The sequence below is a fragment of the Pseudaminobacter sp. Soil_N_29 genome (genome assembly GCF_057656055.1).
Genome location: NZ_JBDGLC010000007.1, coordinates 1 through 56,964, shown reverse-complemented (window position 1 = coordinate 56,964; position 56,964 = coordinate 1). Strand labels below are relative to the sequence as shown.

Annotated in this window: 49 protein-coding genes and 1 pseudogene (1 of these 50 only partly in view); 25 read left to right on the top strand and 25 right to left on the bottom strand. The window is 63.7% G+C overall.

All coding sequences use genetic code 11. The features are described 5' to 3' along the window. The 7 genes in view from AC3A4H_RS16445 to chvE are tightly spaced (at most 57 nt apart) and all read right to left on the bottom strand, a layout consistent with a single transcriptional unit that may run on beyond the window. Positions 1–377 carry the 5' portion of a 2-dehydro-3-deoxy-6-phosphogalactonate aldolase gene (locus AC3A4H_RS16445; protein WP_487767655.1) on the bottom strand. 229 nt of this gene lie to the left of the window's left edge, so the window shows 377 of its 606 coding nt (coding positions 1–377); the start codon lies at positions 375–377; its stop codon lies off the left edge, out of view. Beyond that, complete coding sequence (locus AC3A4H_RS16440) at positions 374–1,288, bottom strand: 2-dehydro-3-deoxygalactonokinase (RefSeq protein WP_487767654.1); 915 nt, start codon at positions 1,286–1,288, stop codon at positions 374–376. The genes AC3A4H_RS16445 and AC3A4H_RS16440 overlap by 4 nt, the downstream gene beginning before the upstream one ends. Positions 1,289–1,297: 9 nt before the next feature. Then, entirely contained in the window at positions 1,298–3,043 is a 1,746-nt protein-coding gene (gene araD / locus AC3A4H_RS16435; protein ID WP_487767653.1) for an L-arabinonate dehydratase, read from the bottom strand. A 34-nt stretch (positions 3,044–3,077) separates the two neighbouring features. Continuing rightward, positions 3,078–4,049, bottom strand: coding sequence for an AraD1 family protein (gene araD1 / locus AC3A4H_RS16430; protein ID WP_487767652.1), 972 nt, complete (start codon positions 4,047–4,049; stop codon positions 3,078–3,080). Positions 4,050–4,052: 3 nt separating this feature from the next. Further along, positions 4,053–5,240 carry a multiple monosaccharide ABC transporter permease gene (gene mmsB / locus AC3A4H_RS16425; RefSeq protein ID WP_487767651.1) on the bottom strand — a complete coding sequence of 396 codons (1,188 nt, stop codon included), beginning with the start codon at positions 5,238–5,240 and terminating at the stop codon, positions 4,053–4,055. Continuing rightward, complete coding sequence (gene mmsA / locus AC3A4H_RS16420; protein WP_487767650.1) at positions 5,237–6,775, bottom strand: multiple monosaccharide ABC transporter ATP-binding protein; 1,539 nt, start codon at positions 6,773–6,775, stop codon at positions 5,237–5,239. Before mmsA ends, mmsB begins: the two co-directional genes overlap by 4 nt. Positions 6,776–6,832: 57 nt before the next feature. Then, positions 6,833–7,897 (bottom strand): multiple monosaccharide ABC transporter substrate-binding protein, encoded by a 1,065-nt coding sequence (gene chvE, locus AC3A4H_RS16415; protein WP_487767649.1) that lies wholly within the window; start codon positions 7,895–7,897, stop codon positions 6,833–6,835. Positions 7,898–8,020: 123 nt separating this feature from the next. On the opposite strand from chvE, the gene AC3A4H_RS16410 reads away from it, so the two are divergent. The 12 genes from AC3A4H_RS16410 to AC3A4H_RS16355 all read left to right on the top strand — a co-directional run bounded on the left by AC3A4H_RS16410 (position 8,021) and on the right by AC3A4H_RS16355 (position 19,839). Next, positions 8,021–8,977 (top strand): LysR family transcriptional regulator, encoded by a 957-nt coding sequence (locus AC3A4H_RS16410; protein ID WP_487767648.1) that lies wholly within the window; start codon positions 8,021–8,023, stop codon positions 8,975–8,977. A 226-nt stretch (positions 8,978–9,203) separates the two neighbouring features. Next, positions 9,204–10,049: a cytochrome c oxidase subunit II gene (locus tag AC3A4H_RS16405; RefSeq protein ID WP_348780489.1), complete on the top strand. Its 846-nt coding sequence runs from the start codon at positions 9,204–9,206 to the stop codon at positions 10,047–10,049. Between the two features lie 58 nt (positions 10,050–10,107). Continuing rightward, positions 10,108–11,880 (top strand): cbb3-type cytochrome c oxidase subunit I, encoded by a 1,773-nt coding sequence (locus tag AC3A4H_RS16400; protein WP_487767647.1) that lies wholly within the window; start codon positions 10,108–10,110, stop codon positions 11,878–11,880. Then, positions 11,877–12,581: a cytochrome c oxidase subunit 3 gene (locus AC3A4H_RS16395; protein WP_487767646.1), complete on the top strand. Its 705-nt coding sequence runs from the start codon at positions 11,877–11,879 to the stop codon at positions 12,579–12,581. Before AC3A4H_RS16400 ends, AC3A4H_RS16395 begins: the two co-directional genes overlap by 4 nt. A gap of 13 nt (positions 12,582–12,594) precedes the next feature. After that, on the top strand, positions 12,595–13,317 hold the full coding sequence (locus AC3A4H_RS16390; RefSeq protein WP_487767645.1) for a heme-copper oxidase subunit III family protein: 723 nt from the start codon (positions 12,595–12,597) through the stop codon (positions 13,315–13,317). Between the two features lie 9 nt (positions 13,318–13,326). Next, entirely contained in the window at positions 13,327–13,707 is a 381-nt protein-coding gene (locus tag AC3A4H_RS16385) for a cytochrome C oxidase subunit IV family protein (RefSeq protein ID WP_487767644.1), read from the top strand. 268 nt (positions 13,708–13,975) lie between these two features. Continuing rightward, positions 13,976–15,517: an ABC transporter substrate-binding protein gene (locus AC3A4H_RS16380; RefSeq protein WP_487767643.1), complete on the top strand. Its 1,542-nt coding sequence runs from the start codon at positions 13,976–13,978 to the stop codon at positions 15,515–15,517. Positions 15,518–15,645: 128 nt separating this feature from the next. Then, a complete protein-coding gene (locus AC3A4H_RS16375) occupies positions 15,646–16,596 on the top strand; it encodes an ABC transporter permease (RefSeq protein ID WP_487767861.1) in 951 nt (316 codons plus the stop codon). Beyond that, positions 16,593–17,459, top strand: a complete 867-nt coding sequence (locus AC3A4H_RS16370) for an ABC transporter permease (protein WP_487767642.1) — start codon at positions 16,593–16,595, stop codon at positions 17,457–17,459. Before AC3A4H_RS16375 ends, AC3A4H_RS16370 begins: the two co-directional genes overlap by 4 nt. Continuing rightward, positions 17,456–18,265 (top strand): ATP-binding cassette domain-containing protein, encoded by an 810-nt coding sequence (locus tag AC3A4H_RS16365; RefSeq protein ID WP_487767641.1) that lies wholly within the window; start codon positions 17,456–17,458, stop codon positions 18,263–18,265. The genes AC3A4H_RS16370 and AC3A4H_RS16365 overlap by 4 nt, the downstream gene beginning before the upstream one ends. Next, the gene (locus AC3A4H_RS16360) at positions 18,262–19,008 is read left to right on the top strand and encodes an ABC transporter ATP-binding protein (RefSeq protein ID WP_487767640.1); all 747 of its coding nucleotides are present in this window, start codon (positions 18,262–18,264) and stop codon (positions 19,006–19,008) included. Before AC3A4H_RS16365 ends, AC3A4H_RS16360 begins: the two co-directional genes overlap by 4 nt. 36 nt (positions 19,009–19,044) lie before the next feature. Beyond that, positions 19,045–19,839 carry a DUF1684 domain-containing protein gene (locus tag AC3A4H_RS16355; protein ID WP_487767639.1) on the top strand — a complete coding sequence of 265 codons (795 nt, stop codon included), beginning with the start codon at positions 19,045–19,047 and terminating at the stop codon, positions 19,837–19,839. A gap of 108 nt (positions 19,840–19,947) precedes the next feature. On the opposite strand, the gene AC3A4H_RS16350 is transcribed toward AC3A4H_RS16355, so the two are convergent. From AC3A4H_RS16350 to AC3A4H_RS16330, 5 genes are all read right to left on the bottom strand, one after another. After that, positions 19,948–21,042, bottom strand: coding sequence for an ABC transporter ATP-binding protein (locus AC3A4H_RS16350; RefSeq protein WP_487767638.1), 1,095 nt, complete (start codon positions 21,040–21,042; stop codon positions 19,948–19,950). Between the two features lie 7 nt (positions 21,043–21,049). Beyond that, complete coding sequence (locus AC3A4H_RS16345; protein ID WP_487767637.1) at positions 21,050–21,874, bottom strand: ABC transporter permease; 825 nt, start codon at positions 21,872–21,874, stop codon at positions 21,050–21,052. Next, the gene (locus AC3A4H_RS16340) at positions 21,871–22,716 is read right to left on the bottom strand and encodes an ABC transporter permease (RefSeq protein WP_487767636.1); all 846 of its coding nucleotides are present in this window, start codon (positions 22,714–22,716) and stop codon (positions 21,871–21,873) included. Before AC3A4H_RS16340 ends, AC3A4H_RS16345 begins: the two co-directional genes overlap by 4 nt. A gap of 93 nt (positions 22,717–22,809) precedes the next feature. Then, a complete protein-coding gene (locus AC3A4H_RS16335; RefSeq protein ID WP_348780476.1) occupies positions 22,810–23,946 on the bottom strand; it encodes a polyamine ABC transporter substrate-binding protein in 1,137 nt (378 codons plus the stop codon). 90 nt (positions 23,947–24,036) lie between these two features. Continuing rightward, a complete protein-coding gene (locus AC3A4H_RS16330; protein WP_487767635.1) occupies positions 24,037–24,951 on the bottom strand; it encodes a LysR substrate-binding domain-containing protein in 915 nt (304 codons plus the stop codon). Positions 24,952–25,055: 104 nt separating this feature from the next. Here AC3A4H_RS16330 and AC3A4H_RS16325 point away from each other — a divergent pair, with 104 nt between their 5' ends. Beyond that, complete coding sequence (locus tag AC3A4H_RS16325; RefSeq protein WP_487767634.1) at positions 25,056–25,832, top strand: creatininase; 777 nt, start codon at positions 25,056–25,058, stop codon at positions 25,830–25,832. A gap of 313 nt (positions 25,833–26,145) precedes the next feature. On the opposite strand, the gene AC3A4H_RS16320 is transcribed toward AC3A4H_RS16325, so the two are convergent. The 3 genes from AC3A4H_RS16320 to AC3A4H_RS16310 all read right to left on the bottom strand — a co-directional run bounded on the left by AC3A4H_RS16320 (position 26,146) and on the right by AC3A4H_RS16310 (position 30,240). Then, on the bottom strand, positions 26,146–27,360 hold the full coding sequence (locus AC3A4H_RS16320; RefSeq protein ID WP_487767633.1) for a M24 family metallopeptidase: 1,215 nt from the start codon (positions 27,358–27,360) through the stop codon (positions 26,146–26,148). A gap of 126 nt (positions 27,361–27,486) precedes the next feature. Next, positions 27,487–29,004 (bottom strand): S10 family peptidase, encoded by a 1,518-nt coding sequence (locus AC3A4H_RS16315; RefSeq protein ID WP_487767632.1) that lies wholly within the window; start codon positions 29,002–29,004, stop codon positions 27,487–27,489. 132 nt (positions 29,005–29,136) lie between these two features. Further along, positions 29,137–30,240, bottom strand: a complete 1,104-nt coding sequence (locus tag AC3A4H_RS16310) for a M24 family metallopeptidase (RefSeq protein ID WP_348780471.1) — start codon at positions 30,238–30,240, stop codon at positions 29,137–29,139. Between the two features lie 19 nt (positions 30,241–30,259). On the opposite strand from AC3A4H_RS16310, the gene AC3A4H_RS16305 reads away from it, so the two are divergent. Both AC3A4H_RS16305 and AC3A4H_RS16300 read left to right on the top strand, forming a co-directional pair. Further along, positions 30,260–30,430 (top strand): hypothetical protein, encoded by a 171-nt coding sequence (locus tag AC3A4H_RS16305; protein WP_348780470.1) that lies wholly within the window; start codon positions 30,260–30,262, stop codon positions 30,428–30,430. 110 nt (positions 30,431–30,540) lie between these two features. Continuing rightward, positions 30,541–31,947, top strand: coding sequence for a mannose-1-phosphate guanylyltransferase/mannose-6-phosphate isomerase (locus AC3A4H_RS16300; RefSeq protein ID WP_487767631.1), 1,407 nt, complete (start codon positions 30,541–30,543; stop codon positions 31,945–31,947). Between the two features lie 27 nt (positions 31,948–31,974). On the opposite strand, the gene AC3A4H_RS16295 is transcribed toward AC3A4H_RS16300, so the two are convergent. Continuing rightward, complete coding sequence (locus AC3A4H_RS16295) at positions 31,975–33,441, bottom strand: phosphomannomutase (RefSeq protein ID WP_487767630.1); 1,467 nt, start codon at positions 33,439–33,441, stop codon at positions 31,975–31,977. Between the two features lie 484 nt (positions 33,442–33,925). Here AC3A4H_RS16295 and AC3A4H_RS16290 point away from each other — a divergent pair, with 484 nt between their 5' ends. The 3 genes from AC3A4H_RS16290 (at position 33,926) to AC3A4H_RS16280 (ending at position 38,000) form a co-directional block, all read left to right on the top strand. Then, a complete protein-coding gene (locus AC3A4H_RS16290; RefSeq protein WP_487767629.1) occupies positions 33,926–35,362 on the top strand; it encodes a hypothetical protein in 1,437 nt (478 codons plus the stop codon). A 237-nt stretch (positions 35,363–35,599) separates the two neighbouring features. Further along, entirely contained in the window at positions 35,600–36,658 is a 1,059-nt protein-coding gene (locus tag AC3A4H_RS16285; protein ID WP_487767628.1) for an NAD-dependent epimerase/dehydratase family protein, read from the top strand. Between the two features lie 4 nt (positions 36,659–36,662). Beyond that, a complete protein-coding gene (locus AC3A4H_RS16280; RefSeq protein ID WP_487767627.1) occupies positions 36,663–38,000 on the top strand; it encodes a DUF4910 domain-containing protein in 1,338 nt (445 codons plus the stop codon). 28 nt (positions 38,001–38,028) lie between these two features. Here AC3A4H_RS16280 and rfbC read toward each other — a convergent pair whose 3' ends face one another. Further along, positions 38,029–38,577 (bottom strand): dTDP-4-dehydrorhamnose 3,5-epimerase, encoded by a 549-nt coding sequence (gene rfbC, locus AC3A4H_RS16275; protein WP_487767626.1) that lies wholly within the window; start codon positions 38,575–38,577, stop codon positions 38,029–38,031. Between the two features lie 233 nt (positions 38,578–38,810). Between rfbC and AC3A4H_RS16270 the strand changes: the two genes are divergently transcribed. The 3 genes from AC3A4H_RS16270 to AC3A4H_RS16260 are packed head-to-tail and all read left to right on the top strand — an operon-like array spanning position 38,811 to position 41,571. Continuing rightward, on the top strand, positions 38,811–40,106 hold the full coding sequence (locus tag AC3A4H_RS16270; RefSeq protein ID WP_487767625.1) for a methyltransferase domain-containing protein: 1,296 nt from the start codon (positions 38,811–38,813) through the stop codon (positions 40,104–40,106). Continuing rightward, on the top strand, positions 40,103–40,918 hold the full coding sequence (locus AC3A4H_RS16265) for a glucose-1-phosphate cytidylyltransferase (protein WP_348780462.1): 816 nt from the start codon (positions 40,103–40,105) through the stop codon (positions 40,916–40,918). Before AC3A4H_RS16270 ends, AC3A4H_RS16265 begins: the two co-directional genes overlap by 4 nt. Continuing rightward, positions 40,915–41,571 (top strand): PIG-L deacetylase family protein, encoded by a 657-nt coding sequence (locus tag AC3A4H_RS16260; protein WP_487767624.1) that lies wholly within the window; start codon positions 40,915–40,917, stop codon positions 41,569–41,571. The genes AC3A4H_RS16265 and AC3A4H_RS16260 overlap by 4 nt, the downstream gene beginning before the upstream one ends. A gap of 88 nt (positions 41,572–41,659) precedes the next feature. Here AC3A4H_RS16260 and AC3A4H_RS16255 read toward each other — a convergent pair whose 3' ends face one another. Together AC3A4H_RS16255 and AC3A4H_RS16250 are read right to left on the bottom strand one after the other, a co-directional pair. Next, a complete protein-coding gene (locus AC3A4H_RS16255) occupies positions 41,660–42,493 on the bottom strand; it encodes a glycosyltransferase family 25 protein (RefSeq protein ID WP_487767623.1) in 834 nt (277 codons plus the stop codon). Positions 42,494–42,786: 293 nt separating this feature from the next. Then, positions 42,787–44,205, bottom strand: a complete 1,419-nt coding sequence (locus AC3A4H_RS16250; protein ID WP_487767622.1) for a DUF4214 domain-containing protein — start codon at positions 44,203–44,205, stop codon at positions 42,787–42,789. Between the two features lie 513 nt (positions 44,206–44,718). On the opposite strand from AC3A4H_RS16250, the gene AC3A4H_RS16245 reads away from it, so the two are divergent. Continuing rightward, a complete protein-coding gene (locus AC3A4H_RS16245) occupies positions 44,719–46,536 on the top strand; it encodes an exopolysaccharide transport family protein (RefSeq protein ID WP_487767621.1) in 1,818 nt (605 codons plus the stop codon). Positions 46,537–46,652: 116 nt separating this feature from the next. Beyond that, positions 46,653–47,501: a sugar transferase gene (locus AC3A4H_RS16240; protein WP_487767620.1), complete on the top strand. Its 849-nt coding sequence runs from the start codon at positions 46,653–46,655 to the stop codon at positions 47,499–47,501. On the opposite strand, the gene AC3A4H_RS16235 is transcribed toward AC3A4H_RS16240, so the two are convergent. The 3 genes from AC3A4H_RS16235 to AC3A4H_RS16225 form a co-directional block, all read right to left on the bottom strand. Continuing rightward, the gene (locus AC3A4H_RS16235) at positions 47,430–47,774 is read right to left on the bottom strand and encodes a hypothetical protein (RefSeq protein WP_487767619.1); all 345 of its coding nucleotides are present in this window, start codon (positions 47,772–47,774) and stop codon (positions 47,430–47,432) included. The two genes, AC3A4H_RS16240 and AC3A4H_RS16235, sit on opposite strands and share 72 nt — an antisense overlap. 210 nt (positions 47,775–47,984) lie before the next feature. Beyond that, positions 47,985–49,376: a polysaccharide biosynthesis/export family protein gene (locus tag AC3A4H_RS16230; RefSeq protein WP_487767618.1), complete on the bottom strand. Its 1,392-nt coding sequence runs from the start codon at positions 49,374–49,376 to the stop codon at positions 47,985–47,987. A 5-nt stretch (positions 49,377–49,381) separates the two neighbouring features. After that, complete coding sequence (locus AC3A4H_RS16225; protein WP_487767617.1) at positions 49,382–50,263, bottom strand: glycosyltransferase family 2 protein; 882 nt, start codon at positions 50,261–50,263, stop codon at positions 49,382–49,384. 257 nt (positions 50,264–50,520) lie between these two features. Here AC3A4H_RS16225 and AC3A4H_RS16220 point away from each other — a divergent pair, with 257 nt between their 5' ends. Then, a complete protein-coding gene (locus tag AC3A4H_RS16220; RefSeq protein ID WP_487767616.1) occupies positions 50,521–51,744 on the top strand; it encodes a glycosyltransferase in 1,224 nt (407 codons plus the stop codon). Here AC3A4H_RS16220 and AC3A4H_RS16215 read toward each other — a convergent pair. After that, positions 51,737–52,861, bottom strand: a complete 1,125-nt coding sequence (locus AC3A4H_RS16215) for a glycosyltransferase family 4 protein (protein ID WP_487767615.1) — start codon at positions 52,859–52,861, stop codon at positions 51,737–51,739. The two genes, AC3A4H_RS16220 and AC3A4H_RS16215, sit on opposite strands and share 8 nt — an antisense overlap. A gap of 228 nt (positions 52,862–53,089) precedes the next feature. Here AC3A4H_RS16215 and AC3A4H_RS16210 point away from each other — a divergent pair, with 228 nt between their 5' ends. Then, positions 53,090–54,349, top strand: coding sequence for a glycosyltransferase family 4 protein (locus AC3A4H_RS16210; RefSeq protein WP_487767614.1), 1,260 nt, complete (start codon positions 53,090–53,092; stop codon positions 54,347–54,349). 32 nt (positions 54,350–54,381) lie between these two features. Here AC3A4H_RS16210 and AC3A4H_RS16205 read toward each other — a convergent pair whose 3' ends face one another. After that, positions 54,382–55,893 (bottom strand): methyl-accepting chemotaxis protein, encoded by a 1,512-nt coding sequence (locus tag AC3A4H_RS16205; RefSeq protein WP_487767613.1) that lies wholly within the window; start codon positions 55,891–55,893, stop codon positions 54,382–54,384. A gap of 562 nt (positions 55,894–56,455) precedes the next feature. Beyond that, positions 56,456–56,964 (bottom strand): annotated as a pseudogene (locus tag AC3A4H_RS16200) (hypothetical protein); the annotation flags it as partial.

Sequence of the window (56,964 nt, the reverse complement as noted above, 5' to 3'; positions counted from 1 at the left end):
GCCGGAAAGAGTTTCAGGCCGGTCGCGCCGGCGGCGAGGGCGGAAAAACACTCCGTCGGCGTCATCACTCCAGGCCATGACTGCATGCCGGCGGCACGCGTCGCCGCTATCACCGCCGGATCGCAATTGGGCGAGACGACGAGCCCGGCACCCAGGCTGGCAAGGCGCTCTACCTCCGCCGCCGACAGCACCGTGCCTGCGCCGATCAGCGCCTGCCCTGCGAAACGGGCAAGAAGGCGGGCGATGCTGTCGAAAGGCTGCGGAGAATTGAGCGGCACCTCGATGATGGTGATGCCCGCCTCGATCAGGGCCTGGGCATGCGCCTCGACTTCCGGCGGTGTGATGCCGCGAAGAATGGCGATGATGTTGCGGCTCATGCTGTCTCCGCGCCGATCCGTTCGAAAGCCTGCACGAGGCCGAGCAACGCCATCTTCTCACCGGAGATCGCGCGGGCCTGGCCACCAAGACCGGCAAGCGCGCGCCGGTAGAGTTCCGTCAGAGCGCCGCTGCCCACGACGAGCACCTCGTTCTCCTGCCAGAACCGCCGCGCTGCTGCCAACTCGGCACCGACTAGCAGGCCGGAAAGGCGGCTGCGCGCGGCCGCGGCCGGCAGGTCGGCGAGCAGCCCCGCGGCGCGCAGACGGAACAGCTCGGCCGCAAGCCCTGCCGGCTGCGAAATGGCATCCGCGAGGCCCGCATCAAACGCAGCCTCGTCGCTCCCCTCGCCTGCCATGCCGTGGCGCAGCACCGATTGCGTGGCGAGCAGCGCGAAAAGCTCGCCGGTCATGAATGTGGCGAAGCGCTCCACGCGCCCTTCCTTCACCAGCGCCCATTTGCTGTGGGTGCCCGGCAGGCAGACGACACCGGCGAAGCTCGGACTGGTGGCGAGCACGCCTGCGATCTGCGTTTCCTCGCCGCGCATCACGTCGGCGGGTTCGGCCTGCGAAAGCCCCGGAACGATGAAGACCTCGATGCGCGGGCTTGCGACCGTCGGCCGGGCGAAAGGTCCGCCGACCGGCGTGCAGGGCACGGTGCGGTAGGCCGCTTCCGTCCAGCCCTGACGGGCGCCGGCCATGCCGCAGACGATGACAGGCGTGACACGCTTGGCATCGAGCCAATCGCCGATCAGTTCCAGAAGCGCCGGTTCGTAGCCATCGGGGGTGAGCTTGCCCATTCCGGCGTCGCTAGATGCCTCCGCCAGCAGATTACCCGCCTCGTCTAGGGCGAAGACGCGCAGATTGCTGGTTCCCCAATCTGCAACGATGCGCGCTGCGGTAACCCGGCTCATGGACGTGCCTCAGTGACTGTCCCTGCCCACGGGCGCACCTCGGCAACCGCGCAGGAAGTCGAAATCCGCGCCCGTATCAGCGCCCTGCACATGGGCATGGAAAATCTGCGCATAGCCGCCCTGCGGCACGGACACGTTCGGCGTCTGCGCCGAAAGACGCGCCTGCAGCTCCTCGTCCGGAATGTCGAGATGGATGCGGCGCGCGGCCACGTCGATCTCGATCATGTCGCCGTTCCTGACCACCGCGAGCGGCCCGCCAACCGCCGCCTCCGGCGCGGTATGCAGCACCACCGTGCCATAGGCGGTGCCCGACATGCGCGCGTCGGAAATGCGCACCATGTCGGTGATGCCCTTCTTCAGCACCTTGGGCGGCAGGCCCATATTGCCGACCTCGGCCATGCCCGGATAGCCCTTCGGACCGCAGTTCTTCATGACCATGACGCAGGTCTCGTCGATGTCGAGCGCGTCGTCGTTGATCCTGGCCTTGTAGTCGTCGATGTCCTCGAAGACGACGGCGCGGCCGCGATGTTTCAAGAGATGCGGCGAGGCCGCCGAGGGCTTCAGCACCGCGCCGTTGGGCGCCAGATTGCCCTTTAGCACCGCGATGCCGCCATGCTGCGCTAGAGCTCTCTCGGCCGGAAGGATGACGTCCTCGTTATGGTTGACGACGTTCTTCACCTCGTCCCAGATCGTCTCGCCGGAAACGGTCAGCGCATCCTTGTTCAGCAGCCCGGCCTCGCCGAGCCTCTTGATGACGACCGGAAGACCGCCGGCATAGAAGAACTCCTCCATCAGGTATTTTCCAGACGGCATGAGGTTGACGATGGTCGGCACCTCGCGGCCGAGCCGGTCCCAATCATCGAGCGTGAGATTAATGCCGACGCGCCCGGCAATCGCCAGAAGGTGGATCACGGCGTTGGTCGAGCCGCCGATGGCGCCATTGACGCGGATGGCGTTCTCGAACGCCTCGCGCGTCATGATGTCGGACGGTTTCAGGTCGTCCTTCACCATCTGCACGATGCGGCGGCCGGTAAGTTGCGCCATCACGCGGCGACGTGAATCGACGGCCGGGATGGCGGCGTTGCCGGAAAGCGCCATGCCCAGCGCTTCGGCCATCGAAGCCATGGTGGAGGCCGTGCCCATCGTGTTGCAGGTACCGGTCGAGCGGCTCATCGAGGCTTCGGCCTCGAGGAACTCGGCCTGGGTCATCTCGCCTGCCTTCACGGCTTCCGAAAACTTCCACAGATGCGTGCCCGAGCCGACACGCTCGCCGCGGAACCAACCGTTGAGCATCGGCCCGCCGGTGACGACGATGGAGGGCAGGTCGCAAGAGGCCGCCGCCATCAGCAGCGATGGCGTAGTCTTGTCGCAGCCAACCATCAGCACGCAGCCATCAAGCGGTTGGCCGCGGATCGCTTCCTCCGCCGCCATGGCGGCGAGGTTGCGGAACATCATCGCGGTGGGGCGGAAGGTGTTTTCCGAGGCCGAGAATACGGGCACTTCCACCGGAAAGCCGCCGGCTTCCCAGACGCCGGCCTTCACCTTTTCGGCGAGCTCGCGCAGATGGCCGTTGCAGGGGGTCAGGTCGGACCAGGTGTTGAGGATGCCGATCACCGGGCGACCGTCGAACAGGTCATGCGGATGGCCCTGGTTCTTCAACCAGCCCCGGTGATAGATCACGTCGCGGCTGGTGCCGCCGTACCATTCCTGCGAACGCAGCTTGCGCGGCCATGGCTTGGGCGTGAAACGGCTCATAGTCGGCCTCTCTTTCCTGGTCTGTCAGTCGCCGTCACAGGACCTTGACGGCGACGGCACGCTCGGCCGGCTCCTTCGCGAGCGCCAGCGGGTTGGCGAGCGGCAGGCCGAAATCGGGCGCGGAGATTTCAAAGACATCGCCTTCCTCCGGCTTGACGCCGTCGGCAAAGGAAAGCGTCGCCGTTCCGAACATGTGCGCATGCAGATCGCCCGGCTGGCGGAACAGGCCGTATTTGAAATGGTGATGTTCGAGATTGGCGATCGTATGGGACATGTTCGCCTCGCCCGAGAGGAACGGCTTTTCCCAGATCACGCTGCCGCCGCGCAGGATGCGCGACGTGCCGCGAATATCGTCGGGTAGATCACCGACGAGCAGTTCAGGGCCGAAGGCCGCCGGACGAAGCTTCGAATGGGCGAGGAAGAGATAGTTGATCCGCTCGGTCACGTGGTCGGAAAACTCGTTCGCCAGCGAGAAGCCGACGCGGCAGGGCGTGCCATCAGGCGCGATCAGGTAGAAAGCGGCGATTTCGGGCTCCTCGCCACCGTCGAGCGCGAAGGCTGGCGAGACAAGCGGATCGCCCGGCGCGACCGCGCACGCGCCCGTGCCCTTGTAGAACCATTCCGGCTGCACGCCGACACTTCCCGCGGCCGGCCTGCCGCCTTCGAGCCCCATGCGGAACATCTTCATGCTGTCGGACAGCCCTTCGGCCGGCGCATGCATGGCGTCGCGCGCGGAGGCGGAGCCGGTATGGGTGAGCCCGGTGCCCGTCAGGAACATGCGCGACGGGTCAGGGTGGCGCAACGGCACATCGAGCGCGCCCATTGCCGCCAGCTGGGCGAGGTCCAGCGTCTCGCCGCCCTGCGGAACAAGGCTCGCAAGCGGCCGCCCCTGCGCAATCGCTTCCTGCGCGAGTTCGAAAATGGTGGCGCCGGGAATGAGCCTCGCCGATGCGTCAGCGCCTTCGCGTACCGCAACGCCACCGTGCCTGATTTGACTGAGAAGCATTGCCTACCCCTGCTTGTTCTTGTTGTAGACGTCGAAGATGACGGCGAGCAGCAACACCAGGCCCTTGATGACCTGCTGGTAGTCGATGCCGATGCCCATGATCGACATGCCGTTGTTCATGATGCCCATGATCAGCGCGCCCACGACCACGCCGACCACCTTGCCCGAACCGCCGGACATGGAGGCGCCGCCGATGAACACCGCCGCGATGACGTCTAGTTCGAAGCCGACGCCGGCCTTCGGCGTCGCCGAATTGAGGCGGGCGGTGACGATCATGCCGGCCAGCGACGCAAGGACGCCCATGTTGACGAAGGTGAGGAAGGCAAGCCGCTCGGTCTTGATGCCCGAGAGCCGCGCCGCCTTCTCGTTGCCGCCGACGGCATAGATGCGGCGGCCAGTGGTCGTCTGGTTGGTGAAGAAGCTGTAGGCGGCGATCAGCACCGACATGATGATGAGCACGTTGGGCAGGCCGCGGAAGCTTGCGAGCTTCCAGCCGACGAAGAGCAGCGCCACCGCAATGAGGCAGTTGCGCAGCCAGAACATTGCGGAGGAACCGACCTCCATGCCGAAGGCGAGATCCTGGTTGCGGCTCTTCAGGCTGCGCCAGACGAGCGCCGCAATGGCGAGGACGACAATGAGAAGGGCCGTGACATTGGGCCGGTCGACGCCGAAGAAGTCGGGGATGAACCCGGTCGAGAGCGACTGGAAGGAGCGCGGAAACGGGCCGATGTTCTGCCCGGCCAGCAGCCACAGGGTGAGGCCGCGGAACACAAGCATGGCGGCCAGCGTCACGATGAAGGACGGGATGCGCCAGAAGGCAATCCAGTAGCCCTGCGCGGCGCCTATCAGCGCGCCGACCACAAGCACCGCCGGGATCACGGCATAGACCGGCCAGCCGGCATAGACGGTCAGCGTGCCCGCCACAGCACCCGTGAAGGCGGCGACAGAGCCGACCGACAGGTCGATATGCCCGGCGACGATGACCAGCAGCATGCCGAGCGCCATGATGATGACGTAGGAATTCTGCAGGAACAGGTTGGTGATGTTCTGCGCCGACAGGAAGTCCACGTCCTGCACGGCGCGCACCACCACGAGAAAGAAGAAGACGATGGCGAGCAGCGCCAGCATCATCCCGTTTTCGCGGAGGTTGCCCCCAAGCTGCACCCGCAGGGTATCTATGGCGTTGGTCACGCGGCGTGCTCCCTGTTTACGTTTCCGTCCCTGATGATGAGGCCCATGATGCCTTCCTGGCTGGCCACTTCCCTCGGAAGCTCGCCGATGATGCGTCCCTCATTCATGACGTAGATGCGGTCGCACATGCCGAGCAGTTCCGGCATTTCCGACGAGATCATCACGATGCCGCGTCCCTGCGCCGCCAGATCGTTCATGATGGCGTAGATCTCGTATTTCGCGCCGACATCGATGCCGCGCGTCGGCTCGTCGAGGATCAGCACCTGCGGATCGGTGAAGAGCCATTTCGACAGCACTACCTTCTGCTGGTTTCCGCCCGAGAGATTGACGACTCGCTGGTGCACGCCCGGCGTGCGGATGCTGAGCGCCCGGCGATATTCCTCGGCGACCTTGTGCTCGCGACCCTTGCCGAGAACCCAGCCGCTGGCCACGCCGGCAAGATTGGCGAGCGAGATGTTGCGGGTAAGCGGCTCTTCGAGAATGAGGCCGAGGGCCTTGCGGTCTTCCGTGACATAGGCGAGGCCTGCATCGATGGCGCGGCTGACGCTGGAAAGATCTGCCGGCCGGCCCTCTATTGCCGCCTCGCCGGAGAGATAGCGGCCGTAGCTGCGGCCAAAGAGGCTCATGGCAAGTTCCGTGCGGCCAGAGCCCATCAGTCCGGCGATGCCGACGATTTCGCCGCGGCGGACGGTGAAGCTTGCGTCGCGGATCATCTGCCGCGGCTGGTCGGCGTGGCCGACGTTCCACCCCCTCACCTCCATCAGCACATTGCCGATCTGGGGCGTCCGTTCGGGATAGCGATGCGCCATGTCGCGGCCGACCATGTCGCGGATGATGCGCTCCTCGCTCACCTCGTCGCGCGAAAGCGTCGAGACGGTGGAACCGTCGCGCAGGACGGTGACGCGGTCGGCGATGCGGCGGATCTCATTGAGCTTGTGCGAAATGATGATGGCGGTGACGCCCTGGGCCTTGAGCTCGCGCAGGAGGTCGAGAAGCTTCTGGCTGTCGTTTTCCTGCAGGGCGGCCGTCGGTTCGTCGAGGATCAGCAGCTTCACGTCCTTGGCGAGCGCCTTGGCGATCTCGACCAGTTGCTGCTTGCCGACGCCGAGCTTTTCAACCGGCGTGGTCGGCGCCTCGTTGAGCCCGACCTTTTGCAAGAGCTGCTCGGTGCGGCGAAAGGCAAGCGGCCAGTTGATGACGCCGCGCGTCGCCACCTCGTTGCCGAGAAAGATGTTCTCGGCAATCGAGAGCAGCGGCACCAGGGCCAGTTCCTGGTGGATGATGATGATGCCTTCGGCCTCGCTGTCGCGAATGCCTCGAAAGGCCATGGGGCGGCCGTCATAGACGATCTCGCCCTCGTAGGAGCCGTGCGGATAGACGCCGGAAAGCACCTTCATCAGCGTCGACTTGCCGGCGCCGTTCTCGCCACAGATCGCGTGGATCTCGCCTTTCTCGACCCTAAGATTGACGCGGTTGAGCGCTCGCACGCCCGGAAAGGACTTGCCGATGCCCCGCATTTCAAGAAGCGCAGTCATGCCGTTCCTCCGCCGGCGCGAGGGGAGCGGCCAGCGCCCCCTCGCCCCGCCGAGACCTTACTTGAGCTGCTCGGCCTTGTAGTAGCCCGAGCCGACGAGCACGTCCTCGTAATTGGAGGCATCGACCGAAACCGGCTCCAGAAGATAGGAGGGAACGACCTTCTTGCCGTTGTCGTAGGTTTCGGTGTCGTTGATTTCCGGCTGCGTGCCCTGAAGCACGGCATCGATCATCTTCACCGTGACGCCGGCAAGTGCGCGCGTGTCCTTGAAGATGGTCGAATACTGCTCACCGGCGACGATCGACTTGACCGAGGGGATCTCGGCGTCCTGGCCGGTCACGATCGGCATCTTCAGGTCGCCCGAGCCGTAGCCGACGCCCTTGACCGAGGACAGGATGCCGATCGACAGGCCATCATAGGGCGAAAGAACGCCGTGCAGCTGCTTCTGCGAGTAGTTGGCGGAGAGAATGTTGTCCATGCGGGCCTGCGCCACCGCCCCGTCCCATCGCAGGGTGCCGACCTTGTCCATGCCCATCTGCCCCGACGGAATGACGACATCGCCGGAATCGATCAGCGGCTGCAGCACCGACATGCCGCCGTTGTAGAAAAAGAAGGCGTTGTTGTCGTCCGGGGAACCGCCGAACAGCTCGACGTTCCAGGGCTTCTGGTCCGGGAAGCGCTCCTTCAGGCCCTTGACCAGAGAACTCGCCTGCTGCACGCCAACCTTGAAGTTGTCGAAGGTGGCATAGTAGCTGACGGCGTCGCTTTCGCGGATCAGGCGGTCATAGGCGATCACCTTGATGCCGGCAGCCTCGGCGTTCTCCAGCGCGTTGGTCAGCGTCGTGCCGTCGATCGAAGCGATCACCAGCACCTTCACGCCCTTGGTGATCATGTTCTCGATCTGCGAGAGCTGGTTGGGAATGTCGTCTTCGGCATATTGCAGATCGGTGTCGTAGCCGGCTTCCGTCAGCTGCTTGACCATGTTGTTGCCGTCGTCGATCCAGCGCGCCGACGACTTGGTCGGCATGGCGATGCCCACCAGCCCCTTGCTGTCGGCCCAAGCCTGGGCAGCAAGCAGGCATGCGCCGAGTGCGGCTGTCGCCGCAAGAAACCTCATCTTCATGTTGTCCTCCCTTTGACGGGGTTCCTCCGACCCCGAAGCCTCCTCTGAAAGAGATAGAGCCTATCGACATAACGGGCAAATCGAATTATTTCCGGAATCCATATCAAAACTGGTATATCGGAAATGGCCTTCCTGCCGTCGTCTCTGCCCTTCCTGAAGCTGGCTCATCTGAGGCTGGTGGCGGCGATTGCTCAACACGGCCAGATCCAGGCTGCAGCCCAGGCGCTGGCGCTCACCCAGCCCGCCGCTTCGCGCACGCTTGCCGAGATCGAGCGGCTGGTCGGTGCGCCGCTGTTCGAGCGCCATCCGCGCGGCATGACGCCGACGCCGCTCGGCGAAATCCTCGTCCGCCGCGCGCATACGATGCTGATGGGGATGCAGGACCTCGCCCGCGAACTGCAGGAAGAGCGCGAGGGTCGCAGCGGCCTCGTCCAGGCAGGCGCGGTTACCGGCCCTGCCGTCGGCTGCCTCGTGCCGGCCATTCGCAGGCTGAAGGCGCTCACCCCGCATGTGGAACTGCGCATCGACGTCGGGCCTTCGATCCAGCTCATGCGCGGGCTGGAAGAAGGCGACTATGACTTCATCATCGGTCGCCTGCTGCCGGAATCGGACGTGGACGCCTTCGACATCGTTCCCGGCGCGAACGAGACCGTGCGCTGCCTGGTGCGCAGCAGCCACCCGCTGGCACGCATGCGCAATGTACCGCTTGCCGCGCTTGCCGAGCACCCATGGATCATCCAGGAACGCGGCATGCCGATCCGCCAGGCGGTGGAAGCCGCCTTCATCCACGCCGGCCTGCCGGGGCCTGCAGATGTCGTCGCCACGTCGTCGCTCGTGCTGATGATGGCACTTCTTGTTGAGTCCGACATGATCGCGCCAATGTCGCTGGAGGTGGCGCGCCTGATGGAAGGAACCGGTGCGGGTTCGCTTGCTGCCATCGACCTCGCCGTTCCGATCGAGGTCTCTCCGTATCACATCATCACCTATCGCGGACGCGGCCTTTCGCCTGCTGCCGGACGCCTGCACGCGCTGGTTCTGGAAGAGGTCGCGCGGCTGCGAGGCGCCGCCGCCAGGAGATGACCGGGCCGCCAGCAATGCCGGTATTTCGCGCAGCAAACTCTGCTGCGTTGCGCTTGTTGCGACTTGAGCGGAGCACCTACGCCGAATGGCTGCAGGAACCACCAATTTGCCTCGTCAGGGCGGCCGGTTCATGTCGTTCATTGCTCTAGTATTTTTCGTTGAGATCAAGCTATAATGCCGCCGGCTTTGACGGGGAGACAATGTCTTCTGGCCGGAGGAACCGAGGATGGCCGTTGCGCTCGTGCTCGTTCTGATCGTAGTTGGCTCAGTTCTTTTCCATGTTCTGAGCCCCTGGTGGTCTACGCCTATAGCTTCCAACTGGAGCTATATCGACGATACTCTTTCGATAACCTTCTGGATCACCGGCACTGTATTTGCGGCCGTCGTGTTGTTCATGGCTTATTGCGTCTACCGCTTCCGCCACAAGGAGGGAGCAAAGGCCGCCTACGAGCCGGAACGCCGAAAGCTCGAATCCTGGCTGACGATCGCGACCGCTCTTGGCGTGACGGCGATGCTGGCGCCGGGCCTGGTCGTCTGGAGCCATTTCATCAACGTTCCCGACGATGCGTCGGAAGTCGAGGTCTTTGCCCAGCAATGGCAGTGGAGCTATCGCCTGCCGGGCAAGGACGGCAAGCTCGGCACTTCCAACGCCCGCCTGGTCAGCCCGGACAATCCACTCGGCATCGATCCAAACGACCCCAACAGCAAGGATGACGTCATCGTCAATGCAGCCGACCTGCATCTGCCCATTGGCAAGCCGGTGAAGATGCTGCTGCGCTCGATAGACGTGTTGCACGATTTCTACGTGCCGGAATTCCGCGCCCGAATGGACATGGTGCCCGGCATGGTCACCTATTTCTGGTTCACGCCCACGCGGACCGGAACCTTCGAGGTGCTCTGCGCCGAGCTTTGCGGCGTCGGCCACGCCTTCATGCGTGGCGCGGTCCAGGTCGATACCGAGCAGGACTATGCCGCATGGCTGCAGCAGCAGTCGACTTTCGCCCAGTTGACCGCGCCGGCAAAGACGGGAGCGCTGGCTGAGCCTGCAACCAGAGCAGCGAAGGTGAACTAGCCGGGCGGCCGCAGCAAGGCCGGGCGGCGACAGGATCGCAGGAACGAAGAGGTGCCCGATGACCGATGTCACGCCTCAGGGAACGGAGTTCATTCCGCCCGCAGAAGTGGCCGAGATGGAGCTTTACCATCCGCACAGCTGGTGGACGAAATATGTGTTTTCGCAGGACGCCAAGGTCATTGCGATCCAATATGCAAGCACGGCCATGGCCATCGGCTTCGTCGCGCTCGTGCTGTCCTGGCTGATGCGGCTCAAGCTCGGCTTTCCCGATACCTTCTCCTTCATCACCCCCGACACCTACTACCAGTTCATGACCATGCACGGCATGATCATGGTCATCTACCTGCTGACCGCGCTGTTCCTCGGCGGCTTCGGAAACTACCTGATCCCGCTGATGGTCGGCGCGCGGGACATGGTGTTTCCCTATGCCAACATGCTGAGCTACTGGATCTACCTGGTCGCCGTCCTGGTGCTGGTGGCCAGCTTCTTCGCGCCCGGCGGGCCAACGGGCGCGGGCTGGACGCTCTATCCGCCGCAGGTCATCACCTCGGGCACCCCCGGCTCAGAAAGCCTGGGCATCATACTGATGCTCGTGTCGCTGATCCTGTTCATCATCGGCTTCACCATGGGCGGGCTCAACTATGTGGTCACCGTTCTTCAGGCACGCACGCGCGGCATGACCCTGATGCGCCTGCCACTGACCGTCTGGGGCATCTTCACCGCAACCGTGATGGCGCTGCTGGCGTTCCCCGCGCTGTTCGTCGCCTGCGTCATGCTGCTGTTCGACCGCGTCGTCGGCTCGAGCTTCTTCATGCCGGCCATGGTCGACATGGGCACGCCGCTGCCGCATGACGGCGGAAGCCCGATCATGTTCCAGCACCTGTTCTGGTTTTTCGGCCATCCGGAGGTCTATATCGTTGCGCTGCCGGCATTCGGCATCGTCTCCGACCTCATAGCCACCCACGCGCGCAAGAACATCTTCGGCTATCGCATGATGGTGTGGGCGATCGTGATCATCGGCGCGCTCAGCTTCGTCGTCTGGGCCCACCACATGTACGTTTCGGGCATGCACCCCTATTTCGGCTTCTTCTTCGCCACCACGACGCTGATCATCGCGGTGCCGACGGCAATCAAGGTCTATAATTGGATCCTGACCTTGTGGCGGGGCGACATCCACCTGACAGTGCCGATGCTGTTTGCGCTCGCCTTCATCGTCACCTTCATCAATGGCGGCTTGAGCGGCCTGTTCCTGGGCAATGTCGTGGTCGACGTGCCGCTGTCCGACACGATGTTCGTGGTGGCGCACTTCCACATGGTGATGGGAGTGGCGCCGATCCTCGTCATCTTCGGCGCAATCTACCACTGGTATCCCAAGATCACCGGCCGGATGCTCGACGACACGCTGGGCCGGCTGCACTTCTGGGTCACCTTCCTCGGCACCTACCTGATCTTCTTCCCCATGCACTATATCGGGCTGGTCGGCATACCGCGCCGCTATCCCGAGCTTGGCGACACCGCCTTCGTGCCGCCTTCGGTGCATGTGCTCAACGAGTTCATCACCATCGCCGCGCTCGTGGTCGGGGCGGCCCAGCTTGTCTTCCTGTTCAACCTTCTCTGGAGCCTGCGCCACGGCAAGCAGGCGGGCGACAATCCATGGCGGGCGACAACGCTCGAATGGCAAACGGCCGGCACGCCCCCGCCGCATGGCAATTTCGGCAAGGAACTGCCGGTGGTCTATCGCTGGGCCTATGACTACAGCGTCCCGGGCGCGCCCGAAGATTTCATCCCGCAGAACGTGCCCGGCCTGCCGACGGAAGGCAGCACGGCATGAGCGCGATACTGATATTCCTGGCAGGGCTACTGGCCGTCATCGGCTGGTGGCTGTCGCGCCAGAGGCTGATGTCCAAGCCGTGGCTGGAAGTGGGGCCGGCCACTGCCTTCCCCCAGACGGAGGCGCCCGCGACGCATCCGGCAAGGATCGGGCTCGGCGTGTTCATCGCCGTGGTCGGCGCGCTGTTTGCGCTATTCATCGGCGCCTACCTCATGCGCATGGCCTATGCCGACTGGCAGCCAGCACCCATGCCGCAAGTGCTGTGGCTCAACACGGGAATGCTGGTTCTGGCCAGCGTGGCCATGCACTGCGCGGTGCTGTCCGCTCATCGCGGTCGCGTCGACAATCTGCGCCTGGCGCTTCTTGCAGCGGGCCTGACCTCGATTGCCTTCCTTGCCGGCCAGTTGCTGGCCTGGCAACAGCTCGCCGACGAAGGCTATTTCGTTACCGTGAACCCTGCGGTCAGCTTCTTCTACCTGCTGACGGCCATGCATGGCCTGCACGTGCTCGGCGGCCTGGTGGCGCTCGGCCGCACCAACATAAGGGCATGGCAGGGCGGCCGAACCGCCCGGATGGCCCTGTCCGCCGAACTGTGCGCAATCTACTGGCACGCCCTGCTCATCGTCTGGCTGGTCCTGTTTGCCGTGCTGATGGGCTGGGCCGCCAATTTCATCGACATCTGCCGCCGGCTGCTGAGCTAGGAGGAGACGCGGAATGGCCGACACAACGCCGGAACATGTCTCTCACACCGCGGCACGGCCGCAGGGCATGCGCGGGATAGCGGCCGATTGGGCCTCGGACCAGCGGGCGTTCAAGAACGTCTCCTGGGGGAAGGCCATGATGTGGATCTTCCTGCTCAGCGACACCTTCGTCTTCGGCTGCTTCCTGCTGGCCTACATGACCGCGCGCATGTCGACGACGGTGCCGTGGCCGAACACGGCCGAGGTTTTCGCGCTGCATATCGGCGGCCACGAGGTGCCGCTGCTCCTGATCGCCATCATGACCTTCGTGCTGATCTCGTCGAGCGGCACGATGGCGATGGCGGTCAACTTCGGCTACCGCCGCGACCGCAGGAAGACGGCCGCGCTGATGCTGGCAACCGCAGCCCTCGGCGCGACCTTCGTCGGCATGCAGGCGTTCGAATGGACTAAGCTGATCACTGAAGGCGTGCGGCCCTGGGGCAACCCATGGGGGGCGGCGCAGTTCGGCTCATCCTTCTTCATGATCACCGGCTTTCACGGCACCCATGTGACCTTCGGCGTGATCTTCCTGTTGATCACTGCGCGCAAGGTGCTGCGCGGCGATTTCGACCGCGGTGCGCCCGGGTTCTTCACCAGCCGGCGCGGCCGCTATGAAAACGTCGAGATCATGGGCCTCTACTGGCACTTCGTCGATCTGGTTTGGGTGTTCATCTTCGCGTTCTTCTATCTTTGGTGAGGTGGTGCGATGGTACAGGCAGAAGCACAGGACCGGGGATTGCACGGCGACACCAGCTTGGCGCAGGCGGCACATGCGGAAGGCCAGCAGCACCCGATAAGGCTATATCTCGTCGTCTGGGGCTGGCTGTTCATCCTGAGCGCATGCTCATACGCGGTCGATTATTTCAACCTGCAGGGCTATCTGCGTTGGGGTCTGATCATAACACTGATGCTGCTGAAGGCGGGCCTGATCGTGGCGATCTTCATGCACATGGCCTGGGAGCGACTGGCGCTTACCTATGCCATCCTGGTGCCGCCGCTCCTGATACTGGTGTTCCTGACCATCATGGCGCTGGAATCCGACTACACCTCGCTTACCCGCATGCTGTCGTTCAGCGCCGCGCAGTAGAGAGCTTTCCGTGCGGGCCCGGAATTATTGTCTCCGGGACCGCGCTATTGCGCCTTTGGAATTTCAAACTTTGCTTGGGAGGAGCATAAAAATCCTCGGCAACGCGCCTGCCCCACGGCATATTCGGCGCATCGGACAGTTTGTGCGGCTGCGGGATTCCACTTGAGCGCCCATGCCCTTATCTGAAGCAGCCGGAGCTTGTCCGCTGCCACGGATTGAAGGGATGGTCGACCGCCGCCCGGCAAAAGCTAATTCAGGAGCAGTTTGAATGATTGGTGCAACCGTCCTGCTGGACAAATATTCAAAGACGGGCAGGCGCAAGATTGCCGCCCTCGCGGTCACCGCGGCATTTGTCGGCCTGTTGTCGACAGGTTCCGCCCTGCAGGCGGCCGAGGGCTACGACGCCGATGCGTCGATCAAGATTGGCTCGCTCTACGAGCCGCAGAACCTCGACAACACCGCAGGCGCCGGCCAGGGCATCAACGAGGCGTTCAACAGCAACGTCTATGAGGCGCTGTTCCGCCTGACCGATGCGGGCACGGTCGAGAACGCGCTGGTCAGCGACTACAAGGTCAGCGACGACGGCCTGACCTACACGATCACCCTGCTGCCGGGCGTAAAATTCCATTCCGGCGATCCGCTTACCGCCACGGACGTCAAGTACAGCATCGAGCGCGTTGTGAGCCCGGACTCCAAGAGCTCGCGCAAGAAGAGCCTCGAGCCCATCAGCTCGATCGAAACGCCGGACGACAGCACGGTCGTCATCAAGCTTTCATCGCGCTCGATCTCGCTGCCCTACAATCTGAGCTATGTCTGGATCGTCAACGACGCCGCCGCCGACATCACCGCCAAAGAGGATGGAACCGGCCCCTACACGCTGGAAGACTGGCGCCGCGGCTCGACGATTTCCCTGAAGCGCTTCGACGGCTATTGGGGCGAGAAGCCGACCAATGGGGAAGTCGTATTCAACTACTTCACCGACGCGACCGCGCTGAACAATGCGCTGCTCACGGGCGCGGTGGACATCATCACCAGCGTCCAAAGCCCGGATTCGCTTGCCCAGTTCAAGGACAATCCGGAGTTCAAGGTAAGCGAGGGCCAGTCCACCACCAAGGAACTGCTCGCCTTCAACGATCGTGTCGAGCCCTTCAGCAACGTCAAGGTGCGCAAGGCGATTGCCCGCGCCATCGACAAGAAGAAGCTGCTCAACTCGATCTGGGGCGAATATGGCACGCTGATCGGCTCCTTCGTGCCGCCGACGGACCCGTGGTATGTCGATCTCACCGGCGTCGATCCGTATGATGTGGACAGCGCCAAGGCGCTGCTGGCCGAGGCTGGCCACGCCGACGGCTTCACCTTCTCGCTCGACACGCCCAACTACGACCCGCATCCGATCGTCGCCCAGTTCGTCAAGAGCGAGCTGGCCAAGGTCGGCATCACGGTCAACATCAACCTGATCACCGCCAATGAGTGGTACACGAAGATCTACAAGGCGCACGACTTCCAGGCTACGCTGCAGGAGCACGTGAACCACCGCGACATCGTGTTCTACGGCAATCCGGACTTCTACTGGGGCTACAACAACCCCGAGGTCGTGGACCTGATCAAGTCGGCCGAGACCAGCACCACGACGGACGAGCAGACCGCCAAGCTGACCGAAGCCAACCGCATCATCGCCGCGGATGCGGCCAGCAGCTGGCTTTATCTCTACCCGCAGATCGTGATATCGAAGGCCAACGTCAGCGGCTATCCGGTCAACGGGTTGAATTCGCAGTTCTTCGCCTACGGCATCAAGAAGAGCGCGGACTGAGCCCGGCACGGTAAGGCCGTCGCCCCTATCGGAAAGCGGCGGCCAATGGTTTGACTGAACATCGTGCGGAAGCAATTCCGCACGATGTTTCCGTTGGGGACGAAAGGAACCCGCTCATTCTCGCCTACATCCTCCGGCGGCTCGCCATTCTGGTCCTGTCGCTCTTCATCGCATCTCTGGTTCTTTTCGTGCTGCTGAGGCTGCTCCCCGGCGACCCGGCCAACGCGCTGCTGTCGGTGGGCGCCGACCCGCGGCAGATCGAGGCCGCGCGCGAGCAGGTCGGCTCCAACCTGCCGCTTGGTCAACAATTCCTGCGCTTTCTCGGCAGCCTCGCGCGCTTCGACCTCGGCAATTCCTTCATCAGCGGCGCTTCCGTCACCGGCGAAATCGCCGCGCGCCTGACCGTCACGCTGCCGCTGACGCTGCTGGCCTTCGTTTTGGCCATCCTCATCGCGGTGCCGCTCGGCATCGTCTCGGCGGTGAAGGCGGACCGCTGGTACGGCGCCCTGATTTCGACCATCTCGCAGCTCGGCATCGCCATTCCGGTGTTCTGGGTGGGCATATTGCTGGTCACGGCGTTCGCCATCAATCTGCGCCTCTTCCCGTCCGGCGGCTTTCCGTCGCGCGGCTGGCATGCGCCGGCCGAGGCGCTGCGGGCGCTTGCCCTGCCGGTGCTGACGATCGCGATCGTCATGTCTGCCTCGCTGCTGCGCTATGTCCGCTCGGCCACGCAGGACGTGCTGGGCAGCGACTATCTGCGCACGGCGCGTGCGCTCGGCGCCAGCTTTACCGAAGCGCTGGTGCGGCACGGCATCCGCAACGGCTCGGTGCCCGTCATCTCCATTCTCGGCATAGAGCTGGCGTCCACGCTGCTGGGCGCCGTCGTGGTCGAGCGCGTCTTCACCCTACCGGGCCTCGGCTCCATGCTGCTGCTCGGCATCGAGCAGCGCGACTATCCCAATGTCCAGGGCGTGCTCTTCGTTTCCACGCTTCTGGTGCTTCTGGTCGGCTTCACCGCCGACCTGGTGCAGCGGTTGATCGACCCGCGCTTGCGCGACAAGGCAGGAGCCGCGTCATGAGCGCCGCAGACGAATTCACGCCCGCCGCGGCAACCAATGCGCGCCGCCAGCGCTGGTCGCCTACCCTGACCGTCGGCCTGATCCTGGTCGGCATCCATGTTGCCGTCGCCTTGCTGACGCTGTTCTGGACGCCCTACGACCCCACCAGCACGACCGGCGGCCGGCTTGAGCCGCCATCCTTCGCGCATTGGGCAGGCACCGACCGGCTGGGCCGGGATTTCTTCACCCAGATCATGATGGGCTCGCGCATCGCGCTCATCGTCGGGGCCGGCGCCGTGGCCATCGGTGCGGCCATTGGCGTGACCATCGGACTGCTGGCGGCCTTTGCGACACGCTTTCTGGACGATGCGCTGGCCGCCACGCTGGATATCCTCATCGCCTTTCCGACGCTCCTTCTGGCAATGCTGGTGGTGGCGGCAAGCGAAAGCGCGAGCCTGTGGTCTGCCATTCTGGCGCTCGGCATCGCCATGTCGGCCATCGTGGCGCGGCTGACGCGCATCCTCGCCAAGCGCGTGCTGCAGAACGACTACATCACCGCTTCTCGCACCTCCGGCACCTCGTGGCCGGGCGTAGTGGTCCGGCATGTACTGCCCAACATCTGGCCGACGCTCAGCGTCAATTTCGCGCTGCAGTTCGGCATCGCGGTCATTGCCGAATCCTCGCTGTCCTATCTCGGGCTTGGCGCGCCGCCGCCCAATGCCTCGTGGGGCCGCCTGCTGCAGGAAGCGCAGGGCACGGTCTACACGGCCCCTATTGGCGCTATCGCGCCCGGCATCGCGCTGGTGATGCTGGTGATCGGCATCAACCTGCTGGCCGACGGCCTGCGCGACATCAGCGATCCGACGCGGAGGATTTCGCGATGACGCCGCTTCTTTCCGTCGACGGGCTCACGCTGAAGACCGGCGACAAGACGCTGGTTTCCGACCTGTCGTTTTCGGTTGGCGCCGGCGAGCGCATGGGGCTGATAGGCGAATCGGGCTCGGGCAAGTCGCTCACCGCCATGGCAGTGACGGGCCTTTTGCCCAAATCGTTCATGCCCGCCGGCTCAATACTGCTCGATGGCCAGCAGGTCGTCGGCACGCACGCTCGCGTTCTGAATGGCCTGCGCGGCTCGTCGGTTGCCGTGGTGTTCCAGGAACCGCTCACCGCACTCGACCCGCTGATGAAGATCGGCAAGCAGGTGGCGGGGCCTTTGGCGCGGCGTCTGGCGCGCGAAGGCAAGTCGTCCTCACGCCGCGAGGTCGAGCGCGAGGTGCTGCAGTTCCTCGACCATGTAGCGCTGCCGCAGCCGGAGCGCATCGCCAACTCCTATCCGCATGAGATTTCGGGCGGCCAGCGCCAGCGCGTCGCCATTGCCATGGCGCTCGCCTGCAAGCCGAAGCTGCTGATCGCCGACGAGCCGACCACCGCGCTCGATGTGACCACGCAGGCGGAAATCCTGAAGCTGCTCGACAGCCTGGTGCGCGAGCTTGGCATGGCGCTGCTGTTCATCAGCCACGACCTGCCGGTCGTTGCCACGGTGGTGGACCGGGTGACGGTGCTGCGCAACGGCCGCGCGGTGGAGGAAGGGCCGGTAAGAACCGTCTTCGACCATCCGCGCCACGACTACACCAAGACCCTCGTCGAGGCCGCCCGCTCCTTCGACAATGCGCTTGAGGGAACGGCATGACCCTGCTCGATGTGCGCGACGTGACCTTCGGCTATGGGCGGCAGCGACAGGTGCTGCACGGCGTTTCCTTTGCGGTGAAGAAAGGCGTGAGCGTCGGCCTCGTCGGCGAATCCGGCTCGGGCAAGACGACGATCCTGCGCCTGCTTCTGGGGCTGGCCCGACCGACCGGCGGCGCGATCAGCTTCGGCGGCACTACGCTCGATCCGTCCAGCCGGGGCTTCATGCGGGATTACCGCCGCTCCGTGCAGGCGGTATTCCAGGACCCCTACTCGTCGCTCGACCCGCGCCAGAAGGTGCGCGACATCATTTCCGAGCCGCTGCAGTCGCTTCGCATTCCGGGCTCGCATGGTGACGCGGTGGTCGCCGCGCTCGATGCGGTCGGCCTGCCGGCCGACGCCATCAACCGCTATCCGCACGAATTCTCGGGCGGCCAGCGCCAGCGCATCGCAATAGCCCGCGCCATCGTCGCACGCCCGCAGCTTGTGCTCGCCGACGAGGCGGTCAGCGCGCTCGACCTGTCGACGCGCATCCGCATTGTCGACCTGTTCAAGCGCCTGTCGGAAACCATGACGCTGGTGTTCGTCTCGCACGACCTGGGCGTAGTGGCTTCGCTGTGCGAGGAAATCATCATTCTCGAGCGCGGCCATATCGTGGAGAGCGGCAAGACCCGCGAAATCCTGGACGCCCCGCAGCATCCCTACACGCAAAAGCTCCTGCAGAGCGTTCCGCGCATGCCGCGATAGGACAGGCGCAGCAACTTCAGACCAAAGGCAAGCAGCATGACGACCGATCAGGACTATATCCGCAGCATCGAAGACTGGCGCGCCAAGCGCCTGGCCAATCTCAAGGCCGATGACGGCTGGCTCAACATCATCGGCCGCTGGTCGCTGGAACAAGGGTCGGTGACGGTCGGCTCGGCCGAGGACAACGATGTCGTGCTTTCGGCCGGCCCCGCCCGTGTCGGCACGCTGACGCAAGACCCTGACGGCGGCGTCACCTTTGCCCCTGCGGATGGTTCCGAGCCTATCCGGCTGAAGCTCGACAAGAAGAACCCGCCGCGTTTTTCGGTTGGCCAGTTGCTGCTCGAAGTGACAACGCTCAACGGCCAGAACGCGCTACGCGTGCGCGATACACAGGCGACCGAACGCGATAATTTTCCGGGCATCGAGTCGTTCGCGATCGATCCGAGCTGGCGCATCGTCGCAGACTGGATCCCGCTGGAGACCCCGATCCAGACGACGGTCGACACCGTCATCGGCATTCCGACCGAGGTGACGATCACGCACAAGGCCGCCTTCACGCGCGACGGCGTGCGCTATGAGCTGCTGCCGACCCACGGCACGCCGCAGATGCCGCAATTCGTGCTGCGCGACCAGACCGCGCGCGACAAGACCTATCCCGCCTCGCGCTTCCTCTATGGCGAGGACATCACCGACAAGACCATCCTGCTGGACTTCAACAAGGCGATCAACCCGCCCTGCGCCTTCACGCACCATGCCGTGTGCCCGCTGCCGCCAGCCGAAAACGTGCTGCCGATCCGCATCGAGGCCGGCGAACTCAAGATGCCCGATTAAAGCGCTCGGCTCCCGAGCCCGCAGTCGCCGGGGACACGGGCTCGGCCCATCCATTTCTGGAGACCGGAAGTCGCCTACGCTTCGTCTGTTTCCTGATGGCGCCCCGCCTTATTCCCCCGGCAGAATGTGGCCGGCATCTTCGCGCCAGGAAACCCAGACCGGCGCGCCCGGCGAAAGGTTGAGCGGCTCCAGCTCGTCGTGGCTCTTCTGCGCCTTGATCTCGGTTCCGTCCGAGGCCTCGAGGTGCACGACCGCGGTTGCGCCCACGAATTCTTCGCCCACCACCACGGCCTGCAAGCCATTGAGGCCGGCGGCGGGGGGCTGAATGGAAAGATGTATCCGGTCGTCCGAGACGACGAAGGTCGCCTTGTCTCCCTTGGCCAAGGGCTTGGCCGGGTTGGGCACCACATCGAACTCGCCGACCGCCGTGGCGATCCTCACGGCGCCATCTGCCAGTGCCGAAACATGGCCCGCGAAAATGTTCGACGAGCCGAGGAACTCGGCCACGAAGCGGGTTCGCGGTGCCCGGTAGATCTCCTGCGGGTCGCCGATCTGCTCCACCCTGCCCCGGCTCATGATGACAACGCGGTCGGCCATGGAGAAGGCTTCCGACTGGCTGTGGGTGACGTAGACGAAGGTGATGCCGAGTTCCTTCTGGAGGTTCGACAGCACCGTTTGCATGCGCACCTTGAGATGTGCGTCGAGCGCCGAAAGCGGCTCGTCGAGCAGCAGGATCTCCGGCTCGGTGACCAGCGAGCGGGCGAGCGCCACGCGCTGCCGCTGGCCCCCCGACAGATGCGCGACGTTGCGATCGGCGAATTCGGTGATCTGCATGCGCTCGAGCCAGGTGTCGACGCGCCGGCGCCGCTCGGTCTTGTCGACGCCGCGCATGCGGAGGCTGAACTCGACGTTCTCGCGCACGGTCAGGAACGGAAACAGCGCCAGGCTCTGCCACACCATCGGCGTGTCGCGCTGCCAGGTTGGCAGGTCGTTGATGCGCTTGCCGGCAAGGCGGATCTCGCCCTGGCTGGGGGCTTCGAGGCCCGCCAGCATGCGCAGCGTCGTGGTCTTGCCGCAGCCGCTGGAGCCCATGATGGCAAGGAATTCGCCCTTGCGGATGTCGAGGTCCATTCGCTCCACGGCGACGAAGCTGCCGAACTGCTTGACGACGCCATCGAAGACGACGAGGGCTTGATCTGTCATTGCGCTATCACTCCGGCGCCTTGGCGCCGACCTTGGGCGCAGCACTACGTTTCATGAGAAGGATTTGGGCCAGCACCACCAGTGTCATCGAGGCGATGAAGACGAAGGTTCCGATGACGTTGATGCGAGGGCTGACCTGGCCTTGCAGGAAGCCGAGAACCTTGACCGGCAGCGTTTCATGCAGGCCGGACACGAACCAAGCCACCGCGAATTCGTCGAATGACACCGCCATGGTAATGAACAGCGCGGCAAAGATCGCCGGCTTGCAGAAGGGTATGATGACATACCGCATCGCCTTCCATTCCGAAGCGCCAAGGTTCCAGGCGGCCGCTTCCAGCGAAGGGTCCATCTGCGACAGCCGCAGGCGGCAGATGGCCATGGCGAAGGGCGCGCACATCACCACATGGGCGATGATGACCGAATGGATCTGGCCCGAAAGGCTGACATTCGACAGGAAAGCCAGCATGGCAAGGCCGAGAATGACCACCGGAATGGTCGGCGGCAGCAGCGCCAGCGCAAGATAGAACTGCTTGCCGAAGAACTTGTAGCGAAAGTCAGTGTAGGCGGCACCGAAGCCGAGTGCCGTCGCCAGCACCGAAACCACGACGCCGGCAATGAGCGTATTGCGCAAGCCTTCCCAGACCAGCGGATCGGCGGCGACGGCTTCATACCAGATGGTGGAAAAGCCCCCGAGCGGCAGCGACGGGAAACGGTCGACGTTGAAGGAAAAGACGAAGCTGGCGGCGATCGGCGCGAAGATGAAGGCAAAGCCGAGCACAATGTAGAGCTTCAGCGCCCAGTCGATCCAGGGGTTCCGGTTGAAGTCGCTCATCGTCCGCGCTCCCGATAGGCATAGCTGACCGCTGCGAAAGCCACTGCGAGCAGTGTGCCGACCATGGTAAGGGCGATGACCGCCGCCCGCGGCCACTGCTGGCCCGATTTGGTGGTGTCGGTGATCAGGATCGACAGCGTCGGAGGATCGCCGCCGCCGAGATAGAGCGGGCTGACGAAATCGCCGAAGGTCAGGATGAAGCAGAACAGGGCCGCGATGACGAGGCCGACCCTGGCGGAGGGCACGACGACCTCGAATACGGTGCGCAGGCGCCCGCAGCGCAGGTTGTGCGCCGCCTCGATCAGCGTACGGTCGACGAACATCAGGCTGAACAGCTGCAACAGCACGACCAGCGGGAAGCTCAGGGTGAGATAGCCCACCATCATGCCGAACACCGAGTTCAGCATGCCGAACGGCCCCAGGCCAACCATGGAAAACAGCGCGTTGATGATGCCGTTGTCGGACAGGAACACCTGCCACGAATAGACGCGCACGAGATAGCTGGTGAAGAAGGGGATGACCATCAGGAACACCGCCCAGCGCCGTGCCGTCTCCCCCAGCTTCAAGGCGATGCCATAGGCACAGGGGAATGCCAGCGCGCTGGTGATGACCGACGCCGATAGCGCCAGAAGCAGGGTCCTGAAATAGGCGTCCCAGAAAACGCCCCGGCCCAGCATCCGCACCCAGTTGACGGTGTCGAAATCCGGCGTCATCCGGAAGTTCTTGACCGTCCAGAAGCTGAGCGCGATCAGGAAGACCAGCGGCGCGAGGAAGAATGCAAGCTGCCACACCAGCATGGGCAGCGAGAAGGTCAGTCCATATAGGGTAATCGATTTCCGCATTTGCAGCAGCCCAGGCCCAAAGGGCGTCACATGCCGCAATCGCAAGCGGCTTTCCGGGATGGAAGGGGCGGGCAAGCGCCCGCCCCGGAGATCTTAGGATCCCTTGTATTCCGACCAGAAGTCGTTCCAGTCTTCAAGACTCTGCTGCACCGGCAGCTGCCGGTACTTGATGCGGCCGTTGCGGATCAGGTCCATCGCATTGCTCTCGTTGAGCAGCATGCCCTGGCGCTTGGCCTCTTCCGGCGTTTCCTTGGCCAGCAGCTCCCAGCCCTTCTTGTTGGGGATGAGGCAGGGATAGGCCGCCATGTTGGCCGACTTCACCTGGCCCTTGGCCGACGTGATGTACTGGATCCACTTCTTGGCCAGATCGGCCTTCTTCGAGCCCTTGCCGATGCAGAAGGACTCGGTGAACTGCAGGCCGCCTTCCTCCGGGATGATGCTGCGCACCTTGGCGCCACCGCGTTCCAGCGCGCCGGTGATCCAGTCGCCGATGCCCGCCATGGCCAGCATCTGCCCGTTCTGGAGCGACGAGAAGGTGCCGCCATAATCGAAGAAGCCGCCGATCTGCGGGCGCAGCGTCTTCATCTTCTCCTGCAGCTTGCCCCAGGCGGCGTCGTCGATGTCATAGGGAGAGGCGTTGCCGTTCAGCAGGCTGATCTGGCCGAGATTGGGCAGATGCCAGTCGAAATGCCCGACCTTGCCCTTGAGCTTCTCGGCCCAATAAACATTGTAGGTCGAAGCCTCCTTCTCGGTGATCGCCTCGGTGTTGTAGGCAACGCCCAGGAAGCCGAAACGGGTGATCACCGAATAGAGGTCGTCGCCCTCCCAGTGGCCAGGGAAGTGCTGGAACTCGGGAAAGAATTCGTCGAACGCGTAGTCGGCAGGATCGAGCTTCTCGATATAGCCGGCCGCATTCAGCTGCTGCACATATTCAGCATCCGAAAGGATGACGTCGAAGGTTCCCGCCGGCGACTGGGAGATGAGACCCAGCATGTTGTCGCCGCCAGTGTAGTATTTCGGCTTGAACTTGACGTTGTTCTCGGCCTCGAACTCAGCCACAACGTCGGGCTCTGCATGGCCGTACCAGGCGAGCATGGTCAACTCGACCGGTTCTGCGAAGGCAAGTCGGCTGAGGAAAGGCATTGCAAGTGCGCCGCCCCCCAGAACGCTTGCACCCTTCAAGATGTCGCGTCGCGTCCGCGCCGCCGTCAAAGTCTTCTCGAGCGTCATTTCGTTCCCCTTAGCTTGTTGTTTTCTCGACGGTAGGAGCGACTTATGTATTTGGAAAATTAATTATGATAATAAACGGATTTGCATCGCTTATTGTCTGTGCAGTTCGACATTGGCGCGCCCCGGAACGCTGGAAATGCCTGCCTCGTCGAGCCTCGCGACGATGTGGTTGACCAGCCGGATTCCGGCGTCGGAAAGGCGGGGATGCTTGTAGAAGAGGCCGACGCGGATCTCGGCCAGAGGCGGAAAACCTTCCGCGGGATCCAGCACCCGCATGCCGGGCAGCATGGTGTAGCGGGTCAGCGCGCTGACGCCGAGGCCGTTCATGACCGCGTTCTGCAAGCCCGAGATGCCCGGCCCCGTATAGGCCACCCGCCAGCGGATACGGGCCGTGTCCAGCGCCTGGATCATGCGCGCGCGATAGGCACAGCCTTCCGGGTGCGCGGCGAGCGGGACGCCGACGGCCGGATCGAAGACGGCGGTTTCCGCGGCGGCCCAAACCGGCCGCTCTATCCAGGAGCGTGACAGATATTGCGCGCGCTCATGGTCGGTCATGGCGACCGCCAAGTCCAGTTCGTCGGCGCGCAGCCGATCGAGGATCTCCCCACTCCAGCCGCAATAGAGCTCGAGCGCGATGTCGGGATGCTCGCGCGTATACTCGGTGATCACGCCCTGCAGGAAGGCGACGGCGTAGTCGTTGGGAAGGCCGACGCGCAGCACGCCGGCGATCTTCGACCGGTTGAAATAGGAAGCCGCCTCGTCGTTGAGGCGAAGGATTTCGCGCGCATAGCTGAGCAGCATCTCGCCCTCGCTGGTCAGCAGCAGCGAGCGCCCGACCTGCTTGATGATCGGTGCTCCCACAAGCTCTTCAAGCCGCTTCATCTGGAGCGAAATGGCGGGTTGAGTGCGCCCCAGCGCGTCGCCTGCCTTGGTAAAGGCACCGAGATCGACCACCGAAACGAAGGTCCGCAAAAGATCGGTCTGGTAGTTGACAACGCTCCGCATGGATTTGAATTCCTCATGAGCGAATGACAATTATAAATTTCTCATATCATTAAAGCCGCCTCTAATCATCATTCCAACATCCAAAATGGGAGATGATGAAAAAAATGCGCGATACAGTTTTTGCTGCTGAATTGACCTGGCCGGACTATCACAGCCGTGTCCGGGACGGTTCGGTTCCGATCCTGCTGCCGGTCGGATCGATGGAGCAGCACGGCCATCACATGCCGATGCATGTCGACGTCCTGCTGCCGGTGGAGTTCGCGCGCCGTGTTGCCGGCGAGATCGGCGCTCTCGTCGCGCCGCCCTTCACCTATGGCTACAAATCGCACCAGAAGTCCGGCGGCGGCAACCACCTGCCCGGCACCACCAGTCTGGATGGCGCCACGCTGGTGGCGGCACTGCGCGACGTGATCAAGGAATTCGCCCGCCACGGCGTGCGGCGCATGTGCCTGGTCAATGGCCATTTCGAGAACTCCTGGTTCATCATCGAGGGCATCGACCTGGCGCTGCGTGAACTGCGCTGGGACGGCATCGACAACATGAAGATCGTGGTGCTGTCCTATTGGGACTTCGTGGACAAGGAGACGATCGCGCGCCTCTATCCCAATGGCTTCACCGGCTGGGACCTCGAACATGGCGGCGTGCTGGAAACCTCGCTGATGCTTGCGCTCTATCCGCATCTGGTAAGCCTCGACCGCGCCGTTCACCACGAGCCGGCTTCCTTCCCGCCTTATGACGTCTATCCGCCCAAGCCCGAATGGACGCCGGCCAGCGGCACGCTCTCCTCGCCCAAGGAAGCCTCCGAGGAGAAGGGCGAGATCCTGCTGGAAGTCTGCGTCAACGGCATCGTCAATGCGCTGAAGACCGAATTCCCGCGCTGAGCAAATTCGCCGGCGCACAAAAAAGCCGCGGTGCGAAACCGCGGCTTTTTCCTTGTCCGGTCAAAAGGGGCGTAGTGGCAGTGAAAGGCCGCGTCGACGCTCGGCTTCCTGGCCTTCCGGCGCAGGCGCGGCGGACCAATGGGGAGCCCGCTTCCGCATCGCGGCAATGATGCGAGCAACGAGGCGGACAAGCTCTGCCATGCCGGACACCGCGGACGGCTTTGGATAGCGGATCGACGGGTCCTTTCCGTCGATCCACCAGTGCGGCCAGTCGTGGGGAACATGAAAAGCCACGGCCAGCCTCGCCATGCCGTCAGTTGCGGATGATGTTGTGTTCCGGACCGAACGGGAAGCCGGTGATGTTCTCGGCACCGTCCTCACCGACGATCAGGATGTCGTGCTCGCGATAGCCGCCGGCACCGGGCATGCCCTCCGGCAGCATCACCATCGGCTCCATGGAAACCACCATGCCGGGCTTCAGCTCGGTATCGATGTCCTCGCGCAGTTCCACGCCGGCCTCGCGGCCATAGTAGTGGCACAGCACGCCGAAGGAGTGGCCATAGCCGAAGGAGCGGTACTTCAGCAGGTCCCACTCGCGGTACATCTCGTTGAGCTCGATGGCGATGTCCTTGCAGCGCGCGCCCGGCTTGATCAGCTCAAGCCCGCGACGATGCACGGCCACGTTCTTCTCCCAGATGTCGAGGCTGGCGTCATCGACATGGCCGCAGAACAGCGTCCGCTCCAGCGCGGTGTAGTAGCCGAAGATCATCGGGAAGGTGTTGAGCGAGAGGATGTCGCCGGACTGCACGATACGGTTGGTGACCGGGTTGTGCGCGCCATCGGTGTTGATGCCCGACTGGAACCAGGTCCAGGTGTCCATCAGTTCCACGAAGGGGAACGAGTTGGCGATCTCGCGGATCATCGCGTTGGTGGTGGCGATCGCCACTTCGTGCTCCGGCACGCCGGCCTTCACCGCCGCCGCGCAGGCCGCGCCGCCGACGTCGCAGACGCGGGCGCCTTCGCGGATCAGCTTCTGCTCTTCGAGCGACTTGATGGTGCGCATCCACATCGAGGGCTGGCTGATGTCGACGAACTCGACGCCCGGCAGGGCTTCTTCAAGCTGGCGGCGGAAGTCGAGATTGACCTGGTCGAACTCGATGCCGATGCGCTTGGCGCCCGTGGTCAGCTGGCGCACGGCGCGGTAGAAATTGTCGCGGCGCCAGTCGGTGTAGGTGATGTTGTCGCCGAAGCTGCGGCGCCAGGGCTGCCCGCCGTCGATGCCGGCCGAAATCGTCGTGGCGTTGTTGTGGTCGATGACCATGCCGTACTTGCGACCGAAATAGCAGTACAGCCAGCCGGAATAGTAGTTGATGCAGTGATAAGAGGTGAACAGCGCCGCATCGACATTGTTCTTGGCCATCCAGCCGCGAACGTCGTTTTGGCGGCGGGTCATCTCGGCATCCGAAAACGGCGAATAATCTTTCTCGCCGTTGTGCCATTTCATCACGTGCAACATGTCGTCAGTCATTGTGGGCTGCTCCTCTCCAGGTAGGTTGGTGCAGCCAAGTTATGCTCGGGCGATTTATTTCCGAAATTTATTCAACTGATGTGGGCATTACGCATGCTTATGGAGACGATGCACCTCCATCCCCCCTCACCGCGCCACCCCGTACAGTTCGGACACAAGCTTCTTCAGCGCGCTGCGGCTCTCCGGCCTGAAGTACATCATGTGCCCGCCTTCCAGCGCCTCGACGCGGATGGGCCTTGCACCGGGCACGGTAGGCAGCTGGCTGACGAGATAGGCCGAGGTCATGTAGGGCGTGACCAGATCGGTGTATCCGTTGACGATAAGCACGTCGAGCTCGGGATTGAGCGAGCGCGCCTGCTGAAGGTCGGACATGACGCCGACATAGCCCTGGTGGGTTGGACTTGTGCCGTAGTCCCAATTGCCGCTGACTTCATGATTGAGCATCCGATAGCTCAGATCCGTGCGGAATTTCAGCTCGTCGCGGACATAGTTGACGAAGGCTGATGTGAGCACCGGCACGCTGCGGTCGAGCACCGGGTCCGGGCCGCCAAGCCTGAAACTGTCAGGGGCGATATCGCCGGTTTCAATCGCACCGTCGTAGAAGCTGAGCACATTGCCCCTGGCGCGCGCGAACTCCTTGGCGAAGAGCATGGTTGGAATGCGCGCGAAATTGCGCTGGACGAGGTCGAGCGGCAGGCCGGTAATTTCCGCCACACGCCGGCTCGCCGCGCGGCCGCCCTGCTCAAGTCCGCTCACAAGCGCCACGAGATAGTCGCCCAACGCGTAGCGCTCTATGTCGGCCAGCCGCTCGCGCAGTTCGGGGCCAGCGACGCCCTCGCCGTTCAGGCGCACGGCCGCAAGCGAGGGCAGCTCGAGCGCCCAATGCAGCGGCTGGAATTCGTCGGGGCGAACAAGCGCGAATTCGAGCGCCGGTGAAATGAGCACGACGCCGCTGGGGCTCAAGCCGACATCTTCCTGCAGCGTCTTGGCAAGCAATGCCGCACGAAACCCGCCATAGCTTTCGCCGGCAAGGAACACCGGCGATGCGGTGCGGCCCTCCTGGGCCAGATAGAGGCGGATGAAGGCGCCCATCCACATGGCGTCCTGCTTGACGCCCCAGAAATTGCGCGTCTCCTGGCCCGGCGCCTCGCGGCTGTAGCCGGTGCCGACCGGGTCGACGAAGACCAGGTCCGTCATGTCGAGCCAGGTGCTCGGATTGTCCTCGAGCCGCTGCGGCGGCGGCAGGAAATTGCCGTCGGCGGCAGTCGTCACGATGCGCGGGCCAAGCCCCCCGATATGAAGATAGGCCGAAGCCGCTCCCGGCCCGCCATTGAACACGAACGTGATCGGGCGCCCGGGATCAGGCGCCCGGCGCCCTTGCGGGAGTACGGAATAGTCGACATAGAAAATCTTGGCGGTGACTTCCCCCTCGCCCGAAAGCAGCGACAGGGTGCCGGCTTTCGCCCGGTATTCGAGCGCCCGCCCGCCAATGTCGATGGAATGATCCGTTGTCTGTCCGGGCGGAAGAAGCGCAATTGCCCCCGCCGCTTGCGCCGGTCTCTCGGCAGACTTTGCCTGCGCCGGCCACATGCCGCCGATCAGCAGCAGCAGGGCGAGCACGACTTCTCCCAGCTTGATACGCATGATCCCTCCGAAGCGGAACGGACTGCTTTCAAGACCACAATACCAGCCGCGCCGCCGAAGTCACCTCAGGCGAAAGCGAGCGGAGTCCTCTCCGCCACCCTTGATGACCCCACTTAGGGCTTCACGCTTCAATCAGACGGAAACGTAATGCGCGTCGCGCGGAAGTTCCGACAGGATTTCCGGACCGTCCTCGCGCAGGATCACGATGTCTTCGAGGCGGATGCCGAAGCGGCCGGGCAGGTAGATGCCCGGCTCGATCGAGAACACCATGCCTTCCTCGAGCACGGTTTCCGAGGTCGCGGTGATGTAGGGCGGCTCGTGGCCGTCGATACCCATGCCATGGCCGGTGCGGTGCACGAAGTATTCGCCATAGCCGGCATCCGCGATGACCTTGCGCGCCGCGGCGTCGACTTCCCTGGCCAGCACGCCGGGGCGGGCGGCCTTGAGCGCGGCCTGCACCGCCTTCTCGACGATCGCATGGATTTCGCCATAGCCTTCCGGCGGCTGGCCGATCACCGCCATGCGCGTGATGTCGGAAGGAAAGCCGTCCTTGCGCCCGCCAATATCGATGACCACCGCGTCGCCTTCCTGCACGACCTTCTCGCTTGCCGAATGGTGCGGGAACGCGCCGTTGCCGCCGGCGCCGACGATCCAGAACTGCGGCGCGGCGCCTTCCGAAGAGAAGTGCGCGCGAATTTCTGCCGCGACCTGCTTCTCGGTCATGCCGGGCCTGATGCTGCCGAAGGCCGTCTGCATGGCGCGGTCGGCTATGCCGGCATTCATCTTGAGCTTCTGGTATTCGGTGCCGTCCTTGCGCATGCGCAGGCCGCCGAGCGTATTGGGCGTGAAATCGCGCCTCGTGTCGGCGGGCAGCGCGTCGAGCAGCAGCAGCGCAAAGTCCGCGCGCATCGTCTCGTCAAGCGCGACGAGTCCGGGGGCTGTGGCGCCGATGGCGGCCAGCGCGCCTTCGAGCGCGGCGACCGGACCCACATCGTCGGCCCAGTTGAAGAATTCGATATCGGTGAATTCGCGCGTGCCTTCGGCATTCAGCGCCGGCATCAGGAATGCCTCCTTCTCCGGCGCGATCAACAGCAGGCAGGGCCGCTCGTCGGGATGCGGGTGGAAGCCCAGCACCCAGTCCATATGCGAGCCTGGCGCGATGGCAACCAGCCCGGTGCCGGTCTCGGCCATGCGCTTGCGAAGTGCCTTGAGGCGTTTTTCGGTCTGTTCGTTCACGTGGGGAATCCTCGTTCCATTGGCGGCACTGATCTTTAGCATGGCGGCATCTTCCGCACGCCGCAACGCCGCGACAGAAAAATGGCGCTCGATTTCTTTGAGTGCCGGGCCGCTCGCATTTCCACGGCTCGACGAGCAGGGCGCCGCGGCGCAAAAAATTCGATTGGCCATCCCGGCCAAGTTTGAATAAGTATTGTAAATGTTGGAAGGACGCTGCCGAGGCGGTGCGCGACCCGCCTGCCTCCGCGTCCGAGCAGAGCCATTTAGCGCCGCACATTCGATATTCCCGAGGGGGTTTTCATGTTCCTGCCCGTGATCATGGCCGGCGGCTCCGGCACTCGTCTCTGGCCACTTTCCCGACAGCACTACCCCAAGCAGTTCCACGCGCTGACCGGCGAACGCAGCCTGCTTCAGGAAACGGTCATGCGGCTGGAAGGAATGGAGGCGGCGACCCCGCTGCTGATCTGCAACGAGGAGCACAGGTTTCTCGTGGCCGAGCAGCTGCGCCAGATCGGGCAGGAAGACCTGACGATCCTGCTGGAGCCGGTCGCCCGCAATACCGCGCCCGCCATCGCGCTTGCCGCCCTCTATGCCCGGAGCGAGGGCGACGACCCTCTTATGCTGGTTCTGGCCGCCGACCACTTCATACGCGACGTGGCGCAGTTCCAGGAGGCGATTGCCGCTGGCGTGCCGCTGGCGCAGGAAGGCAGGCTCGTCACCTTCGGCGTCGTGCCGGAGCGGCCCGAGACGGGCTATGGCTATATCAAGCGCGGCGCGGCGCTTGCCCAGGGCGGCTTTGCCGTAGACAGCTTCGCGGAGAAGCCGGACGCGCAAACCGCCGCGCGCTACCTGGCGTCGGGCGACTATTACTGGAACAGCGGCATCTTCCTGTTCAGGGCCAGCCGCTTCCTGGAAGAGCTCGAGCGATTCCGCCCGGATATCCTTCTCGCCTGCCAGAAGGCGACCGGGGCCTTGAAGCCGGATATGCAGTTCGTGCGGGTCGATGCACGCGCCTTCGAGGCCTGCCCTTCGGAATCCGTCGACTATGCCGTGATGGAAAAGACGGCGCATGCCGCCGTCGTTCCGCTGAAGGCGCGCTGGAGCGACATCGGCTCGTGGTCCGCGCTGTGGGAAGTGCAGGACCGTGACGAAAGCGGCAATGCATTTGGCGGTGACGTGCTCTCGCTCGACAGCGCCAACAATCTGGTGCGGGCGGAATCAAGGCTCGTGGCGCTGGTGGGCATCGAGGACCTGGTGGTCGTCGAAACCAAGGACGCCGTTCTCATCGCCCGCAAGGACAAGGTCCAGGACGTCAAGTCGATCGTCGATCTGATCAAGAAGAACGGCCGGAACGAGCACCTGAACCATCGCGAGGTCTACCGGCCCTGGGGCCACTACGACTCGATCGATTTCGGCGAGCGCGACCAGGTCAAGCGCATCACCGTGAAGCCGGGGGCGAAGCTGTCGGTGCAGATGCACCACCACCGCGCCGAACACTGGATCGTGGTTCGCGGAACCGCCAGGGTCTACAAGGGCGACGAGGTGCTGCTCCTGACCGAGAACCAGTCCACCTACATTCCACTGGGCGAGGTCCACGCGCTGGAAAACCCGGGCAAGATCCCGCTCGAGCTGATCGAGGTTCAGTCCGGTTCCTATCTCGGCGAAGACGACATCGTCCGCTTCGAGGACCGCTACGGCCGCTCCTGAAACTGGAACACCGGGCCAGCGTCGAAATCAGGCGCGCAGCGGTCCGCTTGGCGGAGCAGCGCCACGGCCGTCGGCCCAGGCGCGAATTCGCTCCAGCCCCGCTTTCAGCAGGGCTTCGGCCTTCGCGTCGGTTTCCGCCTCCACATAGCACCGCATCTCCGGCGCGTTGCCGGACGGGCGCAGGTGGATGATGCGGCCGTCTGCCAGCGTAACGCGCAGGCCGTCGATATCGCTGCTCGAACGCACTTGCCCGATGGGGGCGAGGAAGGCCGATAGATTGCTGTCGGACGCGCGAAGATGCGCCATCAGCGCGGCACTGATTTCGACGGCAAAATTCTCGATCCGATCCGCAGCCGCAGCCGGCAGGCGATAGCTGGCGGCTATGTGCGAAAGCGGCCTTTTTTGCCTTGCGACCAGCGAAAGCACTGCCAGTATGGGCAAGAAGCTGTCACGCGTCGGGAGAGCACGAAGTGTCCGGCCGTTGACCTCGAAATCGGTAGCCGTCAGCACGCCGCCATTGGCTTCGAACCCGATCACCCGCGACCTGCCGGCGGCGACCGCCTCGTCCATGCCGGCGATGACGAATGGCGATCCCACCCGGGTGCGGACGACCTCGAAGTCGCCCGCCGCTTCGATGCCGGAGTTCGAGGTCACCGGCGTCACGACCGTCTCCGCCTTCAGGAATTCCGCCGCCACCAGCCCCAGCAAGTCTCCCCGCAAGGGGCTGCCGGTCTCATCGGCTACGAGCGGCCGGTCGCCGTCGCCATCGGCCGACACGATCGCATCGAGCGCATGGGCCTGCGCCCACCCCCTCAGCGAGGCGAGCGTTTCCGGCGACACCGCCTCAGTGTCGACAGGCACGAAGCTATCCACTCGCCCCAGCGGGTGCACATCGGCGCCGTAGTGAGCAAGCACCTCGACCAGCAGATCACGCGCGACGGTGCTGTGCTGATAGACCCCGAGCTTCAGCCCCGCCAGCGCTCGCGCCGGCAGAAGCGACTTGTTGCGCTCCAGGAAAGGCGCGCGACACTGAGACGCTTCATCAATCAGCGCAGACACCCCGGCCCGCATGCCGCCTTCCAGCTCGCCGGAAACTCGCATGGCTTCCGCAAGCGCGCCGATCGCGCTTTCGTCGGCCTTGTCGATCTCGCCGTCCGGCCGATAGAACTTGATGCCGTTGCGGTCTGCCGGGATGTGCGAGCCGGTCACCATCAGCGACGCGGCATTCCTGCTCAGGCCGTAGAGGGCCAACGCCGGTGTTGGCACGGCCCCGCAATAGGCGACCGCAAACCCCATCCGCGCAAGTGCGTCGGCGCAATCGCCAGCGATTTCCGGGCTGGAGGCGCGCAGATCCCGGCCCAGCAGGATGACACCTCCCGTCGAGGCCATGCCGCTCTGCAGCAGATGCCGGCCAAAGGCTGCTGCATAGCGCCGGGCTGCGGGCCCCTTCAGATCCTGCGCAAGACCTCTCAATCCGCTTGTGCCAAACTTCATGGGCGATACTCGAAGCCAGTATTGAAAATGCGAGTTGGACTGTGGGGCTTTCTGTCTGACCTGTCGAGCCTCGGCCCGGTCTGCAGGCGCGCGGGCCACGAACAGGATGCGGGGAGCCGCCCTGGTTGGGGCGGGGGTGGAGGCGGCTCCCCAACCTGTCGCACATCGGCGGACAGGCCGCGTGGAGTGGGTGGATACACGCGAGCCATGCCATGTTCGACGCTCTGCCGTCCGGCCGTCAACGCGCCAAGGGAGGTATTTGCCTCCTTGCTATGAGGCGGCCCGGACTGGCGTTCCCGCCAATTTGGCCAACAGGCCGTTCCCCCGAGGGGATAAGCTACGCCTATTGGCCTGCTTGTGCCGCATGCCCGCTTCCCAAATGGTGGCTACCGAACCCCAGGGACCTTCGGCGGCCTGCATGAGAGAAGCTGCAGAACACATCGCGATCACTTCGCCCTGGCGCGAAGCCGGAGACTGACCCCGAATGGAGCCCTCGCCGGCCGGACTGCTCGTATGCGCTGGGGTGCTCGTTCTTGCCTACTTCAGCCGCGGCTTCCTTATCGTCGGGCTCCTCGCTTCGCTGGCTTTCGGCTCCACGGCCATGATGACGCTCACCTCGCTGGGCGGCTCCTCGCCGCTGATCTACACGATGTTTTCGGCCCTTCTGGTGGCAGCGGTTGCCATGAGACGGCATATCTGGCGCGATCTGGGCGGGGTGCTCGGCAGCGTCGGGCCAATCTGGGTGCTGGCCGCCCTGATGCTCTATGCTGTGGTCGGCGCCTGGCTTCTTCCGCGCTTCTTTGCAGGCCAAACCATCGTTTTCGTGCAGTCGAAGACGCGGACCGGCGTGGTGGAGGCCTCGCTCGCCCCCGTCTCCGCCAATATCTCGCAGACGGGCTATTTCGTCCTTGGCGGTTTCACCGCCATTGCCCTTTGCGTGCTGCTGATGAAAGGCGACAGGATTACCCAGGTGCGCCGCGGCTTCTTCGTCTGGTCCACGCTGCACACGGCGATGGGGCTGATCGACCTTCTGGGCAAGCTCGCGGGGGCCGGAGACCTGCTGAAGCCGATCCGCACCGCCAGCTACGCCATGCTCACGGAGACCAGCGAAGCCGGATTCTCGCGCATCGCCGGCGCCTATTCGGAAGCGTCGGCTTTCGGCGCGATGTCGCTTGCCTGCCTTGCATTCTGCTACACCTACTGGCGCCGCACCAAGGACCGCTTCGCGAAGTGGCTTTCCCTGCTGCTGCTTCTGCTCCTGGTGCTTTCCACCTCTTCGACGGCTTACGTCGGTTTGATGCTGCTCGGCCTCGTCGTGGCTTTCCACATCCTGCGCTCCATGTTGGCCGACCGAGTCGAGGCCGCAGAGCTACAGATCATTGCCCTGCTGGTCTTGGCCGCATTGGCAATTCTGGCCGTGTTCCTCTATCGGCCGGGAACTCTGGAACCGTTCCTCGACCTCATCGACAAGATGGTGATCAACAAGGCGAGTTCCTCCTCCGGGCAGGAGCGCGCCTATTGGAATTTGCAAAGCCTGCAATCTTTCGGCGACACCAGCGGTCTGGGCGTCGGCATGGGCAGTTCCCGGGCCTCGAGCTGGCTGATCGCCGTGCTTTCGCAGTTGGGCCTGGTGGGCAGCGTTCTGATGGCAGCGCTGGTGGCGGCCACTGCACGTGGGCTTGGAAGGCTGGGCAAGTGGGTGCCCTCGGAAACCGATGCCGTGGTGGCAAGTGCAAGAAACAGCGCCTTGGCGGGGCTGGTGGCCGGCTCGCTGGCCAGCGGCAGCGCCGACCCGGGCATAGGCTTCTTCGTGGCATTTGCAGTGGTCGCGGCAGCCAGGGTTCAGGCGCGCCGCAGCAGGGACGCCGCCGAGCATTGGCGGCAGGCGCCGCCCTCCTTGCTGCTGCCGTTGCGCATCTAGCGCGGGCCAGGCAAGTCTTGCCGACCTGTGTATGCGGTACCCGGGCCGCCTACCTCCTATGGATTAGACTATCGAACCTGCGCCCCCCTTCGGGCGTGCCGCGCTCCAACGGCGTATCGAAAACGGAGCGTGCCTACCGCCATTCGTCGTTCTCGCCTGCCGCGTTCACCGCGGGCTAGCGTCGCGGGGAGCTCGGCCTTGAGCCGGGATTTCGCTCTCACGCAGAAGAGGCAATCAATGAAAGTTCTGGTGACAGGCCATCTCGGCTACATCGGCTCGGTTATGGTGCGCATGCTCTTGAAGGCAGGCCACGATGTGGTCGGCTATGACAGCGACCTCTACCAGCGTTGCACTTTTGAAGCAGGCGGCAGCTTGGTCGCGGTTCCCGCTATCCGCAAGGACATTCGCGACGTGACCCCGCAAGACCTTCACGGCTTCGACGCGGTGATCCACCTGGCCGCGCTCTCCAACGATCCGCTCTCAAACCTCGATCCGGAACTGACCTACGAGATTAACCACAAGGCAAGCGTGCGTTTCGCACAGGCGGCAAGGGATGCCGGCGTCGGTCGGTTCCTCTACGCATCGTCATGCAGCAACTACGGAGCGGCCGGCGACAGCCTGGTCGATGAATCGGCCGAACTGAGCCCGGTGACGCCCTATGGATGGTCGAAGGTGCTGGCCGAGCGCGACATCTCCAGGCTGGCCGACGGCGACTTTTCGCCGACCTACTTTCGTCCGGCGACCGCCTATGGGCTGTCGCCCAGGCTACGGTGTGACATCGTCCTGAACAATCTGGTTGCCTGGGCCATCACCGAGGGCGTCATCCTGCTCAAGTCCGACGGCAGCCCGTGGCGGCCGATCGTTCACATAGAGGACATATCGCGCGCCTTCATCGCAGGCCTGGAGGCGCCGCGCGAAAAGGTCCACAACGAGGCGTTCAACGTCGGCCGGACCGAGCACAACTACAGAATTCGCGACATCGCCAGGATCGTGGCCGAGGTCGTGCCCGGCTGCCGCTTGCAGTTCGCCGCCGACGCCGGGCCAGACAAGCGTTCCTACCGGGTCAGTTTCGAAAAGATCGCAAGGGTCCTGCCGGCTTTCCGGGCAGAATGGGACGCGCGCGCGGGCGCGGAGGAGCTCCACGCTGCCTACATGGCCTCCAACCTGGCGCTCGAGGAATTCGAAGGCCCACACTTCCAGCGCATCGCCCAAATCAGGCGACTGATGTCCGACGGCATCATCGATCGCTCCTTGCGGGCCCGAGAGTCGGCCGCGCTGGCACCGCTGGCAGGATAGGCGGATGGAACAGGCAAGTCCCGGTCCATATCCGGCGCAGCCTGCGGCCGGCGACGATATCGGCCGCGACATCTACGCCCTGGCGGAGAAGATCTTTCCGATCTGTCGCAGCATCACCGGCGACGGGGTGCGCAAGACGCTGGACATACTGGCGGAGCATATCGAGCTTGAACGCCATGAGGTGCCGTCCGGGACCCAGGTGTTCGACTGGACGGTGCCCAGGGAATGGAACATTCGGGCTGCCAGCATCCGGGACATGCAAGGGCGCACGATTGTCGACCTCGCAGATTCAAACCTCCACGTCCTGAACTACAGTGTTCCGTTCAAGGGCGTTCTGCCCCTCAGCGAACTCAGGAAGCACATTCACACGCTCCCGGAACAACCGCAGGCGATCCCCTACCGCACGTCCTACTACGCAGAAGACTGGGGCTTCTGCATGGCCCATGAACGGCTGGAGGAGATGCCGGACACCGAATATTCGGTGGAGATGGATTCAGAGCTCAAGCAAGGCAGCCTGACTTACGGCGAGTGCGTTCTGCCCGGCGAGACGGATCGGGAAATCCTTCTGTCAGCGCACATCTGCCACCCATCGATGGCCAACGACAATTGCTCCGGCCTAGCCATGCTGGCCTTTCTGGCGGCCGGTCTCAAGAAACGGCCGAGGCGCTACAGCTACCGGTTCCTTTTTGCCCCCGGAACCATCGGAGCACTTGCCTGGCTGGCCCGGAACGAACAGCGGCTGGGGCGCATCGACCACGGGCTCGCCCTTTCCTGCGTGGGCGATGGCGGCGGCCCGACCTACAAGCGCAGCCGCCGGGGCGATGCCTTCATCGACCGCGCCATGGCGCTCGTGGTCGGTCGCCGGGGCGATGGCGCGAAGCTGCTCGACTTCTCACCCTATGGCTATGACGAACGGCAGTTCTGCTCGCCCGGCTTCAACCTTCCCGTCGGCCTGTTCCAGCGCAGCGCCTTCGCCACCTTTCCGGAATACCACAGCTCGGCCGACGACCTGAGCTTCATCAGGCCAGAGCACCTCGCCGCCTCCTATGGCATGGTCATGGAAGCCATTGAGATCATCGAGGGCGATTGGACGCCAATCAATCTCTGTCCCAAAGGCGAGCCGCAGCTCGGACGGCGCGGGCTCTATTCGGCCCAGGGCGGCAACAAATCCACCGCCTCCAGCACCATGGCCATGCTGTGGGTGCTCAACCTGGCGGACGGAGACCACTCCCTGCTTGCGATGGCGGAACGGTCGGGGTTGCCTTTCGGCGAACTGGCCGGCGCAGCCGCGCTGCTGCGTGAGCACGGCCTGCTGGCCGATGCGCCCGCGCGCCGCCCCTAGCATCCGGTTGACCGCCGCCGCTGCGCGCCTACTGGTTTCGCCGGCTTTGCTCTTCGAGCAGCGGCCATGAGCGGTCCTTGTCCGAAATCACCGACACTCGTATCGGCCAATCGATGGCGAGGGCCGGATCGTCATAGCGGACCCCGGCCGAGGCAGTCGGCGTATAGAACTGGGAAATGAGGTAGGAGACTTCGGCGTTTTCGGTAAGCGTCTGGAAACCGTGCGCGAACCCGACCGGGATATAGACCTGGCGGCCGTTTTCAGGCGTGAGTTCGAATGCCACCCAATGGTAGCGGGTGGAAGATGCCGGCCGCAAATCGACGGCCACGTCGAAGACGGCACCTTTATTGCATGACACGATCTTCACTTCGCCATGCGGCGGCGATTGAAAATGCAAGCCCCGCAGCGTGCCCTTGCGCAGGTTGGTGGACCGGCTGTGCTGCACGAACCGCGTCGCAAGGCCATGATCGGCCATCTCCTTCTCGCAGAAAGTTCTGGCGAAGGAGCCGCGCTCGTCGACTATCGGCGTCGGCTCGACAAGCCAGACCCCGCTCAATTTCGTCTCCGTGAATCGCACTGTCGCCTCGCAATCAAGCCGGATTGGGAATGAGCCAGTCCTGAAACTTGTCGCATTCGCGCCCGAGACCGGAAGAGCCTCCTAAGCATGAGTAGCCTTCAACCTAAAGGGTAGAACCGGCCCGATTTTTCCTCCCCATTCGTATGGCGGGTGCCATCGGATTGGCAGAGTGAAGGAGAGATTCCACCCTCCTAGACTGTTCCGGCCAACAAGCCTCGCGACCGGAGTTCAGGATGAACATACAGACATTCGACAAGGTTCGTTCCCGCGACACTGCTGCCCCGGAGGCCGGCTGCCGGCTATGCGGCGCGCGGCTGAAGCACACCTTCGTCGATCTCGGCATGTCGCCGCCCTGCGAGAATTTCCTTCATGCCCACCAGATCGACCAGATGGAGGAATACTACCCGCTCCACGCGCTGGTCTGCGACACGTGCTTCCTGGTGCAGCTCAAGGAGTATGTCAGCCCGTCAGCGATCTTCTCCGAATACGCCTATTTCTCGTCCTATTCGGCAAGCTGGGTCGCGCACGCCAAAGCCTACTGCGCCTCGATCACCGAGCGGTTGAAACTGGGCCCTGACAGCCTGGCGGTAGAGCTTGCAAGCAATGACGGCTATCTGCTCCAGCATTTCCTGCCGCTGGGAGTGCAGGTGCTTGGCATAGAGCCGGCGGCGAATGTCGCACGCGTGGCGATCGACAAGGGCATACCGACGCGGGTGGAGTTCTTCGGCGTGCCGCTTGCGAACCGGCTGGTTGCGGAAGGCGTCAGGGCCGATCTCATCATCGGCAACAATGTGCTGGCGCAGGTGCCGGACCTCAACAGCTTCGTCGCCGGCATGAAGATCCTGCTGAAGCCGGAAGGGGTCATCACTCTCGAATTCCCGCACACCGAAAAGCTCATCGCGGAAGGCCAGTTCGACACCATCTACCATGAGCACTTTTCCTACTTCTCGCTCCTGACCATTGACAGGATGGCGAAGCGGCACGGGCTCAAGCTGATCGATGTCGAGGAACTGCCCACCCATGGCGGCTCGCTGCGCGTCTATCTCGTTCACGACGGCAACGGCACCGCGCCGGCCCCCCGGGTTAGCCAGCTTATCGAGCGAGAGAAACGGCATGGTCTGACTGACATCGCCACCTACGCCTCCTTCGGCTACAAGGCGCAGCGCGCCAAGCGCGACCTGCTGGCATTCCTGATCGCCGCGAAGAACGAGGGCAAGCGGATTTGCGGCTATGGCGCGCCCGGCAAGGGCAACACGCTGCTGAACTACTGCGCGATCGGGACCGATTTCCTCGACTTCACCGTCGATCGAAATCCCTACAAGCACGGCCGCTTCACACCGGGAATGCACATTCCCATCCGACCCGTCGAGGCCATCGATGAAGCGAAGCCGGACTACATTCTCATCCTGCCGTGGAACATCCAGGACGAGATCATCAGGCAGATGCGCCATGCATCCGCGTGGGGCGCCAGGTTCATCGTGCCGATTCCATTCGTCACCATCATCGATCCAGCGGAGGTAGCCAGATGAAGGTCGTCCTTTTCTGCGGCGGGAAAGGAACCCGTATACGCGAGTATTCCGAGAGCGTGCCCAAGCCGATGATCCCGCTGGGGCAACAGCCGATAATGCGGCATGTCATGCAGTGGTACAGCGACTACGGGCACGACGACTTCGTGCTGTGCCTTGGCTACAAGGGCAATGTCATCAAGGACTTCTTCCTGAACACCAAGCCGCAGACATTTGCCGATTGCGTGGTTTCCGGCGGCGGGAAGGATGTCCAGCTTCTAGGCGACCCGGGGAAGGACTGGCGCGTGACGCTGCTCGACACCGGCATCTGGCGCAACATCGGCGAGCGCCTCTGGGCCGCACGGGACCACGTGAAGAACGAACGGATGTTCCTCGCCAATTACAGCGACGGCCTTACCGATGTGAATTTGGACGAGATGATCGCAAGGTTCGAGGCCAGCGGAAAGACTGCCTGCTTCCTCGCGGTGCGGGCGCCGCTCTCCTATCACATCGCCGATATCGACCAGGACGGCCGCGTGCGCCAGTTCCGCACCACCGAAACATCCGAAATCTGGATCAATGGCGGTTACTTCATCTTCCGGCCGCAGGTGTTCGATTACATGCGCGAAGGCGAGGAACTGGTGCTCGAGCCGTTCAACCGCCTGATCGCCGACAACCAGCTTATGGCCTACAAGCACGAGGGTTTCTGGCGCTCGATGGACACGTTGCGTGACTGGCAGGCGCTGGAGGACATGGTGGAAAATGGCGACATGCCATGGAACGCCACGGTCAGTGCCGAAAGGGCGCGGCGCGACATTCTGAAGGCCGCGTCGTGAAGGGACTTGGCCTTGCGCGCCCGGGGGAGACGCTTTCCGTCCTTTGTCTCGGCGCCCATTCCGACGACATCGAAATCGGCGCGGGGGGCACGATCATCAAGCTGATCGCCTCCGGCGTCCGGCTGAACGCACATTGGTGCGTGCTGAGCGCCGATCCCCGGCGCGCGGACGAAGCGCGCTCGTCAGCGGCCGCCTTCCTGGAAGGCGCGCATGAGGCCTGCGTCGAGGTCGCGGAGTTCGAGGACAGCCATTTCCCCGACCAGCGGCGCGGGATCAAGGAATGGCTGCTCGACCTGCGAACACGCATCACGCCCGATATCGTGTTCACGCATGCCCGGCACGACGCGCACCAGGACCATCGCGAGGTCAATCAGCTCACCTGGAATGTCTTTCGCGACCATCTCGTGTTCGAATACGAGATCCCCAAATGGGACGGGGATTTTGGCCGCCCCAATATGTACGTTCCCCTGCCCAAGGCCGCGCTCGAGCGAAAGGTGGAACTGCTGCAGGCGCATTTCGCTTCCCAGCAAGGCACGAAGGACTGGTTCGACCCGGAAACGTTCACGGGGCTGGCCCGCCTGCGGGGGATGGAATGCAGGGCTGCGGAATCCTACGCCGAAGCGTTCTTTGTCAGAAAGGGCATGCTGCTGTAGCCCGCGACTTGACCCGATGGACCCGCTTCGTTTCAGGCGACAAGCCGGCAGGCACCGGAAAGCGCGATCCAGCCGGCCCGCCTTGCAACTAGCGTTCGACGCCACCCACGATCTGATGGAAGCAAGGCACTGCCGACCTCATGCGGGCGTCGGCGCGCACCAACTTGCTGTTTGCGCGGATCTTGCGGACTTTGTTGATGGAGCGCCGAAAGTTGTAATCCCATTGTTCGCCCTTGGACAGGGGGACGCCTGCATCTGGTATGGGAATTTGCGTCGGCACGAATCGCTCGATCACCGGATATGGAAAGATCGAATAGAGCGGCAGACCTGTGTCCCAGAAGCGATCCATGGCCAGGTCAATTGCCATGTTCAGCGATCGGCAGCTTTCTACGAGACGTCGCGCACCCTCGACGGAGAGCAGATAAGCCTGCGTTCCGGCGGGACTGGTGGTGAAGCGCACCAACGAGCGGTCGAAAAAGAAGCCGAGGCGCGCCGCCGGTGCAAAATGCTTCCCAAAAAGGCGAACGTAGTCGATGCCAAACACGCGGCAGAAGGCTACGAACCGCGGCAGTGGAAAGTCCAGGTCGATGATGAGGTCGTCTTCAAGGACCAGGAGATAGTCGCTCTGGCCCTGCTCGAGGAAAGCCTTCCAGACGGCATAGTGGCTGGAATAGCATGCTTTTTCCGGCATCGTCAGGGCGCGGCCAAAGCATCGCCTGGCAATGCCTTCATCGTAGTGCAAACCCTCGCAGCTGACCGAAGTGTGCGCATCGAAAAAGGACCAAGCCAGGCCCTGGCCCTTCAACATGGCTGACGTGGCCGATCTGCGTTCGGATGCCGACGAAAGGCTGATTACGCTCACGGCAATCCTCATCTCGCCATCGTCCGGCAACCTGTAGCGCATTGCATCTTGAAAATTCATACGACGCACCTTCCGGGGAGTTAATGGGAATCCGGGGTGCGCGCCAAGGCGTACCTGGCTATCGCCGGAAGCCAAGCTGTTGCTTCCGTGCGAGAACCTTGATGACCGCAGCTAGCCCTCACAACCCCACACGCTGCCATGTTCTTTCAATTGATTGCGTCTGGATGAATTGCCTTCAACTTGAACATGAGACCGATGCCGCTAATGCAAACGGCTTATCTGTATGCGCCCGTCATACCGAGGGAGATATTCGCTCAACTGGGCCGAGCCTCCCTGATATCGACAGCCAAGACCTAGCCATCCTCGAAGATCTGGCCGTGCCTTTCGCGGAACTCGCTGGATCGCACGATTGCATTTGCCACGGCTTCCCGTGTCATGGAGCCATTCCTTAACTGCCTGGCGTAGGCTTCGAGACCATCGCCGTCGGCTTCACGCTCGAGAAGCAGGCGGAACAGAAATTGGACATAGGCGCGGTCCGTCAGCGCATAGATCGGGTAAAGACCGGTAAACTCTTCGGATCGCAACATCGATACCAGCATGTCGGGCAAGTCGGCCTCGCCCTTGCTGGCCGCGGCCGACCATCTTTCGATGCCGCCCGCATCGGCGTTACGGCCCAGAAGAAGGCAATAGGCGAAGGCAGCCTGCCGCGCCGTACCGGAAGCAGTGGCTCCGATTTGGGCAAGGTCGCAGTCGCGGCGTGGCGAAAGCGGCGGCCGCGGTCCGAGGATCAACTCCCTTACCGTGTCGTAGGCCGGCTTCGGCTCGCCGACGGCCCAGCCACCTTCAGCTGTCGGCAGCAGCCGGACCAGCCCCATCTCGGCCTCGAAGCTGGGAGCCCAGTATGTCTCGTCGAGAAGTTCATAGATGAAGGCCGCTTCAACGCGATATTTGCCCTGCAGCTGCCGAAGGCGCTGCATGTCGCGGCGCAATCCCTCTGATTGCTGCTGTTCGCCGTTCTGGCTGCCGTAGGGATTGTTGAACTCGGTGACCCAGATGGGATGGCCGTATCGGGACAACTCCTTGAATGCCCATTCAGGGTCTTCGCCATACATGTGCCAGACCGAGATATCCCATTTGATGCCGTCATCCTTCATGCGTTCGAAGGCGCCGAGGTGCCCCCATCCGGCCGTGCCCATCGCCTTGCGCAGCGTCGGATCCACTTCGGTCATGCCATCCGAGAGACCCTTGAGGACGGCACTTGCCTTGCGCCAGCGCGGCCCGAAATAATCGAGCGGAGAAGTGCCTCCCGCGGGGCCCCACTCGCAAGGATACTGCGTGCCGTCATCGCGCGTTTCGCACGGGTTGATGATGGCGTAGTTCTCCATCTCGTTCCCGAGTTCCCATACGCGAATGTCGTTCTTGAAGCGGGAGCCCAGCGAAACCGCGAGCTTCTTTGCCCTGTCGTACAGTTCCTCAGGGCTTTGCTTGTCCAGGTCTATCCCGCCCGGCGTAATGACCGGCAGGATGGCGACACCCCGCTTTTTTCCTTCTTCCACGAGAGAGGCCAGCACGCTCGCGCCCTCCTCATAGGAGATGTTGACCCGGTAGGATCGCGCGCCGAGGTCCTTGAGATAGTCGAGCTGGAGGCCGATCCGGACGCCGTCATAGGCGTTTATGGGATGGCCGTTGACGCCCCATAGCAGGTCGGAGGATGCAACCGAGGTCATGGCCAGAAGGAAGAGTGCCGTACCGAATGCCGGGCGAATGAACATGCGGTTAGTCTCGTTGCTTTGCTGCGACGCGTACATTTCGGGCAGCTGCCACACGCGAGACAACCCATCCGTTCAGGGGAGCCGACCGCTACCCCTTTCGGCGGCCGCTCTGGCCTATTGGCGTGCATGATCGGCGCGCCGGAGCGTGACCGCGACACCTGCGCCATTTCGGCGGGATCAAGATGGCCGTGCACCGGCCCGACACAGCTGTTGCCCGTCCCGCTGGCGCATCCCGCCGCGGAAATCTACCACCGAACTCGTCCGGGTGAGGCGGCGTCATCCTTTCGAGCAAAGACGCATTCAAAAGGCTGGCTCATATTCGCCTGCGCAATTTTCTATCATCGGCGCGATTTGGCAGCCCGTCCAGAACATTCGAAGGCGCTCGGCACATGCCGTCCTCGCATTCACCAGTGTCCGAACGTCCCCCAATCCAGCAAGCGGATGAAGTGAAAACGCCGGGTTTCTGGTGCGCGGATCGCCAGCGTCAACACGGGCACAAGGGTTGGAGGCTCAATGGAGCGCTTTACGGATCGCTGGTCGCATGTCGGCAAACACGGCTCGGATGAACACGAATTCATCGGCCTCGCCGACATCATCTATTTCCTAAAGCTGTACTGGCGGTCCATCTCGGCATTTGTGGCTGCGGGGCTGCTGCTTGCGTGGCTCTACAATGTGACGTCGCCTTCCCGCTTCACCGCAACAGCGCAGATCCTCATCGAACCCCGGGTTCCCCACATTCTGCAGCAGCCTGCGGAGGTGAACCTCTCGCTCGACACGGCGCGGATCGAAAGCCAGATAGCCGTCATGCAATCGGAAAAGATTGCCGCAATGGTCATCGATGAGCTCAAGCTGACGGGAGAGCTCGAATTCAACCGCTCCAGCAGCCCCTCACTGCGGGAACGCCTTCTCGACCTTGCTGCCTTTGTCGACTCGGCCGCGGGCATCGGCCGTTTCTATACGGAGGCTCCGCAGGATCCCTTCAAGGACAGCTGGAACGAAATGACGGACTTCGAGCGTAGCCGGCTCACCATGACCCGGTTCCTCGAAGGCCTCGACGTTCGCAGGGTCGGCGTTTCCTACGTCATCAGTCTCGCCTTCACCTCGCTCGATCCCGACACCGCGTCCAGGGTTGCGAACTCCATTGCCAGCGCGTTCGTCCGCGAACAGATCGAGACCAAGGCAGCGGCTGCGAGGGAAGGCGGCGCGTGGCTGGAACGACGGCTGCAGGAGCTTCGGACCCGGATGAACTCGGCAATGAAGATCGCGCAGGAATTCCGGTCCAGGCATGACTACAGCGTCGAATTCCAGCGTGATGATCGGCAGGGCGTTGGGGATTACGTTCCGGGCACCACGCTTGAGGAGTTGGAAGTCACCGCAGATACCTACAGGAAAATGTACGAGAGCTTTCTGCAGGCCTATACGAATTCGGAGAGCCAGCAATCCTATCCGGTCGCCGATGCGCGGGTCATTACGCCGGCGACGCCGCCGCTCTACCCAAGTGCGCCGCGGCCGAAGCTGACCCTGTTTCTGGGAGCGCTCGCCGGCATCGCGGCGGGCGTGATGCTGGCCTTCGGGCGCTATTCGCTTGACCGGACCGTCAGGACGCCGCGCCAGATCAGGGAAGAGCTGGGCGTGGACTGCGTCGTCGAGCTTCCGGCGCTTGGCGGCAAGCAAAGCGATGCCCAGTTCAGGGAGGTCACCAGGTCTCCGCGATCCCGCTTCACCCAGGGGCTGAAAAGGATAAAGCATTCCGTCAGCCTCGCCGACACCGCGCATCCGGTCAGGCTTCTGGGGGTTGCTTCCACGGCGCAGAGCAGGACTTCAAGCGTCATCGTGGCCAATCTTGCAGCACTTTATTCGCTGGGAGGGATGCGTACTCTGGTGCTCGATGCCGACATCCACGGCAAAGACCCCACGGGCCTGACCGCATTTGCCGCCGAGAGGCCGATCAGGCAGGTCACTGTCGCTCCGGACATTTCCTTCGACGTCATGCCGGGCCTTGCCGCCGAATTCGGCAAGCCAGCGGGCACGAGGTGGCAACTCCCTCCGGCAGTGCACGCCTACGACATCGTCATCGCAAACCCGCGGGCGTTCGCCTCGGGTGCCCGCCGGGGCGCAAGCAGCCCGTCACTCGACGGGATCATCCTGGTTGCGGAATGGGGCAAGACACACATGGATTCGCTGCGTGAACTGGCCAGATCCATGCACGCCAGCAAGACACCGATCATCGGCGTTCTGCTCACGAACGTGCGCGTGCGCTCCGCCAGCGGGCCCGCCAGCTACGATTCTGCAAGGGCAACGCATACGGCAGAAATCGGCCCATGGGCGTGAGCTCGCAATGCGGGCAAGTCGGCTAATGCCTAAGGATTAGAGGTACGATCCCGCTCTTCGCCCTTACCTCCTTTGCCTTTCTTGCTGGCTAGCGCCGGACGCTGGGAAACTGGCGGATGACAACAAAAACCCATTCCGGCGCAACCACGATGAATGCTCTCGAAAAAGGCTCTTTTTCGCGTCACACGGCCGCTTCCTGGCTCAGCCCGCCGCCCCCCATCGAAATGGGATGGCCTGCCACCGTTCCGTTCGACGATTATCTTCTGACGGTCGGACCCGGCGCCGGCGGCCTGGTGGCCGAGAGCTATGGTATCTCCGCCCAAGACGTGGCGGTGACCTGCCCGCAGGAGCCGCTCGGTGGGCTGTCCAAGCGCGTCCTGGATGTGATCGTCGCCGCGGCAGCGCTGATGCTGGCATCACCGGTCATGCTGGCGGCCGTCCTGCTGATCAGGCTGACGACGGGGCAGCCGGCGCTGTTCCGCCACAGCCGGGTCGGGTTCGGCGGCAAGCAATTCGAGTGCTTCAAGTTCAGATCCATGGTGGCCGACGCCGACGAAGCGCTTCGCCAACATCTCGCGCGCAATCCCGAGGCTGCCGAAGAATGGAAACGCAGCAGAAAGCTCAGGCGCGACCCGCGCGTGACCGTGCTGGGGCAGATGCTGCGGAAATCCAGCATTGACGAACTGCCGCAACTGTTCAACATCCTTCGCGGCGAGATGAGCTGCGTCGGTCCCCGGCCGGTGGTGGCCGACGAACTGGCGCGCTATGGGGAGCACGTGGGAGATTACCTGCAGACCAGGCCGGGACTCACCGGTCTGTGGCAGGTGACCGCGCGGGACAGCGCCGACTACGAGTTCCGCGTCGCGCTCGACAGCCAATACGTCCGCAACTGGTCATTGTGGAGCGATCTGGTCATTCTGGCACGCACCGTCTTTGCGGTCATGAGGTTCGATCGGGCATCCTGAACTTGCGTGCCCGCGCCCGGAACCGCCCGACAAATGCTGGCGTGCGGAACGCCTGATGGCGAGGGCCAGCCAGAGGCCGACCAGATAGCCTGCCTGGAGAACCAGCGCCAGAGCCACGATCATTCCGCCGGACAAGGCGTTCTCACGACTGAACATGTTCCAGGCAAGGGTGCCGATGACGACGAGGGCCGTGGCAGCCAGCAGGGCCGGCGCCTTGTAGTACAGTCCCAGAAGGATGCCTGCCGCCAGTAGGGCGAAAACGGCCAGGAGCATGAAAATCTCCCTTTGCGGTCTCGCTCACCCTTTACAACATCCGGCCTTTGGCGGCTTCCCCCTCCCTCTCGATTAGCTGTGCAAAAGGATAGTCGGCGCTGCCGGCCGGGTCCGCGACTGTGCTCATGGGAAGGGGCAATCGCAAACGCGCGGTTCGCGGGCTCGCAGGCCTTTCCGCCACCGCGCCGGCATTCCCGGCAAGGACCCGGATCAGTTCGTTCCTGACTGTTCCTTGGGCAGGTTTTCGTCGGACGAGGTAAGCGCCGACCATCCGTTGCGTGAGATATCCGTATCCTCCAGCGACGTCGGCAACGGCATCTCGACCTTTATCGTGTCGCCCGGCTCCACTTCTGTGGTTTCGGTGGCGGCAATCTGTCTTGTCTCGCCGCCTTCCGATCTGCGAATGATGGTGTAGGTCGGCTGGGCCCTCGCGGCGGCGGCGCGCGATGCCAGCAACCGCGGCGCCGAGATTTCGGATTCATGCAGCAGTTGCACAGCGGTGTCGCCCTTGCTGGCTATCTCGTTGAGTAGTCCCTGGGTCTCGCGCAACGCCTCGGCCACCTCATTGTCATAATGGTTGCGAAGCTCGAGAGCAGATATTTCCGTGCGGCTTATTTCCTGTCTGGCGCGCAGAAGCGAGGTCTCGGTGCTCAACCTCTCGCTCTGGATCTGGGCCAGCGTGCGCTCCAGCAACATCTCGCGCGGAGCGGCCGCCAGCCCTTCCTTGACCAGTGTTGACACGCCCCGCAGCTCCTTCTGGACAAGCTCTATCTGCTTGTCGCTGAATGCCAGCTGCGCCTGGAGCGTGACGATCTCCTTCTCGAGGAAATCCCTCAGCTGCGCCAGGGAACGCAGTTGGGTGTCCCGCCCCTGACGGCGCGCCTTGAAGACGGCCTGCTCCTGCTCCATCATGAGTTTTACGGTGCCGTCGGCGCTGCGCCCGCTCAGGGCTGGCGGGAAAGTGATGCTGTCCTCCCCCTTGGCTTCGGCCTCGAGCCGCGCCTTGCGAACCTGGAGACTGATATTGGTGAGGGCGAGCACACTGACCTCCCCACGGCCGGCGATAACCTCGCGCTCGAGCCTGGCGATGCTTTCCTCTCGCGTCCTCAGCCCGCCGGCAATTCCGACAGCCTGCAGCACTGTCATTCCCGGCCGGTAGGGAAACTCGCCCGACTGCGTGACGTGGCCGACAATATAGAAAGGGCGAAACTGGACCACCTCCACCGCCACGTCCGGCTGCCGCCCCAGCCCCATGTGCCGCATCAAGCGTTCGCCGATCTCCCTGGCGAGGTCGCCAGGGGCTACGCCCTCGGCCCGCACTTCGCCGATGAACGGAAGGAACAGGGAGCCATTTGCCCCGACCACGAACTGGTCGTTGAGCGCGGTCCATTCGAAGATGACATCCCGCGACGCGCGCCATTCGTAAATCTTGAGGCGCAGCTTGTCTTGCGGGCCGAGAAGATATTCTCCGGCCGTCGCGCTGCGCAGGTCGGCTGCGGCAGAAGCCAGCAACAATGCGGCCGCCAAGGCGTAACGAAACGCATGGACATGGCCCGTGAAGCTCCGGGAGAGCCGGATCGAAGGCTGCGGCTTGCTCGTCATCTGGTCTACCCACTCTGGATTTTAAGAACGTATTCCGGCTCCACCCGTCCCTTCAGCAGGTGGGCGATCGCCAGCAGGTTGCCGCGCAGCCGGCCGCGCCGGTCGACATAGGGTTCGGGCCAAAGACTGCGCGCGAGATTGGCGGCGATGTTGCGTCCCATCAGCGAAAGCGCGAAGCCGGCCGGAACGGTCCCCTTGCGGATCAGGTAGATCGGGTTGGCTATCTGCGAATAGCCGAGCCGCTCGCCGCTCACCCGTCCCGACTTGAGCCCCAGATGGACGCCTCGGATAATCGAGACGCACACGACACGGCCGCGCGCCCGCAGCTGGCTGGTAAAATCTATGTCCTCTTGCCAGCCATAGAGCACCAGCCGCTCGTCGAAGCGAAGATCGCCGATGAGACGCGTGCGGATCGACATGTTGCAGCCATAGGCCCCGACATGATCGACGACTTCCGGACCCGGATACCCTTCGATGGCCGAACGGGAGAGTGCTGCTTCGGCATCCTGCCACGTAAGTCCGGCATTGGTGGCGCCGTCGCCCACCACGCGCCCCATCACCACCGCCCAGTCGTCGTTGCGCGCGAATGCGTGTTCGATGCGGCGAAGGTAGTCTTCGGCAGGAACAAAATCGTCATCGAAGAAGGTCACGATATCGAACCGGTCCAGGGCGGCTTCCAGCGCGTGGTTGCGCTGCGCGGTCAGGCCCCTCTTGCCGAGTGCCAGCGAAACAGGGAAGCGGCATCTGTCCGGCAGTTCGACATGCGTGGCGTCGGGGGCTGCCACGATCGCCTCGTCGGGAAGCCGCTGCTGGTGTCCCAGATAGTCGAGCAGACGGGCGACCTGTCCGCTGCGACCGAGCGTGGGAATGATGACCGCGAGTTTCATGCGCGCGCCCGCCTCGTCGCACAGCCCCTTACTCTGGAGCGCTGGCGGACATGCTACAGCAAGCGCAAGGGGCGGTCGTTTCCCCGGGCACGCACGCTTTTGGCCATCGTTCCATCGGGGTAGCCCCGTCACCCATAAGCTTAGACGACCGCTCGCGGCACCAGTGCCGCCGCCCTTAGGAGAGCTTGCAAGCACAATGAGCGCAAACCGAGACTGTCCGACACGTCGACACGTCGCTGCCGCAACCAGGACCCATCATGCGTCATGCAAACCCCGCCGTGATCGGTACAGTTCACGAGATCGGCGACCTGCCGCAAGCGCGGCAGGCCGATCCCGCCGACCGCAGCAGCAGGATAGCCGTCGTCCATGACTGGTGCCCGACCTTCCGCGGCGGTGAGCGTGTGCTGGCGCGGATCTGTGGGCAATTCGAGAATGCGGAAATCTTCACCCTGTTCGACTTCCTGCCTGCCGAGGTGAAGCAGGAATATTTCCGCGGCGTCGAGTTTCACACGTCGGCGGCCAACGCCCTGCCGTTGGTGCAAAAATACTATCGTTCGCTGTTCTTCCTGTGCCCGTTCCTGATCGAGCAGTTCGACGTGACCGGTTATGACGCGGTCATATCCTCTTCGGCGGCATTCGCTCGCGGGGTCATCACCCGGCCCGACCAGCCGCATCTCTGCTATGTGCACAGCCCCGTGCGCTACGCCTGGGATGAACAGTTCTCCTATCTGGAACAGGGGCGCCTCGGCTTCGGGCCGATAGGGCTTCTGTACCGCTACTTCATTCATCAGCTGAGGATGTGGGACACGCGCACGGCGCACGGCCCCGACCTGATGCTGGCGAATTCGAATTACGTCCGGGCGAGGATCAAGCGCATCTACGGCCGCGACGCGCAGGTCGTGTTTCCTCCGGTGCCGGTTGGTGAACTGCGCTGCGTCGAGGAAAAGGACGACTATTATGTCTCCGCCTCCTTCCTCGCGCCCTACAAGCGAACCGACCTGGTCATCCAGGCATTCAACCAGATGCCGTCACGGCGTCTGGTGGTAGTGGGCGAAGGCCAGCAGTCGTCACGGCTGCGCGCGCTCGCGGGGCCAAATGTAACCTTCGCCGGCTTCCTTCCTCGCAAGGACTATGTGGAGACCGTGGCGCGAGCGAAAGCGATGGTCTTTGCCGGTTGCGAGGATTTCGGCATTGCGCTGGCTGAGGCGCAAGCCTGCGGCACGCCGCTGATTGCCTTCGGGCGCGGAGGCGCTGCCGACATCGTGCGCCAACTCGGCGTCGCCGCCCGCCCGACGGGGGTTCTCTTCGGCCGGCAGACGCCCGAGGCCCTCAAGGATGCCGTGGATCATTTCGAGGCGCACCAGGCGGCTATTGCCCCGCTTGCCTGCCGGGAGAACGCCACAAGGTTCTCGGAAGAGCGTTTCGACCGCGAAATACTGGATGCCGTGCGGCGGGTGCAGGCCGCCCACGCGGTTATCTAACCGCTTCGAGTGCCCTACCGGCCGGGGCCCGCACTACGCCATCCGAACGCGTCATCGCCGCCAGGTAGATTTCGGCCGAAGTCCGCCAGCTGTAGCGGGAAGCCCTCGTTGTGCCGGTCGCGATCATGGCCGAGCGCAAGGCGGGCGAAGCGCGGAGGCGAATGAAATGCGCAAGCCACGCATCAACATTGTCCGGCGCGGCATAGAGGGCCGCGTCCGAGCAGATCTCCGGAAGGCTGGCCCGGTCGGAAACCACGACGGGACAGCCCAGCGCCATCGCCTCCAGCGGGGGCAAGCCGAAGCCCTCCTCAAAGGAGGGGAATGCAAGACAAAGACAATCCTGCAGAAGCGCCGCGATTTCCTCGTCCGAAAGCCGGCCCAGCCAGTGAAGGTTCGGGGCCTTGCGTGCCACCGAGCCGTTGAAGACACGCGGATCGGCCATGCCGACGATGGCGACGTCGAAGCCGCAGGCGCCGAGCTCGTCGGCCATGCCGACGATCAGTTCCAGGTTCTTGTGCGGCGCCGAACTGCCCATCACGACGATGGTGTTCCGTCCAGCCAGCATCCGGGTTGCCGGCGAATGCTCGGGCTTCCATTGCAGCGCATGTTCATGCCCGTTTGGCGCCACCAAGATCTTGTCGAGCCGGCAGATGCCGTGCCGCTGCAATTCCTGAGCGGAATAGTGCGACACGGTTGACACCGTTTCGGCAACACGGCCGAGCGTGGGCGCCAGGCCCCTGTAGAGCACCCGAAACGCGGGCGAATAGCTCTGCGGAAAATTGCGGGTATTGGCATCGTGGATGCAGACGATCTGCTTGCGGAACGCCACCGGCCCCGTGTTGCAGAGGCTGAGTAGGCCGTCCCGGACATTGGCGGGCAGGACCGTCTGTTCCCAGGCATGCCCCCCAAAACGCCCGATGCTGCGGACGCCGATGGCCGACAGCGGCAGGGAAACGTCCGTACCGGGCGGCACCAGCAGCTCGACCTCGAGATCGCCCTCGTGCCGCCTCGAAGCGAGAAGCCCGTCCAGCCCGCGCACGATCTGGCTTGCATAGCGCTGGACCCCCGTCACGGGCTGTGTGAGGAAGCGGCCATTGATGGCCCAGTGCCGTCCCATCGCTTGCTCGTCGTTCGTTGCTGCCGAGTTCAAGCGCCCAATCTGCCTCTCTGCGTCCGCCGGGTCATTTCGGCCATTGGGACAGGCAATCTGCGGACGCGTCTCCGTCCGCCACGCCAAAGCAGTACACGCTTACGCCCAACGGGCGAGGCTCCGCCCGATTACCCGGAATGCTAGGATTTTCGCTGAAAACAAGGACCGGCAAGCGGTCTGCTCCGAGGAGTTGCAATGGGCATTGGACCGATTGACGTTCCGGCATTGGAAACGCTGCTTCGCGATGCCGGGCCGGAGCATCCCGCGCCGGGCCAGGCCGCAGCGCAGGAAGAAACCACGGCACACCGCAAGCGGTGCTGGACGATCAACGGCGACTTCGTGACCCTGAACCCCAACGGCGTGGCGCGCTACGCCCGCGAGGTCACGCTTGCGCTGGATGCCCTGATTGCCGAAGGCCATCCGCTCGCGCGCGGCCTGGTGCTCGATCTGGTCGCGCCGCGCAACGACGACTCCTTGCCGCTCAGGGCCATAGGCACGCGCGTGGTGCCGGAGTTCAGGACGCCTCGGCTACCGCAATTCTGGGTGCAGGCGCAGCTTCCGCGCCACGTGCCGGGGGGACTGCTCAGCTTCTGCAACCTCGCCCCCATCGCCCTTTCCCGGCACATCGTCTGCATCCATGACATGCACACCAGATTGATGCCGGAGAGCTACGGCCGGCTGTTCCGGTGGGCTCACCGCCTGATATTGCCCGTCCTCGGCCGCCGCGCCGCCCGCATCACCACGGTGTCGGAACTCTCAAGGCTGCATCTCGTAAAATACGGCATCGCGCGCGGCGACAAGATCACCGTCACCTACAACGGCAGCGGCCACGCCGCGCGCTGGGATGCTGCCCGTTCGACGCTAGAGGTATCGCCGGAACGCTCCTATGTGCTCTGCCTCGGGCGCAGCCAAAAATACAAGAACGTCGAACTGCTCGTTCGGCTGGCTCCGCTGCTCGATGCCATGGGCATCGATTTGTGGATGGCCGGCGAGGTCGATCCGGCGGCGATTGCCGCCGTCACCCAGCCGGCACCACGCAACCTTCGCCTGTTGGGGCGCATCAGCGACGACGATTTCAAGAAGGCGCTGACCGGCGCGCTGTGCTTCCTGTTTCCTTCACGGATCGAGGGCTTCGGCTTGCCGGCGGTCGAAGCCATGGTGGTGGGATGCCCGGTGGTTGCGTCGACGTCCCCTTGCCTGCCGGAAGTGTGCGGCGAGGCGGCGCTGTATGCCGATCCCGACGACGTCGAGGAATGGGCGGAAGCGGTGGCCCTCATCCGGTCGGATGCGGGCATGCGCCGGCGCCTGATCGAGGCCGGCAAGGCCCGGGCGCAGCGCTACACCTGGCGCAGCATCGCCGAGAGCTACCTCAAGCTGATGATGCAGGTGGACATCGCTTTCGCGCAGCGTGCGGCGCGAGGCAGACGCGCCGCCGCCTCCTCAGGAGCGAATTGAAAAGGTGCTGGCGAGCAGGGCCAAGCCGTGCATCAGCCCGGAACCGCCCCCACAGGCACGTGCCGGCCCACCTGCCTGAAGGCATGGGGGGCGACCTTCTTCAGCTCGCGGCGAAGATGATCGCTGCCGGACCGGCCGACCTGGAACTGCCCGACCAGTTCGGCGAGTTGCTCGGTCTCCTGCGACAGGGAATGGGTCGCGGCCGTCGTTTCCTCCACCATTGCCGCATTCTGCTGCGTCGCCTGGTCCATGTGATTGATCGCCGTGTTGACCTGGTCGAGCCCGGCCGCCTGTTCCTGCGCGCCGGCGGCTATCTGGGTGACGACGTTGTTGATGTCGGCCACCTGCGCCAGAATCCTCTCCAGCGACTTGCCGGTTTCCACCACCAGCTTGCCCCCGCTTTCGACCCGGGTGGTTGAGTCCGAGATCAGGCTCTTGATCTCCTTGGCCGCGTCGGCCGAACGCTGGGCCAACGCACGCACTTCGGATGCAACCACCGCAAAGCCGCGGCCGGCATCGCCAGCCCGCGCCGCCTCGACACCTGCGTTGAGGGCAAGCAGGTTGGTCTGGAAGGCGATCTCGTCGATGACGCCGATGATCTGGCTGATCTGCCGCGCCGATGTCGTGATCTCGTCCATGGCCTCCACCGCCTGGCGCACGATCAGCGCGCTCTGCTTGGCATCCTCGTCGGCAGCCGTCACGACCTTGCGCGCATGCGTTGCCCCTTCGGCCGATAGCTTGACGGTCGCCGTGATCTCGTCCAGCGCGGCGGCCGTCTCTTCGAGGCTTGCAGCCTGCTGTTCGGTGCGGCGCGACAGGTCATCCGCCGCCGCCTGCATTTCCCGCGTTCCCGACTGGATTGCATTGGTGCTGCCAGAGACACTCTGCATCGCGGCTTCGAGCTGTTCGATGGCCGCGTTGAAATCGCCCTGCAGCTGGCTATAGGCCTCGGGCATCTCCGCTTCCATCCGATAGGTCAGGTCTTTGGCCGCAAGCCTGGCCAGGCCGACACCGATCGAGTTGGCGACCAATGCCCGCTCCTGTTCGATGGCCGCGTGCCCGGCTTCCTCCGCCTTGCGGCGCTGTTCGTCCAGGGTTTCCAGGTAGACGGAGATGGCCAGGTCCATGTCCAGCATGGCCGCTTTCACCAGGCACGACAGCGCCTCCGCGACGTTTTCGGACCGCGACTTGCTCATCGACAGGAGGTTCGGCCACTGCTCCTTCACGATGGCGTGGATCAGTTGCTCCATCACCAGCGCGTAGCCGCCGATATACCATCGCGGTTCAAGGCCGATCCGCGCGTGGGTCTGCCCGATCTTGAGCACGGCGTTAACATAGTCGTCGTCGTAATCGGCCTCGGCGATAATCTGCCAATGCTGTTCCTGACGGCTCTTGGCGCCCGCCATATGCTCGTCGTTGCCGAAGAATTTTCGCGTTTCGGAAGTGGCCTTTACCTTTTCATAGAAAGAAGCCAGAGCTGGCCCGAGCGACTGCTTGAGAATCGGCTGCAACCTGGTCAGTGCTGCGCGCGCTTTGTGATCCATCCCGATAAAGTCGAGACGCTCGTTCAAAGAGCTTTGGCGTCGTATCGAATCCGTCATCAAATTTCCCCTTCAGAGCGCCCGCCAATCTGACGCCGAGGCGTCCCCCCTCCAGCGGGCAATTGCGTGTATTGATGCGATGTTACGTAGTTGCCTGGCGAGGCTGCTCGTACCGCATATGCTTAGACATGCTGTTCCCGCCCTTCGCGGGCCGCAGTCCCCCCCCAGCACACATTCGCAGCCGCGCGTGCGAGACGACGCGGGCGGAGCCTCGCGCGCAAGCTCGCCTGCGCAGGCGCCGTCACGGTTCAGCATCTCCTCCCGCCTGAACCTGTCAGTCGTTGTATGTACGGTAACGAATGAACTATACCGTACACAACAAATAGTTAAACGGTAATTAATGTCTTGCCGGGACATGCAAGTTCTGCATGACCGCGCCAGCAACTCTTAGCCGCCTCATATCTCCGCTAATAACGTCTGGCCGTTCAAGGCACCAATCCGCGCCGGAGCAAGGATAGACTGAGAGGGCACCCGTATTCGGGCCGATATCCCCCGACCATTGCTTTCAGAACAATTCGCAGTCGCCAGGTGTGGGGTTTGGGGGTGTGGCGTTGCCGGCGAGGCGGGCGGCGACGTCGGCTAGGGTGACGGTGGCGAGCGCGGGGCGAAGGTCGAGCGTCTGGGCGGGCATGGCGGGGGCAAGCGCGGCGAGGAAGCCGGCGAGATTGCGCAGCGTCTGCTCGACCGCGTCGAGGCTCTGCACCGCCCGGACGTAGGCGGGGTCGGTTGCGGCCGGTGCGCCGGCCAGCACATGCAGGCGCTCGACGGTTGCGGCCAGGTCGGCGAGCTCGGCGCCGAGGCGGCCGAGCAGCTCGGGCGCGCGGATGGCGGCTGTGGCAGCTGTCGGAACGGCGGTGGCCGGCATGTCGGCGGGCATGGCGGCTGTGGCAGCGGTGGCGGCGGGCTGCGGGACGATGGCGGCGATGGCGGCGCTGGGATGGGGCATGGCGGGGTCTTTCGGCAAGGTCAGAACAGTTCGACGCTGCCGCCTTGCGGCTGCGGCGGCCGGGCGGC

Coding starts and splice junctions, on each gene's coding strand:
- AC3A4H_RS16440 (WP_487767654.1), bottom strand. CDS start 1,288: ATGAGCCGGGTTACCGCAGCGCGCATCGTTGCAGATTGGGGAACCAGC.
- araD (WP_487767653.1), bottom strand. CDS start 3,043: ATGAGCCGTTTCACGCCCAAGCCATGGCCGCGCAAGCTGCGTTCGCAG.
- araD1 (WP_487767652.1), bottom strand. CDS start 4,049: ATGCTTCTCAGTCAAATCAGGCACGGTGGCGTTGCGGTACGCGAAGGC.
- mmsA (WP_487767650.1), bottom strand. CDS start 6,775: ATGACTGCGCTTCTTGAAATGCGGGGCATCGGCAAGTCCTTTCCGGGC.
- chvE (WP_487767649.1), bottom strand. CDS start 7,897: ATGAAGATGAGGTTTCTTGCGGCGACAGCCGCACTCGGCGCATGCCTG.
- AC3A4H_RS16410 (WP_487767648.1), top strand. CDS start 8,021: ATGGCCTTCCTGCCGTCGTCTCTGCCCTTCCTGAAGCTGGCTCATCTG.
- AC3A4H_RS16405 (WP_348780489.1), top strand. CDS start 9,204: ATGGCCGTTGCGCTCGTGCTCGTTCTGATCGTAGTTGGCTCAGTTCTT.
- AC3A4H_RS16400 (WP_487767647.1), top strand. CDS start 10,108: ATGACCGATGTCACGCCTCAGGGAACGGAGTTCATTCCGCCCGCAGAA.
- AC3A4H_RS16395 (WP_487767646.1), top strand. CDS start 11,877: ATGAGCGCGATACTGATATTCCTGGCAGGGCTACTGGCCGTCATCGGC.
- AC3A4H_RS16390 (WP_487767645.1), top strand. CDS start 12,595: ATGGCCGACACAACGCCGGAACATGTCTCTCACACCGCGGCACGGCCG.
- AC3A4H_RS16385 (WP_487767644.1), top strand. CDS start 13,327: ATGGTACAGGCAGAAGCACAGGACCGGGGATTGCACGGCGACACCAGC.
- AC3A4H_RS16380 (WP_487767643.1), top strand. CDS start 13,976: ATGATTGGTGCAACCGTCCTGCTGGACAAATATTCAAAGACGGGCAGG.
- AC3A4H_RS16370 (WP_487767642.1), top strand. CDS start 16,593: ATGAGCGCCGCAGACGAATTCACGCCCGCCGCGGCAACCAATGCGCGC.
- AC3A4H_RS16365 (WP_487767641.1), top strand. CDS start 17,456: ATGACGCCGCTTCTTTCCGTCGACGGGCTCACGCTGAAGACCGGCGAC.
- AC3A4H_RS16360 (WP_487767640.1), top strand. CDS start 18,262: ATGACCCTGCTCGATGTGCGCGACGTGACCTTCGGCTATGGGCGGCAG.
- AC3A4H_RS16355 (WP_487767639.1), top strand. CDS start 19,045: ATGACGACCGATCAGGACTATATCCGCAGCATCGAAGACTGGCGCGCC.
- AC3A4H_RS16350 (WP_487767638.1), bottom strand. CDS start 21,042: ATGACAGATCAAGCCCTCGTCGTCTTCGATGGCGTCGTCAAGCAGTTC.
- AC3A4H_RS16345 (WP_487767637.1), bottom strand. CDS start 21,874: ATGAGCGACTTCAACCGGAACCCCTGGATCGACTGGGCGCTGAAGCTC.
- AC3A4H_RS16340 (WP_487767636.1), bottom strand. CDS start 22,716: ATGCGGAAATCGATTACCCTATATGGACTGACCTTCTCGCTGCCCATG.
- AC3A4H_RS16335 (WP_348780476.1), bottom strand. CDS start 23,946: ATGACGCTCGAGAAGACTTTGACGGCGGCGCGGACGCGACGCGACATC.
- AC3A4H_RS16330 (WP_487767635.1), bottom strand. CDS start 24,951: ATGCGGAGCGTTGTCAACTACCAGACCGATCTTTTGCGGACCTTCGTT.
- AC3A4H_RS16325 (WP_487767634.1), top strand. CDS start 25,056: ATGCGCGATACAGTTTTTGCTGCTGAATTGACCTGGCCGGACTATCAC.
- AC3A4H_RS16320 (WP_487767633.1), bottom strand. CDS start 27,360: ATGACTGACGACATGTTGCACGTGATGAAATGGCACAACGGCGAGAAA.
- AC3A4H_RS16315 (WP_487767632.1), bottom strand. CDS start 29,004: ATGCGTATCAAGCTGGGAGAAGTCGTGCTCGCCCTGCTGCTGCTGATC.
- AC3A4H_RS16300 (WP_487767631.1), top strand. CDS start 30,541: ATGTTCCTGCCCGTGATCATGGCCGGCGGCTCCGGCACTCGTCTCTGG.
- AC3A4H_RS16295 (WP_487767630.1), bottom strand. CDS start 33,441: ATGAAGTTTGGCACAAGCGGATTGAGAGGTCTTGCGCAGGATCTGAAG.
- AC3A4H_RS16290 (WP_487767629.1), top strand. CDS start 33,926: ATGGAGCCCTCGCCGGCCGGACTGCTCGTATGCGCTGGGGTGCTCGTT.
- AC3A4H_RS16285 (WP_487767628.1), top strand. CDS start 35,600: ATGAAAGTTCTGGTGACAGGCCATCTCGGCTACATCGGCTCGGTTATG.
- AC3A4H_RS16280 (WP_487767627.1), top strand. CDS start 36,663: ATGGAACAGGCAAGTCCCGGTCCATATCCGGCGCAGCCTGCGGCCGGC.
- AC3A4H_RS16270 (WP_487767625.1), top strand. CDS start 38,811: ATGAACATACAGACATTCGACAAGGTTCGTTCCCGCGACACTGCTGCC.
- AC3A4H_RS16265 (WP_348780462.1), top strand. CDS start 40,103: ATGAAGGTCGTCCTTTTCTGCGGCGGGAAAGGAACCCGTATACGCGAG.
- AC3A4H_RS16255 (WP_487767623.1), bottom strand. CDS start 42,493: ATGAATTTTCAAGATGCAATGCGCTACAGGTTGCCGGACGATGGCGAG.
- AC3A4H_RS16250 (WP_487767622.1), bottom strand. CDS start 44,205: ATGTTCATTCGCCCGGCATTCGGTACGGCACTCTTCCTTCTGGCCATG.
- AC3A4H_RS16245 (WP_487767621.1), top strand. CDS start 44,719: ATGGAGCGCTTTACGGATCGCTGGTCGCATGTCGGCAAACACGGCTCG.
- AC3A4H_RS16240 (WP_487767620.1), top strand. CDS start 46,653: ATGACAACAAAAACCCATTCCGGCGCAACCACGATGAATGCTCTCGAA.
- AC3A4H_RS16235 (WP_487767619.1), bottom strand. CDS start 47,774: ATGCTCCTGGCCGTTTTCGCCCTACTGGCGGCAGGCATCCTTCTGGGA.
- AC3A4H_RS16230 (WP_487767618.1), bottom strand. CDS start 49,376: ATGACGAGCAAGCCGCAGCCTTCGATCCGGCTCTCCCGGAGCTTCACG.
- AC3A4H_RS16225 (WP_487767617.1), bottom strand. CDS start 50,263: ATGAAACTCGCGGTCATCATTCCCACGCTCGGTCGCAGCGGACAGGTC.
- AC3A4H_RS16220 (WP_487767616.1), top strand. CDS start 50,521: ATGCGTCATGCAAACCCCGCCGTGATCGGTACAGTTCACGAGATCGGC.
- AC3A4H_RS16215 (WP_487767615.1), bottom strand. CDS start 52,861: ATGGGACGGCACTGGGCCATCAATGGCCGCTTCCTCACACAGCCCGTG.
- AC3A4H_RS16210 (WP_487767614.1), top strand. CDS start 53,090: ATGGGCATTGGACCGATTGACGTTCCGGCATTGGAAACGCTGCTTCGC.
- AC3A4H_RS16205 (WP_487767613.1), bottom strand. CDS start 55,893: ATGGATCACAAAGCGCGCGCAGCACTGACCAGGTTGCAGCCGATTCTC.